At 60.6% G+C, this 56,747-nt stretch carries 54 protein-coding genes, 1 tRNA gene and 1 pseudogene (1 of these 56 running past the window's edge); 22 read left to right on the plus strand and 34 right to left on the minus strand.

Features of this window, described 5'->3' with window-relative positions:
* Window positions 1-1,305 (plus strand): DUF4185 domain-containing protein (locus tag HMPREF2993_RS00370; RefSeq protein WP_070700355.1); only part of this gene is annotated, 1,305 nt, incomplete at its 5' end.
* Window positions 1,306-1,319: 14 nt separating this feature from the next.
* Here the strand turns inward: HMPREF2993_RS00370 and coaE are convergent.
* Both coaE and rpsA read right to left on the minus strand, forming a co-directional pair.
* Window positions 1,320-1,934: a dephospho-CoA kinase gene (gene coaE, locus HMPREF2993_RS00375; RefSeq protein WP_070700357.1), complete on the minus strand. Its 615-nt coding sequence runs from the start codon at window positions 1,932-1,934 to the stop codon at window positions 1,320-1,322.
* A gap of 73 nt (window positions 1,935-2,007) precedes the next feature.
* Window positions 2,008-3,468 carry a 30S ribosomal protein S1 gene (rpsA, locus tag HMPREF2993_RS00380; RefSeq protein ID WP_010190105.1) on the minus strand — a complete coding sequence of 487 codons (1,461 nt, stop codon included), beginning with the start codon at window positions 3,466-3,468 and terminating at the stop codon, window positions 2,008-2,010.
* A gap of 241 nt (window positions 3,469-3,709) precedes the next feature.
* Here rpsA and HMPREF2993_RS00385 point away from each other — a divergent pair, with 241 nt between their 5' ends.
* On the plus strand, window positions 3,710-4,450 hold the full coding sequence (locus tag HMPREF2993_RS00385) for a class I SAM-dependent methyltransferase (protein WP_049154592.1): 741 nt from the start codon (window positions 3,710-3,712) through the stop codon (window positions 4,448-4,450).
* 60 nt (window positions 4,451-4,510) lie between these two features.
* Complete coding sequence (locus tag HMPREF2993_RS00390; protein ID WP_049154591.1) at window positions 4,511-4,981, plus strand: RDD family protein; 471 nt, start codon at window positions 4,511-4,513, stop codon at window positions 4,979-4,981.
* Window positions 4,982-4,997: 16 nt separating this feature from the next.
* On the opposite strand, the gene polA is transcribed toward HMPREF2993_RS00390, so the two are convergent.
* The gene (polA, locus tag HMPREF2993_RS00395) at window positions 4,998-7,649 is read right to left on the minus strand and encodes a DNA polymerase I (protein ID WP_070700360.1); all 2,652 of its coding nucleotides are present in this window, start codon (window positions 7,647-7,649) and stop codon (window positions 4,998-5,000) included.
* Between the two features lie 91 nt (window positions 7,650-7,740).
* On the opposite strand from polA, the gene HMPREF2993_RS00400 reads away from it, so the two are divergent.
* From HMPREF2993_RS00400 to HMPREF2993_RS00425, 6 genes are all read left to right on the plus strand, one after another.
* Window positions 7,741-7,814, plus strand: a tRNA-Leu gene (locus tag HMPREF2993_RS00400).
* Window positions 7,815-7,881: 67 nt separating this feature from the next.
* On the plus strand, window positions 7,882-8,157 hold the full coding sequence (locus tag HMPREF2993_RS00405; protein ID WP_070700363.1) for a hypothetical protein: 276 nt from the start codon (window positions 7,882-7,884) through the stop codon (window positions 8,155-8,157).
* Window positions 8,158-8,293: 136 nt separating this feature from the next.
* Window positions 8,294-9,109 (plus strand): DUF368 domain-containing protein, encoded by an 816-nt coding sequence (locus HMPREF2993_RS00410; RefSeq protein WP_070700366.1) that lies wholly within the window; start codon window positions 8,294-8,296, stop codon window positions 9,107-9,109.
* Between the two features lie 3 nt (window positions 9,110-9,112).
* Window positions 9,113-9,994: an ABC transporter substrate-binding protein gene (locus HMPREF2993_RS00415; protein WP_070700369.1), complete on the plus strand. Its 882-nt coding sequence runs from the start codon at window positions 9,113-9,115 to the stop codon at window positions 9,992-9,994.
* The gene (locus tag HMPREF2993_RS00420; RefSeq protein ID WP_070700372.1) at window positions 9,987-10,940 is read left to right on the plus strand and encodes an amino acid ABC transporter permease; all 954 of its coding nucleotides are present in this window, start codon (window positions 9,987-9,989) and stop codon (window positions 10,938-10,940) included. Before HMPREF2993_RS00415 ends, HMPREF2993_RS00420 begins: the two co-directional genes overlap by 8 nt.
* On the plus strand, window positions 10,940-11,704 hold the full coding sequence (locus HMPREF2993_RS00425) for an amino acid ABC transporter ATP-binding protein (protein WP_070700375.1): 765 nt from the start codon (window positions 10,940-10,942) through the stop codon (window positions 11,702-11,704). The genes HMPREF2993_RS00420 and HMPREF2993_RS00425 overlap by 1 nt, the downstream gene beginning before the upstream one ends.
* 230 nt (window positions 11,705-11,934) lie before the next feature.
* Here the strand turns inward: HMPREF2993_RS00425 and nusB are convergent, their stop codons facing one another.
* From nusB to aspS, 15 genes and pseudogenes are all read right to left on the minus strand, one after another.
* Window positions 11,935-12,465 carry a transcription antitermination factor NusB gene (gene nusB / locus HMPREF2993_RS00430; RefSeq protein WP_070700378.1) on the minus strand — a complete coding sequence of 177 codons (531 nt, stop codon included), beginning with the start codon at window positions 12,463-12,465 and terminating at the stop codon, window positions 11,935-11,937.
* A 1-nt stretch (window position 12,466) separates the two neighbouring features.
* Window positions 12,467-13,030, minus strand: a complete 564-nt coding sequence (efp, locus tag HMPREF2993_RS00435; protein WP_046648551.1) for an elongation factor P — start codon at window positions 13,028-13,030, stop codon at window positions 12,467-12,469.
* A 94-nt stretch (window positions 13,031-13,124) separates the two neighbouring features.
* Window positions 13,125-14,216: a M24 family metallopeptidase gene (locus HMPREF2993_RS00440; protein ID WP_070700381.1), complete on the minus strand. Its 1,092-nt coding sequence runs from the start codon at window positions 14,214-14,216 to the stop codon at window positions 13,125-13,127.
* Between the two features lie 43 nt (window positions 14,217-14,259).
* Window positions 14,260-14,685, minus strand: a complete 426-nt coding sequence (gene aroQ, locus HMPREF2993_RS00445; RefSeq protein WP_070516954.1) for a type II 3-dehydroquinate dehydratase — start codon at window positions 14,683-14,685, stop codon at window positions 14,260-14,262.
* Window positions 14,686-14,724: 39 nt separating this feature from the next.
* Entirely contained in the window at window positions 14,725-15,795 is a 1,071-nt protein-coding gene (gene aroB / locus HMPREF2993_RS00450; RefSeq protein WP_049154583.1) for a 3-dehydroquinate synthase, read from the minus strand.
* Window positions 15,796-15,872: 77 nt separating this feature from the next.
* A complete protein-coding gene (locus tag HMPREF2993_RS00455) occupies window positions 15,873-16,382 on the minus strand; it encodes a shikimate kinase (RefSeq protein WP_070516947.1) in 510 nt (169 codons plus the stop codon).
* Window positions 16,379-17,590 (minus strand): chorismate synthase, encoded by a 1,212-nt coding sequence (aroC, locus tag HMPREF2993_RS00460; RefSeq protein ID WP_070700383.1) that lies wholly within the window; start codon window positions 17,588-17,590, stop codon window positions 16,379-16,381. The genes HMPREF2993_RS00455 and aroC overlap by 4 nt, the downstream gene beginning before the upstream one ends.
* A 51-nt stretch (window positions 17,591-17,641) precedes the next feature.
* Entirely contained in the window at window positions 17,642-18,034 is a 393-nt protein-coding gene (locus HMPREF2993_RS00465; RefSeq protein ID WP_070700386.1) for a prepilin peptidase, read from the minus strand.
* 45 nt (window positions 18,035-18,079) lie between these two features.
* Entirely contained in the window at window positions 18,080-18,886 is an 807-nt protein-coding gene (locus HMPREF2993_RS00470; protein WP_070700389.1) for a shikimate dehydrogenase, read from the minus strand.
* A 4-nt stretch (window positions 18,887-18,890) separates the two neighbouring features.
* Window positions 18,891-20,066, minus strand: coding sequence for an endolytic transglycosylase MltG (mltG, locus tag HMPREF2993_RS00475; protein ID WP_070513327.1), 1,176 nt, complete (start codon window positions 20,064-20,066; stop codon window positions 18,891-18,893).
* Between the two features lie 22 nt (window positions 20,067-20,088).
* The gene (gene ruvX / locus HMPREF2993_RS00480; RefSeq protein WP_070700392.1) at window positions 20,089-20,637 is read right to left on the minus strand and encodes a Holliday junction resolvase RuvX; all 549 of its coding nucleotides are present in this window, start codon (window positions 20,635-20,637) and stop codon (window positions 20,089-20,091) included.
* 58 nt (window positions 20,638-20,695) lie between these two features.
* Entirely contained in the window at window positions 20,696-23,383 is a 2,688-nt protein-coding gene (alaS, locus tag HMPREF2993_RS00485; protein WP_070700395.1) for an alanine--tRNA ligase, read from the minus strand.
* A 67-nt stretch (window positions 23,384-23,450) separates the two neighbouring features.
* A pseudogene (locus tag HMPREF2993_RS00490) lies at window positions 23,451-24,805 on the minus strand (replication-associated recombination protein A).
* Window positions 24,805-26,022 (minus strand): phosphotransferase family protein, encoded by a 1,218-nt coding sequence (locus HMPREF2993_RS00495; RefSeq protein ID WP_070516934.1) that lies wholly within the window; start codon window positions 26,020-26,022, stop codon window positions 24,805-24,807. Before HMPREF2993_RS00495 ends, HMPREF2993_RS00490 begins: the two are co-directional and overlap by 1 nt.
* Window positions 26,023-26,086: 64 nt before the next feature.
* Complete coding sequence (gene aspS / locus HMPREF2993_RS00500) at window positions 26,087-27,907, minus strand: aspartate--tRNA ligase (RefSeq protein ID WP_049154574.1); 1,821 nt, start codon at window positions 27,905-27,907, stop codon at window positions 26,087-26,089.
* A 233-nt stretch (window positions 27,908-28,140) separates the two neighbouring features.
* Between aspS and HMPREF2993_RS00505 the strand changes: the two genes are divergently transcribed.
* From HMPREF2993_RS00505 to HMPREF2993_RS00530, 6 genes are all read left to right on the plus strand, one after another.
* Window positions 28,141-29,034, plus strand: a complete 894-nt coding sequence (locus HMPREF2993_RS00505) for a KPN_02809 family neutral zinc metallopeptidase (protein WP_070679762.1) — start codon at window positions 28,141-28,143, stop codon at window positions 29,032-29,034.
* A gap of 337 nt (window positions 29,035-29,371) precedes the next feature.
* Window positions 29,372-30,961 carry an inorganic phosphate transporter gene (locus tag HMPREF2993_RS00510; RefSeq protein ID WP_198525934.1) on the plus strand — a complete coding sequence of 530 codons (1,590 nt, stop codon included), beginning with the start codon at window positions 29,372-29,374 and terminating at the stop codon, window positions 30,959-30,961.
* 138 nt (window positions 30,962-31,099) lie between these two features.
* Window positions 31,100-31,822, plus strand: a complete 723-nt coding sequence (locus HMPREF2993_RS00515; protein WP_070700398.1) for a CBS domain-containing protein — start codon at window positions 31,100-31,102, stop codon at window positions 31,820-31,822.
* A 45-nt stretch (window positions 31,823-31,867) separates the two neighbouring features.
* Entirely contained in the window at window positions 31,868-32,974 is a 1,107-nt protein-coding gene (locus HMPREF2993_RS00520; protein ID WP_070700401.1) for an LLM class flavin-dependent oxidoreductase, read from the plus strand.
* Window positions 32,975-33,652 (plus strand): FMN reductase, encoded by a 678-nt coding sequence (locus HMPREF2993_RS00525; RefSeq protein WP_049154570.1) that lies wholly within the window; start codon window positions 32,975-32,977, stop codon window positions 33,650-33,652.
* Between the two features lie 73 nt (window positions 33,653-33,725).
* Window positions 33,726-35,135 carry an L-serine ammonia-lyase gene (locus tag HMPREF2993_RS00530; protein ID WP_070700405.1) on the plus strand — a complete coding sequence of 470 codons (1,410 nt, stop codon included), beginning with the start codon at window positions 33,726-33,728 and terminating at the stop codon, window positions 35,133-35,135.
* Here HMPREF2993_RS00530 and hisS read toward each other — a convergent pair.
* Genes hisS through tpx form a run of 3 tightly spaced genes read right to left on the minus strand, consistent with a single transcriptional unit; the run spans window position 35,132 to window position 37,556 of the window.
* Window positions 35,132-36,409, minus strand: a complete 1,278-nt coding sequence (hisS, locus tag HMPREF2993_RS00535) for a histidine--tRNA ligase (RefSeq protein ID WP_046648575.1) — start codon at window positions 36,407-36,409, stop codon at window positions 35,132-35,134. The genes HMPREF2993_RS00530 and hisS overlap by 4 nt on opposite strands.
* A 5-nt stretch (window positions 36,410-36,414) precedes the next feature.
* Complete coding sequence (locus HMPREF2993_RS00540) at window positions 36,415-37,059, minus strand: MBL fold metallo-hydrolase (protein WP_070513224.1); 645 nt, start codon at window positions 37,057-37,059, stop codon at window positions 36,415-36,417.
* The gene (tpx, locus tag HMPREF2993_RS00545) at window positions 37,059-37,556 is read right to left on the minus strand and encodes a thiol peroxidase (protein ID WP_070513221.1); all 498 of its coding nucleotides are present in this window, start codon (window positions 37,554-37,556) and stop codon (window positions 37,059-37,061) included. Before tpx ends, HMPREF2993_RS00540 begins: the two co-directional genes overlap by 1 nt.
* A gap of 106 nt (window positions 37,557-37,662) precedes the next feature.
* Here tpx and HMPREF2993_RS00550 point away from each other — a divergent pair, with 106 nt between their 5' ends.
* The 3 genes from HMPREF2993_RS00550 (at window position 37,663) to HMPREF2993_RS00560 (ending at window position 39,462) form a co-directional block, all read left to right on the plus strand.
* On the plus strand, window positions 37,663-38,523 hold the full coding sequence (locus tag HMPREF2993_RS00550; RefSeq protein WP_046648581.1) for a peptidylprolyl isomerase: 861 nt from the start codon (window positions 37,663-37,665) through the stop codon (window positions 38,521-38,523).
* A gap of 288 nt (window positions 38,524-38,811) precedes the next feature.
* Window positions 38,812-39,165 (plus strand): hypothetical protein, encoded by a 354-nt coding sequence (locus tag HMPREF2993_RS00555; protein ID WP_070516928.1) that lies wholly within the window; start codon window positions 38,812-38,814, stop codon window positions 39,163-39,165.
* 45 nt (window positions 39,166-39,210) lie between these two features.
* Window positions 39,211-39,462 carry a hypothetical protein gene (locus HMPREF2993_RS00560; protein ID WP_046648585.1) on the plus strand — a complete coding sequence of 84 codons (252 nt, stop codon included), beginning with the start codon at window positions 39,211-39,213 and terminating at the stop codon, window positions 39,460-39,462.
* 302 nt (window positions 39,463-39,764) lie between these two features.
* Here HMPREF2993_RS00560 and HMPREF2993_RS00565 read toward each other — a convergent pair whose 3' ends face one another.
* The 11 genes from HMPREF2993_RS00565 to ruvC form a co-directional block, all read right to left on the minus strand.
* Entirely contained in the window at window positions 39,765-40,322 is a 558-nt protein-coding gene (locus tag HMPREF2993_RS00565) for a DUF421 domain-containing protein (RefSeq protein WP_180963910.1), read from the minus strand.
* Window positions 40,323-40,423: 101 nt separating this feature from the next.
* Window positions 40,424-42,559 carry a bifunctional metallophosphatase/5'-nucleotidase gene (locus tag HMPREF2993_RS00570; RefSeq protein WP_049154883.1) on the minus strand — a complete coding sequence of 712 codons (2,136 nt, stop codon included), beginning with the start codon at window positions 42,557-42,559 and terminating at the stop codon, window positions 40,424-40,426.
* Between the two features lie 194 nt (window positions 42,560-42,753).
* The gene (locus HMPREF2993_RS00575; RefSeq protein ID WP_049154885.1) at window positions 42,754-45,051 is read right to left on the minus strand and encodes a RelA/SpoT family protein; all 2,298 of its coding nucleotides are present in this window, start codon (window positions 45,049-45,051) and stop codon (window positions 42,754-42,756) included.
* Between the two features lie 34 nt (window positions 45,052-45,085).
* A complete protein-coding gene (locus HMPREF2993_RS00580) occupies window positions 45,086-45,640 on the minus strand; it encodes an adenine phosphoribosyltransferase (RefSeq protein WP_046648146.1) in 555 nt (184 codons plus the stop codon).
* Window positions 45,637-47,247 carry an ABC transporter substrate-binding protein gene (locus HMPREF2993_RS00585; RefSeq protein WP_083318663.1) on the minus strand — a complete coding sequence of 537 codons (1,611 nt, stop codon included), beginning with the start codon at window positions 47,245-47,247 and terminating at the stop codon, window positions 45,637-45,639. Before HMPREF2993_RS00585 ends, HMPREF2993_RS00580 begins: the two co-directional genes overlap by 4 nt.
* Before the next feature lie 3 nt (window positions 47,248-47,250).
* Window positions 47,251-48,414, minus strand: a complete 1,164-nt coding sequence (gene secF, locus HMPREF2993_RS00590; RefSeq protein ID WP_070700407.1) for a protein translocase subunit SecF — start codon at window positions 48,412-48,414, stop codon at window positions 47,251-47,253.
* 2 nt (window positions 48,415-48,416) lie between these two features.
* Window positions 48,417-50,213, minus strand: coding sequence for a protein translocase subunit SecD (gene secD / locus HMPREF2993_RS00595; protein ID WP_210401532.1), 1,797 nt, complete (start codon window positions 50,211-50,213; stop codon window positions 48,417-48,419).
* Between the two features lie 245 nt (window positions 50,214-50,458).
* Window positions 50,459-50,791, minus strand: coding sequence for a preprotein translocase subunit YajC (gene yajC / locus HMPREF2993_RS00600; protein ID WP_046648149.1), 333 nt, complete (start codon window positions 50,789-50,791; stop codon window positions 50,459-50,461).
* A gap of 51 nt (window positions 50,792-50,842) precedes the next feature.
* A complete protein-coding gene (gene ruvB, locus HMPREF2993_RS00605) occupies window positions 50,843-51,928 on the minus strand; it encodes a Holliday junction branch migration DNA helicase RuvB (RefSeq protein WP_046648150.1) in 1,086 nt (361 codons plus the stop codon).
* Window positions 51,929-51,943: 15 nt separating this feature from the next.
* Window positions 51,944-52,552, minus strand: coding sequence for a Holliday junction branch migration protein RuvA (gene ruvA, locus HMPREF2993_RS00610; protein ID WP_046648151.1), 609 nt, complete (start codon window positions 52,550-52,552; stop codon window positions 51,944-51,946).
* A gap of 39 nt (window positions 52,553-52,591) precedes the next feature.
* Window positions 52,592-53,203 (minus strand): crossover junction endodeoxyribonuclease RuvC, encoded by a 612-nt coding sequence (gene ruvC, locus HMPREF2993_RS00615; protein WP_046648152.1) that lies wholly within the window; start codon window positions 53,201-53,203, stop codon window positions 52,592-52,594.
* A 140-nt stretch (window positions 53,204-53,343) separates the two neighbouring features.
* Here ruvC and HMPREF2993_RS13940 point away from each other — a divergent pair, with 140 nt between their 5' ends.
* Both HMPREF2993_RS13940 and HMPREF2993_RS13945 read left to right on the plus strand, forming a co-directional pair.
* Window positions 53,344-53,781, plus strand: a complete 438-nt coding sequence (locus tag HMPREF2993_RS13940; RefSeq protein ID WP_256380862.1) for a nitroreductase family protein — start codon at window positions 53,344-53,346, stop codon at window positions 53,779-53,781.
* On the plus strand, window positions 53,753-54,037 hold the full coding sequence (locus HMPREF2993_RS13945) for a nitroreductase family protein (protein ID WP_256380863.1): 285 nt from the start codon (window positions 53,753-53,755) through the stop codon (window positions 54,035-54,037). The genes HMPREF2993_RS13940 and HMPREF2993_RS13945 overlap by 29 nt, the downstream gene beginning before the upstream one ends.
* Window positions 54,038-54,042: 5 nt before the next feature.
* Here the strand turns inward: HMPREF2993_RS13945 and HMPREF2993_RS00625 are convergent, their stop codons facing one another.
* Both HMPREF2993_RS00625 and HMPREF2993_RS00630 read right to left on the minus strand, forming a co-directional pair.
* Window positions 54,043-54,798, minus strand: coding sequence for a YebC/PmpR family DNA-binding transcriptional regulator (locus HMPREF2993_RS00625; protein WP_046648155.1), 756 nt, complete (start codon window positions 54,796-54,798; stop codon window positions 54,043-54,045).
* Window positions 54,799-54,927: 129 nt separating this feature from the next.
* Entirely contained in the window at window positions 54,928-55,791 is an 864-nt protein-coding gene (locus HMPREF2993_RS00630; protein WP_070700413.1) for an acyl-CoA thioesterase, read from the minus strand.
* A 118-nt stretch (window positions 55,792-55,909) separates the two neighbouring features.
* Between HMPREF2993_RS00630 and HMPREF2993_RS00635 the strand changes: the two genes are divergently transcribed.
* Together HMPREF2993_RS00635 and HMPREF2993_RS00640 are read left to right on the plus strand one after the other, a co-directional pair.
* Window positions 55,910-56,392, plus strand: a complete 483-nt coding sequence (locus tag HMPREF2993_RS00635) for a DUF3817 domain-containing protein (protein WP_070679721.1) — start codon at window positions 55,910-55,912, stop codon at window positions 56,390-56,392.
* A gap of 130 nt (window positions 56,393-56,522) precedes the next feature.
* Window positions 56,523-56,747, plus strand: the 5' end (the start) of a protein-coding gene (locus HMPREF2993_RS00640; RefSeq protein WP_246822294.1) for a DUF2029 domain-containing protein. The gene runs 885 nt beyond the window's last position; the window shows 225 of its 1,110 coding nt (coding positions 1-225); the start codon lies at window positions 56,523-56,525; the stop codon falls past the right edge of the window.

Genomic DNA, 56,747 nt, shown 5'->3' on the forward strand with positions numbered 1-56,747 from the left:
CCCTCGGCCTTCGCCGCGCCGTGTACGCCCTACTCGAAGTCTGGTAGCTTTACCTCCACTCCGAAGGCTTCCGGTCCAGCCGGTGGATCCTCTCTCGGTGGGCTCGATGCGCTCTTCGGCAGCTCCTCCCGTTCGGGAAAGCCGGGAGAGTCTGCGAATGGGCAGCGCAGCAACTATAACCAGCGCCAAATCACTGGCGGGCCCACCCAGATCATGCAGCTGATCACCGGTTCCGGTTCGCCCAACCGCACGGATCAAAAGTTTGGCATCTCCGGGACCGATCTGGGCATCGCCTACTCTGATGACACAGGTCATTCCTACTACGTCTTCGGTGATTCCATGGACTGCGTCGGCGAGGGCGATGGTTGGCGTTCTAACCTCCTGTTGCGCACGACGGACCACGATTATGGCGATGGGCTGCGTCTCGAAGAGGCACTGACTACTGGCGGCTGGTCCGACAATGGCCGGGCAAAGGAGTTCATTCCTTCACAAAAGGTTGGGGATGCCGATACCAACGGTGAGCGCACCACGATCCCCACCGCGGGCATCGTTGTTGACGGCGTGCATTACGTTGACTACATGTCCGTGCGCTCGTGGCACGACCCGAACACAGGCTGGTCCACCAACTATGCCGCGACGGTGAAGTCCACCGATGGCGGAGTCACGTGGCGCGCGGTTCCGGAGGCCACACGCACCAACGCTAGCCACGGTGCGAACGCGCCCATCCCTGGCGGGGCCAACTATCGCGCCGGTTTTGAAAAACTGCAGCAATCGGCCTACATCGAGCACGGGGACTATGTCTACCGCTTTACTACGGGCAACGGCCGCCGCGGCCCCGCTTACCTGTCGCGCGCACCGAAGTCGGAATTCCCCAACGAACGTGCCTTCAGCTACTACTCTGATGGCTCCTGGGTAAAGGACCCCGCACAAGCTAGCGAAGTGCTTGACGGTAAGGTCTCAGAGCTCTCCGTCGCCTACAACCAGTACTTGGGCAAGTTCGTCACCATGTACGGGGTGGAAGGTGAAGGCATCGTCATGCGCACTGCGGATAGTCCGGAGGGACCGTGGTCGCCACGCCGCATGCTAGTCAGCGCCGAGACCACAAAGGTCGTCAGCGGCCAACCTCTCAACGACACCTACGCGCCCTTCGTGCTGCCAAACCAGGATGATCAGCACCTGTATTACACGCTAACGTCGTGGCGCGACTACAACACCATGCTTATGCGCACGGACCTCGATTTTGTGGGTGAAGACATGGAAAATAATGACCACATCGCCGTCTCAGACGTCGTAGCAACGCGATAGTTAGAAAGAGATTCTTAGCTATCGGGTGGGCCTAGGAGTGCATGCAGCTTCTCGACGACCCCCGCGACCTGCCCATCGAGCGCTTCGCGGGGGCCGTTATTATCAATGACGAAGTCGGCGGCGGCGCGGCGCACATCATCCGGGATCTGCGCGGCTATCCGGCGGCGTGCATCGTCCTCATCCAGCCCGCGGTACTCGACAAGTCGGCGCACCCGCTCCTCTGCGTCGACGTCGACGACGATGGTGGCATCCATGTCTCTGTGGAGCCCTTTATCGACGAGGAGCGGCATGTCATAAACCACGAACTCGGCACCACCTTGGCGAGCTGCCTCGAAGCGTTCCTGGGTTTCTTCCTGGATACGCGGGTGGGTAATGGAGTTGAGAACAGCGGTTTTCTCGGCGCTGGCAAAAGCGCGGGAGGCCAATCGACCGCGATCAAGGCTCCCATCGGGGAGCAGAACGTCCTGACCGAAGGCCTCCGCCAGCTCAGTGAGTGCCGGCTGGCCTGGCTCAACGATGTCACGGGCGATGCGGTCTGCATCGACCAGTACCCAGCCTTCCTGCACGAGGAGTTCCGCTACGGTGGATTTTCCGCTGCCGATTCCGCCGGTAAGTCCAATCAGTTTCATACCGGCTTAGGATACGCGAAAGGCCGTCTCTCCCCCAGCGGGGAAAGACGGCCTTTCCTAAGAAGCAATGTCCTTAGTTGCCAGCGAGCTTGTCGCGAAGAGCAGCGAGCTGCTCGTCGGATGCGAGGGAGCCGCCAACCTCTGCCTGAGAATCGGATGCCGGAGCTGCATCCTGGGACTCAGAAGAGTAGTTGGAGTTGGCAGCGGACTCGGCGGCCTCAGCAGCTGCAGCACGGTTGCGCTCGATCTGAGCGGTGTGCAGGTTGAAGCGACGCTCGGACTCGGCGTAGCGAGCCTCCCAAGCCTGACGCTGCTCGTCGTAGCCCTCGAGCCACTCGTTGGTCTCCGGGTCGAAGCCCTCCGGGAACACGTAGTTGCCCTGCTCGTCGTAGGAGTCAGCCATGCCGTACTTGGACGGATCGAACTCGTCGGTGTAGTCCTCATCTGCCTGCTTAACGGACAGGGAGATGCGGCGACGCTCGAGATCGATGTCGATGACCTTGACCATGACTTCCTGGCCAACGTTGACAACCTGGTCCGGAACCTCCACGTGGCGCTGAGCCAGCTCGGAGATGTGGACGAGGCCCTCGATGCCCTCCTCGACGCGAACGAAGGCGCCGAACGGAACGAGCTTGGTGACCTTGCCCGGGACGATCTGGCCCACAGCGTGGGTGCGGGCGAAGACGCGCCACGGATCCTCCTGGGTTGCCTTCAGGGACAGGGACACGCGCTCGCGGTCCAGGTCGACGTCGAGAACCTCGACGGTAACCTCGTCGCCCACGGTGACAACCTCGGACGGGTGGTCGATGTGCTTCCAGGACAGCTCGGAGACGTGTACCAGGCCGTCGACACCGCCGAGATCGACGAAGGCGCCGAAGTTGACGATGGAGGAGACAACGCCCTTGCGGACCTGACCCTTCTGCAGCTGGTGCAGGAACTCGGAGCGGACCTCGGACTGGGTCTGCTCGAGGTATGCGCGGCGGGACAGAACAACGTTGTTGCGCTGCTTGTCCAGCTCGATGATCTTGGCCTCGAGCTCCTGGCCGATGTACGGCTCCAGGTCGCGAACGCGGCGCATCTCAACGAGGGAAGCCGGGAGGAAGCCACGGAGGCCGATGTCCAGGATGAGACCACCCTTGACAACCTCGATGACGGTACCGGTAACCGGCTCCTCCTTGGCGTGCAGCTCTTCGACGGCGCCCCAAGCGCGCTCGTACTGTGCGCGCTTCTTGGACAGGATCAGACGGCCTTCCTTGTCCTCCTTGGTGAGAACAAGAGCGTCGATCTCGTCGCCGACCTCGACAACCTCATCCGGGTTGACGTCGTGCTTGATGGAGAGCTCGCGGGACGGGATGACGCCTTCGGTCTTGTAACCGATGTCGAGCAGGACCTCGTCATGGTCAACCTTGACCACGGTGCCCTCGACGATGTCACCATCGTTGAAGTACTTGATGGTGGCGTCGACAGCTGCGAGGAAGTCCTCTGCAGTTCCGATGTCGTTGATCGCAACCTGAGGGGTGTTAGAAGTTGGCATGTAGTTATGCTCCGAATAAACGTAGGAGATCGTAATTGGACAGTTACGCGTCTCTTGAAAAGCGTCATTAAGCAGCGTACATACGCAAGGCTTAAGATGGATTCCAATCCCGACTCGCAGCCGTGCCAAGCTCTCCTACAGTAGCCCAGCGCGTCCCGAGTCATAGACACGCCCGTACAACCCTACATCCTCGCAGCTAAAACGGCAAATACGACACGAAAAAGAAATTGGGAGAGGAACAATGTCTTCAGCATCTTTTTCTGCATCCGCAGCCAATCGTGAGTTTTGGGATGATGACGCCGACTCCTACCACGCGGAACACCCCGAGTATCTATCCTCTTTCTATTGGTGCCCGGAGATGCTGCATGAGGCTGATGCGCAGCTGCTTGGCGACGTCTCCTCCGCTACCGTCCTCGAGCTCGGCTGCGGCTCCGCGCCGTGCACGCGGTGGCTGCAAGGACGCACGCACTTTGCGACGGGCTTCGATCTCTCGTCTGGAATGCTCTCCCATGCTGAGACTGGCCTGCCACTCGTTCAAGCAGATGCCTTGGCGCTTCCCTATCGCGATGAAGCCTTCGACGTCGTCTTCTCCGCCTTCGGCGCCTTGCCCTTCGTGGCCGACCTAGACCTAGCTCTGCGCGAGGTCCACCGGGTCCTGCGCCCACGTGGCCGCTTCGTCTTTTCTGTGCCACACCCGATGCGCTGGGTCTTCCCCGACGATCCCCAGGTCCTCACCGCAGCGCTGTCCTATTTCGAGCGCGCCTACCTCGAGCAGGATGCCAACGACGAGCTCACCTATGCCGAGTTTCACCGCACGATGGGTGATTGGGTGCGAGCGCTCCAGGTGCGCGGTTCATTTGAAATTCACAACCTCATCGAGCCCGAGTGGCCAGAGGGCCTCGACATCACTTGGGGCCAGTGGTCTCCTGAAAGGGGAGCCATTTTCCCCGGTACCGCCATCTTCGTCTGCGACGCGCGCTAAGCCGGATACCGCCCACCCTGTTGCCGAGTCTGCCGGTCGCAGCGAACTAAGCTGGCAGTCATGCTTCAAGAACGCCTCGGGATCTTTCTGCGCCGCACGGTGGCGTGGTGGATCGACGCCTTCCTTGCCGCCGCCGTGATCGTGGTGCTCAAGTGGCTCATCAACCTCAGCACCGATGGCGCCCTCACAGGCAGGGCGGGCGCCATATATGACATCGTCGCCCTCGCCCTCGTCTTCTACGTCTACCGTGTGTGGGCGGAGGCGACAAAGCAGACCTCCCTGGGTAAGTGGTCGCTAAAGCTGGAGGTCATTGCTGAGCATCCCGGCATCGCCAGCGCTGCAATTCGCAACAGCTGGCTACTCCTCACCCTTGTTGCACTGACAGGACTCCCCTATGTTGAGGCAACCATTTTGGCCATCCTCGGATTGAGCGTCCTGCTGCTGGGACAAACTCCCTTCGATCTCCTCGCCGGGTGCTTGGTGGAGCGCCGCACGCCCACCGAGGACGAGCGTGCGGTGGGCTTGACTTAAATCCCTAAAGCGCTCTCTAGTGCGCTGCGGCATCCCAGTTCTCGCCCACGCCCACGGAGACTTCCAGGGGCACGGTCAACTCGATAGCCTTGTCCATCTCGTGTTCGAGGATGCGCTGAACTTCCTCCGCTTCCCCTGGCGCCACCTCCACGACGAGTTCATCGTGAACCTGGAGCAACACGCGCGAAGCCATGCTTTCCAAAGCCTTGTCCACGCGGATCATGGCGACCTTGATGATGTCTGCCGCCGTGCCCTGGATGGGCGCATTGAGGGCCGCGCGCTCGGCGTTTTCGCGCGCCACACGGTTATCGGAGTTGAGCTCCGGCAAGTAGCGCCGACGCCCAAAGACCGTGGAGGTGTAGCCATCCTTGCGGGCCTGCACGACAACCTCATCGAGATAGCGCTTCACGCCACCGAAGCGTTCGAAGTAGCTCTCCATGATCTCCTTGGCTTCACGTGCCGGGATACCTAGCTGCTGCGACAGACCATAAGCGGAGAGACCATACACAAGGCCATAGGACATGGCCTTGACGCGGCGGCGCAGCTCTGGCGTGACCTCATCGACAGGGACGTCGAAAACCTTGGAGCCAACATAGTTGTGCAGATCCTCGCCCTCACGGTAGGCCTCGATAAGGCCCGGATCAGCAGACAGGTGCGCCATAACGCGCATCTCGATCTGCGAGTAGTCCGCCGTAATCAGGGTTTCATAGCCTTCCCCCACCACAAAGGCCGAGCGGATCTGGCGCCCCGCCTCCGTGCGCACCGGAATGTTTTGCAGGTTCGGCTCCGTGGAGGACAACCGGCCCGTTGAGGTCACAGTCTGGTTGAACGTGGTGTGGATGCGGCCATCCGGCTGGATGGTCTTGAGGAGCCCCTCCAGCGTTGTTTTCATCTTCTGATACTCGCGGTGCGCCAGCAGGTGGTCCAAGAAGGGGTGCGGGTGGGTAGCAGCGAGCTGCTCGATTTCCTTGGCCGCGGTGGAATAGCCAGTCTTGGTCTTCTTCGTCTTTGGCATATCGAAGGTCTCAAAAAGCACTGCCTGCAGCTGCTTCGGGGAGTTCAGATTGAGGGAATCGTCACCAGCGAGCTCGCGGGCAGCGCGCTCTTGCTCGTTAACCTGCTCGATGAAGGCATCGCGCTGCGTCTCCAGGACGTCTCGGTCCACCGCGATGCCGGCGGCTTCCATGCGCGCCAGGATGCTCACCAGAGGCAGCTCGAGGTCGGTATACAGCTCGAAGGAATCAATCTCCTGGAGTTGACTCGTCAATTCTGCCGCCAGCTCCATGATGGCGCCGGCCTGTTCCACAAGCTGATTGCCATCCAAGAGGGAGAGCTGCTCCGTGGCAGCCCCGAGGGACTTCTGCAGATGGCGCTGGTACACATCCGTCAAGGCGTAGGTGCGCTGGCCCGGCCGCAAGATATAGGCGGCGAGAGCGGTGTCGTGGGCAATTCCTTGCAGCTCGATTCCCCGGCCGGACAACATATGCCATGCCGCCTTTGCCTCGTGGAGGTACTTCGGCGCATCCGATTCCAACCAGGCAGCCAGTGCGGCGTCATCGGCCACGTCCAGGTCCGCCAATTCAATCTGGAGTCCCTCGAAGGAGGAATCGACGAGTGCTAGTGCGGCGGCATCACCCGCGCCCGGTGTTCCGTCGCCTTGCACGAAGACCGCTACGTGTTCTTTGTCCTCGAGCCACTCAGCCAGCGGAGTGTCTACCACGGTCACCGATACGTCTGGTGCCTCCTCAGCCGCCGCGGCTTCAGCTGCTGCGTCATGCGGTACGGCGTTGAGGACCCGCTCGCGCAGATTCGTGCCGAATTCCAATTCATCAAAGCGAGCTGCCACCTCGCTAGCCACGGCACCCTTAAAGCCGAGGTCCGCCGGGCCGACCTCGAGGTCCATATCCGTCACCATTTGCGTGAGCTGTCGGTTGAGCTTGACCTGCTCGATGCGATCGCGGAAGTTTTGCCCCGCCACGCCCTTAATCTCCTCGGCGTGCTCGATGAGGCCATCCAAAGAGCCGTACTGCGTAATCCACTTCGTGGCGGTCTTCTCCCCTACCTTCGGGACAGACGGCAGGTTATCGGAGGGGTCCCCGCGCAGGGCTGCGAAATCTGGGTATTGCTCGGGGCTGAGGCCATACTTCTCTTCTACTGCCTCCGGGGTAAAGCGGTGCAGCTTGGAGACTCCGCGCATGGGATAGAGGACGGTCGTGGAGTCGTCGACAAGCTGCAAATAGTCGCGGTCACCAGTGACCAGGAAGGTCTCATAATCCGCGCCGGCCTGAGTGGACAACGTAGCCACGATGTCGTCAGCTTCGAAGTTATCGCGCGACAGCGTAGTGATTCCAAGCGTCTCCAAAACCTCACGGATGAGCTCGACCTGGCCGCGGAACTCTTCGGGGGCGGCTTCACGCTGCGCCTTATACTCCGGGAACATCTCCGTGCGGAAGGTCTTTCGCCCCACATCGAAGGCCACCGCGACAAAGTCCGGCTTTTCCTCAGTCAGAATGTTCGCCAACATGGAAAGAAAGCCATACACCGCATTAGTGTGCTGACCGCCCGAGGTGGAGAAGTTCTCTGCGGGCAGTGCATAAAATGCGCGAAAGGCCATGGAGTGGCCATCAATGAGCAGGAGTCGAGGCTGAGAAGTAGTCACCCGGCCCATCCTAACGTGTTGCGCTCAATGACACCGTCGAGGGCCACAGGCAGGCAATTAGGTTCGAATTGGTCCGCTGCGCTAGTATCGTTGCTTGTGCGCCCCTGTAGCCCAATTGGCAGAGGCAACGGATTCAAAACCCGTGTAGTGTGAGTTCGAGTCTCACCAGGGGCACAATTCCACCCCACAACAGAGCCTGTTGTGGGGTGTTAGCGTTTTCAACGGAAAGGAACCCGTCGCCATGCGTCGCACTATCATCGCTGTGAGCACCGCCATTGCCCTCACCGTAGGCGGCACCGCCGCTGCTACTGCTGCCGAATCTAGCGCGGACAGGCAGATATCCACCAAGGTTGAAGGATCTTCTTACTATCAAGAACTGCGCAAGTCCACGGCTTCCTCCAACGATCCTCAGCTGAATAATTTCTACGCAGTGCTTCTCGACGGCCTCGTCGGCCTCACTGTCTTCGCCATCCTGGGATCGCTCTACGGTGAAGTATCCAAGCGCCTGCCGATGTAAAAGGCGTATATCCTTCTACTGATTGAATAGTTTGCATAAGCCTGCGTTGAGGTGAGAGAATAAAAAGTCATCTGCTCACCCGCTCTTCCCGGCACGGCAATCCCACCGGGTAGACAGTCAAGGTTACTTTCGGTTTATGCATTATCTTTTCAACGCCATTCGCGGCGCCCTTATTGGCATGGCCGAGTTAGTCCCCGGAATCTCCGGCGGCACCGTTGCGCTCATCGTCGGCATCTATGAGCGCGCTTTGCATAACGCCAATGATCTCATCTCCGGCCGTTTCAAGAAGGTCGAATGGGGCTTCCTCGTCTCCGTGGCCGTCGGCATGCTCGTCGCCGTTTTCGGCTTCTCCACGATCCTCCATAACTTTGTGGAGGGCCAAGTTTCGCTATCCAGCGCGCTCTTCCTCGGCATGGTCGCCGTGTCTATCATCGTGCCGCTGAGCATGATGTCGCGCGTTTCACCCGCGTCCATCGCCGCGCTTGTTATCGCCGCCGTCGCAATCTTCTTCGTCACCGGCTTCACCTCCACCCCAGTGGAAGACCCCAACCTGCTCGTGGTTTTCCTAGCGGCCATGGTGGCTGTGTGCGCGCTCGTTCTTCCCGGTGTGTCAGGCTCCCTCATTTTGCTGACCATGGGCCTCTACGCGCCGATTATCGGTGCGGTCTCAGACCGCAACATGGTCGTCGTGGGTGTCTTCGCACTCGGCGCGGTGTGTGGCCTCGCAGCTTTCGTCAAGGTATTGAACTACCTGCTGGATAATCACCGCGATCCCACCCTTGCAGCCATGGCTGGTTTCATGCTCGGCTCCCTACGTACGTTGTGGCCATGGGGCGCTGACCAAGACGCCTCCACACCACTAATCCTGCTTATGTTTGCGATTGGCGGCATCATCGTGGCCATCTTCATCGTTGTGGACCGGCGCAAAGCCGCTAGCTACCAAGAGAGTTAAAGCATGAGAAAGAAAACGGCCATCGTGGGCGCTGCCGGGTTACTAGCATCCGCTACCCTCTCCGGTTGCGTCACGAACGAGGAGCCAGCACTGCCAGAAGGCTGGTCCGCACCCAACGTGGACGAAGTTCCCGAGATCGCCGCGATGTACGAGGACGCCGATGGCGTCCTCACCGTAGGCACGAACCCACCGTTCGCACCTTTCGAGTTCAAGGATTCCGATGGCTCGATCATCGGCCTAGAGATGGACTTGGCCAATGCCGTCGCCCAAGTGTTGGGGCTTGAATTTCAGCCGGTGGAGCAAGACTTCTCCATGATTCTGCCGGCGGTCCAAGCCGGACAAATCGATCTGGGCGGTTCCGGATTCACCGATACCGATGAGCGGCGCGAGAACTTCGATTTCGTCGATATTCTCTATGCCGGCATTCAGTGGGCGAAACTCACCGATGGCCCCAATGACGTGGACCCATCCAACCCCTGCGGCCTCACCGTCGCGGTGCAGCGCACCACGGTGTCGGAGACCGACGATCTGCGCCCCAAGCAGGAAGCCTGCGACGGCAACCTGACCATTCTTCCCTATGACACGAGCGACAATGCCGCCCTTGCCGTACTTATGGGTCGCGCTGATGCTCTCTCAGCGGATTCACCAGTCTCAGCATGGGCGGTCAACCGCTCGGATGGGCGTATGTCCATGGTCGGCGAAATGTTCGACGCAGCCCCTTACGGCTTCGCTGTACCAAAGGACTCCGACCTGGGCCCAGCCGTAGCAGCGGCGCTCCAACACCTCATCGACACCGGAGCTTACGCCGAGATTCTCGATAAATGGGGTGTAACCGAGGGACTCGTCGAACAAGCAATGATTAATGAAAGGCCGATCAATGACTAACTCCTCTCTCCCGGCTGCGCCGGATTCAGCGGCTTCGACTCCCCCGGAAAAGATCGAAGCTCGCCCACTGCGCCACCCCTGGCGCTGGGTCTTCGCTACCCTTCTCGCTCTGCTTGCAGTGTGGTTCATCATCTCCTCGGCGCGCAATGAGGCCTTCGGGTGGGGCACGTATTTCCAGTATCTTTTCGATACCCGGATCGCCACCGCTGCGCTGCATACCATTGCCATTACGATTCTGGCGATGATCATCGGCGTCGTGGGCGGCGCTGCCCTCGCGGTGATGCGCATGTCCCCCAACCCTGTGCTGGGAGGCGTGTCGTGGGTCTTCCTGTGGCTCTTCCGTGGCACGCCAATCTACGTACAGCTCGTCTTCTGGGGTCTGCTTTCGGCCCTCTACCAATCCATCAACCTAGGATTCGCGGAGATTTCCCTCACCGAGGTGCTCACTAACGCATTCCTTCTTTCCGTCTTGGGCTTGGGCCTAAACGAGGCCGCATACATGGCGGAGATTGTCCGCTCCGGTATCTCATCTGTTCCGGAGGGCCAGAAGGAAGCCAGCAAGGCCCTGGGAATGGGTTGGTGGATGACCATGCGCCGCACGGTGCTCCCGCAGGCTATGCGCATCATCATCCCGCCGACCGGCAATGAGTTCATTTCTCTGCTCAAGACTTCCTCCCTTGTGGTTGCTATTCCCTACACGGCCGAAATTTTTGGCCGCGCCACGGATATCTCGGCTGCGCTCTTCGAGCCCATTCCGCTTCTGATGGTGGCCGCGACGTGGTACCTGGCTATCACCTCTCTGCTCATGGTGGGCCAGTACTTCTTGGAGCGCCGCTTTGAGCGCGGCGCCACCCGCGAGCTCACCGGCCGCCAGCTGGCCGCACTAGCGGATGCCGAAGGAACTATCCCCCGCAACGTCTCTGTCATCCCGGAGGTAAAGAACTAATGACCACCCCCATGATCTCCGCGCAGAATGTGCACAAATCCTTCGGCCAGCTCGAGGTTCTTAAAGGAATCGACCTCACCGTCATGCCCGGTGAGGTCACCTGCCTCTTGGGTCCCTCCGGTTCCGGCAAGTCCACCTTCCTGCGCTGCTGTAATCACCTGGAGAAGGTCACGGCAGGCCGCCTCTACATCGACGGCGAGCTCATCGGTTTCCGCGAGCGCAACGGCGTGCTCTATGAAATCTCCGAGAAGGAAGCCGCAGCCCAGCGCCAGGATATCGGCATGGTCTTCCAACAGTTCAACCTGTTTAGCCACCGCACCGTGCTGGAAAACATCATCGAGGCACCGGTCCAGGTAAAGAAGCAGAGCCCAGAGCAAGCCAAAAAGAAGGCCATGGAGCTGCTGGACAAGGTCGGCCTCGCGCACAAGGCGGATGCCTATCCGGTGCAACTGTCAGGTGGTCAGCAGCAGCGTGTCGCCATTGCCCGCGCGGTTGCCATGGACCCGAAGCTGATGCTTTTCGACGAGCCCACCTCCGCCCTCGACCCCGAGCTCGTCGGTGAGGTGCTGCGCGTCATGAAGGAGCTTGCCGCCGACGGCATGACCATGCTTGTCGTGACCCATGAGATGGGCTTTGCCCGGGAGGTCGCCGACACCATTGTCTTCATGGATGGCGGCAGTGTCGTCGAAACCGGCACCCCGGAGCAGGTCTTGGACAACCCGCAGCACCAGCGCACGAAGGATTTCCTCTCTTCGCTGCTCTAGCGCGCTGCACTGCAACCACCGACGCACGCGCGGCACCACCGCCGCAACTGCCCTAGTTGCCAAAGTTATGCGCCGCCATCGCGGCGGGAGCAATGGTTTTGGCAACTAGGGCAGTTTATTTTGCTCAAGAACCGTTCCAACGTGGCGAAAGCCAGATAAAAAGCGAAACCCCGACCAGTCCGAAAAGGATAGCTGGCCGGAGTTTAGGGCTTTAGGGAAAAACGTAGGCTCTACTCGGAGACGCCTTCGTCTTCCACAGTCTCAGCGGGCTCCTCAGAGTCCTCGGCGGAGGCCGAGGCCATCGGGCTATCCGCGGACTGGGCTTGGATGACGTCATCCAGCACCGCGTGGATGTAGGGCGCGGCCTTGTCATTGGAGTACTCCGAGGCAAGCTCTACGCCTTCGACGAGCGCAGTCGCGTTGGGAACATCCGCGTTGAAGAGGATTTCCCATACCGCTACGCGCATGATCGCGCGGTCAACAGCAGGGATGCGCTCGAGGGACCATTCGCTGGAAAGGTACCGGGCGATGGCGTCATCGATAGCGTCCAACTCTTCAGCTGCGCCGCTGACGATGTCGCGGGTGTACTCAGCGATCGGCGCCACACCATTTTCCGGATCGCGGGCAAGCTCGACGCGGTCCTCCACGATTGCTACCGGATCAACATCGCGAGACTCTGCCTCGAAGAGGATATCTGCGGCTCGGCGGCGCGCACGGTAGCGCGCCGTGTGACGCTTATAGTTAGGCTCTGGCTGGGTCATCTTAGTTGTTAACGCGAGACAGGTACTCGCCAGTACGGGTATCGATCTTGAGGGTGTTACCGGTCTCAATGAACAACGGAACCTGGATCTCAGCACCGGTCTCGAGCGTCGCCGGCTTAGTGCCGCCGCTGGAGCGGTCACCCTGCAGGCCCGGCTCAGTGTGCTCCACCTTCAGGTCAACGGAGATCGGCAGCTCACCGAACAGAGCCTCACCGTCGTGGAAGGAGACCTGGACGCGCATGTTTTCCAAAAGGAACTTGCCGGCGTCGCCGAACTTGTCAAATGGCAGCTCGTACTGCTCGTAGGTCTTATCATCCATGACCACGTAGTTCTGGCCATCGTTGTACAGGTAGGTCATGTCGCGGCGGTCGACGTTAGCGGTCTCCACCTTCACGCCAGCGTTGAAAGTCTTGTCCGTTACCTTGCCAGAGACCACGTCCTTGAGCTTGGTACGCACGAAAGCTGGGCCCTTGCCCGGCTTCACATGCTGAAACTCGACAATCTGCTGCAGCTTGTTGTCGATCTTCAGAACGAGACCGTTCTTGAAATCAGTGGTATCTGCCATGAAATGACTCTCCCAAATTACTTGTAGTCGAAACTATGAAAACAGTGTCTAAGCATACCGTACGCACGGTACCAGCGGAGCGAAGGGGTGCTGGCTACAGCACCTGAAGTTCCTTCGGGTAGGGCGTAATGATCTTCGGCGCACCGGAGGTAATGAAGAGGCTGTCCTCGATACGAACACCGCCCTTGCCCGGAACGTAAATGCCTGGCTCGATGGTCAGCGTCATACCTTCAGCCAACTCGCCCTTCCCGGTCTTTGCTGCGGAGGGGCCTTCGTGCACGTCAAGCCCGATGCCGTGGCCGGTGGAGTGGACGAAGTACTCGCCATAGCCGGCCTCGGTAATGATATCGCGGCAGGCCGCGTCGACGTCGACAAGCTTCGCGCCCGGCACCGCAGCCTCGACGCCTGCTTCCTGGGCTCGCAGGACGATGTCGTAGATTTCACGGGCAAAGTCAGTGACCTCACCGATGACAAAGGTGCGTGTGCAGTCGGAGTTAAAACCGCGCAGGTGAGCGCCGAAATCAATCGTGACCAAGTCACCCTTGCGCAGCTCACGGTCATCTGCACCATGGTGCGGCTTAGCGGAGTTTTCGCCGGAGGCCACGATGGTGTCAAAGCTCACGCGCTCCGAACCGAGCATGCGCATGCGGTATTCCAGGTCAGCAGCGACCTGTCGCTCCGTGCGGCCAGCAGCTACCTCACCAGCCTCGATGAGCTCGGTGAGCGCCTGGTTTGCCAAAGCGGCAATTTCTTCCAGTTTCTGGAGTTCAATGTTGTCCTTGACCAGGCGAATCTTCTCAATCACCCCGGTGACGGGTACCAGCGTTACGCCTTCGGGCTTTGCCTTCTCCAGACGCTCGAGTTGTGCGACAGTGACATAGTCCGCCTCGTAGCCAACCCGCAGATCATCGGATACCTTCTCCAAGAGGTGCGGGCCCACATCGCGGCCAAGGCTGGCTTCGATATCCGGGACTTCCTGGGCAATCTGGGTGGTGTAGCGGCCATCAGTTGCCATGAGCGCGGAGAGATCCTTGCGGAGCAACAAACCGCCATTCGAGCCGGAAAAACCTGTCAGGTAGCGCACGTGCGTCAAGTGGGTAACAATAATGGCGTCAATACGCTGGCCGGACAGCTCGGTCATAAGCTTGCGGCGACGGTTGCTATAACGAGTATCGGCTAATGCCATGAGAGAACCACTCCATTCATTTTCAAGCGATACTCCATGATAGCTAATTTGCCAGTAGGTACCCCAGTGCCGCGACGTAGCCATACGAGCCCAGCCCTGCGATAACACCGCGCGCGAGTGGACTGAGGTAAGAGTGTTGGCGGAAAGCCTCGCGTGCATGCACGTTGGAGAGGTGAACCTCGACGAAACCGGCGCCATCGGCTACCTCCGCCAAGGCATCTCGTAGCGCCACCGACGTGTGGGTAAAGCCGCCTGGGTTGATGATCACGGGCCAGCCTTCGTCGGCGGCTCGATGCACTTGCTCGATGAGTTCACCCTCATGGTTGGACTGGAAGAAGACGATCTCTTCCTCCCCCGCCGCGGCGCGCACTTGGCTTTCGATATCCGCTAGGCTTTCGCTGCCGTAAATCTCCGGCTGGCGCTTCCCCAAACGGTTCAGGTTGGGACCGTTGAGAACGAGGATGGTCATGGTGTGCGCTCCTTAAGCTTTAGGGGGTCAGCTGAAACTCTACGAGGCCAGTTGCGTGTAAGCTGCGCGCAACTCCTCTTCTGTTGCGTCTTCTAGGCGGGTTGTTTGCCCAATACCAGTGAGCGCGACGAAGCGGATGCGACCCTCGCGGTTCTTCTTGTCGTGCCGCATGCCGTCGAGCAACTCCTCGAAGTGGCCCTGCTCATAGGTGGTGGGCAGCCCGATCCGGGTGAGGATGTCTCGGTGGGTGGCGACGAGGCTGGCGTCGATAAGCCCCCGAGCGTGGGACAGGTGCGCAATAAACATCATGCCCACCGCCACAGCACGGCCGTGGCGCCACGAGTAATTTTCGCGGCGTTCCACAGCGTGGCCGAAGGTATGGCCGTAATTGAGGGTTTCGCGCAGACCGGACTCCTTCAAGTCCTGGCCCACCACGTGCGCCTTGACGGCAATGGACCGCTCGATGAGTTCAGGAAGCAGGCCTTCCGGTTTGAGGCAAGCGGCGGGGTCCGCTAGATAGTGCTCGATGATGCGTGGATCGTGGATGAAACCAGTCTTGATGATTTCTGCGGAGCCAGCGATGATCTCGTCTTCGGGCAGCGTGCGCAGGTGATCCAGGTCTACGAAGACTGAATCCGGCTCGTGGAACGCCCCAACGAGGTTCTTTCCTGCGGCTGTGTTGATACCTGTCTTCCCGCCCACGGCAGCATCAACCATCGCCAGCAGCGTCGTCGGAGCCTGAATAACCGGGATGCCGCGCATCCACGTTGCCGCAGCAAAACCCGCCAAATCTGTGACGGCACCGCCGCCGAGGCCGATGACTGCATCGCGGCGGCTAAACTCAGCGTCACCGAACACATCCCACAGACGTGCCAATACATCAAGCTGCTTGGCAGCCTCGGCATCGGGAACCTCGACCGGGGTGGCCTCGAGGCCCTGTGCGCTGGCTTGCTCAGCGAGTTTGCGGGCAGCTTGGGACAGCGGCGGCTGGTGGATAATCGCCACCTTCGCCGCACCAATACTGGCGGCGCGCTCAATCATCGCAGCACTGAGCCCACTGCCGATCGTGACCTCGTAGGGGGATGGTCCGTTAACCGGAATGGTGTGCATGGGAGCGGCTCCTTCAGCAGCGCTAGTAGTCGTCTTCATTAGTCGTCGCGGGGGTGGAGTGACAATAAGCCGGTGTCTTAGAGAGTCTCGAGGAAGCTCAAAATATCGCCCACCACCTGCTGCGGGGAGCGCACGCCTGTGCGTACCTTTAAATCCGCAACCTTGGTGTAGAGCGGCCGTCGCTCCTCCAAGAGTTGGGAATAACGCGCGAGGGGATCCGCCGACTCGAGAATCGGGCGGCTGGTACCCCCCATCGTGCGGGTGACGCCTTCTTCGGGTGTGATGTCGAGGTAGACGACGGTCAGGCTATCGAGCAAGTCCCGCGTCGATTCTGTCAGCACGGCACCGCCACCTAGGCTCACCACCCCGGTGGTAGCCAGCGCCTCGCGCACGACCTCGGCTTCCACTTCGCGGAATTCCGGCTCACCCAGCTCGGAGAAAATCTCGCCGCACTTCTTTCCATAGCGCGCCTCAATGAGGCTATCGGTATCAACAACGTCGCAGTTCAGTGCCCGCGACAGGCGGCGACCAATCGTGGTTTTGCCGGCACCGGGAGGTCCTACAAGGACGACGTGTGGGGAGTTCATGCGTCACCCCACTCCAGTCGGCCTGCCACGTAGTCCTGGTAGGCAGCGATGTTGCGCTTGGTTTCGGCGAGGCTATCGCCGCCGAATTTCTCCAGCACCGCACGCGCGAGAACGAGCGCCACCATCGCCTCTGCCACGACGCCGGCAGCCGGTACCGCGCAGACGTCGGAACGTTGGTGAATAGCGGTAGCCGCCCCGCCTGTGGCCATGTCAACCGTCTTGAGCGCACGCGGGACCGTGGAAATCGGCTTCATCGCCGCGCGGATGCGCAGCGTCTGGCCGTTGGTCATGCCGCCTTCCAGACCACCAGCGCGGTTAGTCTCACGATCCACGCCATTGTCGGTGCGGACCATTTCATCGTGCGCTTCGCTCCCGCGGCGGCGGGCCTCAGCGAAGCCATCGCCGACCTCGACGCCCTTGATCGCCTGAATACCCATCAAGGCGGCGGCGAGCTGTGCGTCGAGGCGGTCTTCACCCGAGGTGTGCGAGCCCAAGCCAATCGGCAGGCCTTCCACGATCACCTCGACAATGCCGCCCAGAGTGTCTCCCTGCTTTTTCGCGGTTTCGATTTCTGCGATCATGGACTCTTCCGCCGCCTTATCGCAGGCGCGTACCGGTGAAGCGTCGATAGCCTCAAGGTCCGCGAAGCTAGGATGCGGGCCCTCATAAGGTTCTGAGGCGCCGATGGAAATGACGTGAGACAGCACCTCGACTCCCAAGGATTCGCGGAGGAAGTTGCGCGCGACCGTGGCCGCGGCCACGCGAGCAGCGGTCTCGCGTGCGGAGGAACGCTCCAGAATCGGACGAGCCTCCGCGTGATCAAACTTCACCATGCCGGCGAAATCGGCATGCCCCGGGCGGGGACGAGTGAGCGGGGCGCCGCGGCCAGATGCCATCGCCTTAGCGGTCTCCGTGTCATCGAGATCGAGCGCGTCCGGGGACATGATGGTGGTCCACTTCGGCCACTCCGTGTTGCCGATCATGATGGCAATTGGGCTGCCCAGAGTCAGTCCGTGGCGAATGCCACTGAGCAAGGTGAGCTCATCGGCCTCGAACTTCATGCGGGCACCGCGGCCATAGCCGAGGCGGCGGCGAGAGAGCTGGAGAGCGATGTCGTCTTGGGAAACGGGAACCCCGGCGGGCATGTGCTCGATGAGTGCAACGAGTGCCTGGCCGTGAGATTCACCTGCGGTAGTCCAACGAAGCATGCGGACTATTATCACACGCTAGGGGATCTTTCGGGGGCACTGGGCCGTCTATCACACCGTGTCGGGGCTAAAGAACACGACAAGGGCTGCAGCAATGAGCATGCCGGGCCCGTGCGCGGGTTTCCGATCCTGCGTTATGAACCCCCAGAGCAGCGTGCTCAGCGACGCCCCTACCATCGCTAACGCTACCCCTGGTACTCCCGCCGCGTGGGCGGTCACCATGCCCAGTGGCAACGCCAGCTTGAGATCACCCCCGCCCACGCTTCCGGCACGGCTCAGCAAGGCAACCAGAATACAAAGCCCCGGCCATAGCAGCCCGGCTGGGTCGAACCACCACAGCGACAGCACGGCGGCCGGCAGTGTCAGATAGTTGGGCAGGCGTTTGAAACGCAGGTCATAAACGATTAAGGCGCACCCCCACGCCAGAAAAAGCACATCCCCCATGACTGCGCAGCCTACCGTGCGGGGTGCTGCCGCGCATGCTGTTGATTAAGGCAGCTTGAGCGCAGCGTTGAGAGCAGCCAGCATCTCTGCCCGCGGGGCGGTGTGCCCGGTAAATTGTTCAAACTGCGAATAAGCCTGGTTGGCCAGCATGATGTGCCCGCCGACGGTCGGATAGCCATCAGCAGCCGCATACACAGTTAAAGGCGTAGGCCATGGATCGTAGATAACGTCGAACACCGGAGCCTTGGCCAACTGGGTCAGATGCTCTTCCACTGCGGCGGAGGGAACAGTGGAGACGATGAGGTCCACCGAACGCGCTAACCCCGCGAGATCATCACCAAAGGATGCTGGGTGGAGGGAGAGGCCAAGGGCGTCGCCCAGCGGGCGTAGCTCGTCGAGGCGGTCGGAGCGATTGAGCACGGTGACATCGGTGACACCACGCTGGGCTAGTCCCCACAGGACCGGCCGTGCAGTACCGCCTGCACCGATGAGCAAAGCCGTCGCGGGCTGAGAGGACCCCAGCAGCTCGTCGAGCGCGCCCAGCACGCCTTCCGTATCCGTGTTGTCCGCGCGCCACCCTTGCGGGGTGCGCACCAAGGTATTCGCGGAGCCGATGAGCTCGACGCGCTCGCTCACGATGTCTGCGCAAGCCAAGGCGTCGAACTTCAATGGCATGGTCACCGAGAAACCTCGGTACTCTTCCCCTACCTCGGCGAGGAAGGCAGCCAAGTCGGTCACTTCGAACCTGGTGTAATCCCAGTCCTTCAGGTTCAGCGCATCATAGCCGGCCTTATGGAGGACCGGGGATAACGAATGCTCGATGGGGCTGCCTAAAACTGCGGCGCGCGGCATCCTATTACTGCTCCTCTGCTGGTGGCTCGCCGGCGCCTTCGCGCTGGCTGTCCAGGATGCCAGAGCGCACCGCATCATCGACGTTGGCGAGGTGCTCATCATAGTTGTCGGTAAAGACCGTCGTGCCCTTGTCATCAACCGTGACGAAGAAGAGCCAATTGCCCTCTGCCGGGTTCTCCATAGCCTGGATGGCCTCCTCCGACGGCGAGGCGATCGGGGAATCCGGAAGACCATCCTTCGCATAGGTATTCCACGGGGTTTCGCGGTTACGGTCCTCATCGGTGGTGGCCAGCTCGACGTCCTCGAGACCGTAGTTCACAGTGGAGTCCAATTCCAAGCGCATCGGCTCGTCGAGGCGGTTGAGGATGACACGGGCAACCTTGTCGAACTCACCGGCCGGCGACTCACGCTCCACCAGGGATGCTGCGGTCAGAAGCTCATAGGGCTTCAGGCCGATGGCCTGGGCGCGGTCGACAATGTTGGTGTCGTTGTACTTCTTCGTCGAACGAGTGATGAGATCGGTCAGGATCTCCTGGGCATCCATGTTCGGGTCAAGCACGTACTGACCCGGGGCGATAAGCCCCTCGATACGCTTGGGATCCTCGCCGCGGGCACGGACCTCCTCCACAGCCCAGTCCGGAGCACCCAGTTCGGCTGGGTCTACCGTGGCCGCGATCTTCTCCAGTTCCTCGGCGGATACGCAACCGCCCTCCTTACAGGAGACCTGTGAGATCAGAGAGTAAATACCAAACCGGACATCGCCCCCCAGTACGTTGACGTCCAGCAACGTCGCTCCGCCGTGCACGTCGAGCAGGTCCACCATGTTGGCGTCATCAAGCAGTGCCTCCACGGCGGATTTGGCGCTCATCTCCTCTTGGAGACGGTAAAACCCGGGCTTGATTTGGCTCGCGCGCGGATTGGAATTGGCCGCCGAAGAGAAAGCCTCAGGCGTCTTCACCACATTCTTTTCTGCTAACTCGGGTGCCAGTTCTCCCATGGATGAGCCTTCCGGGACCTGAACGAGCTGTGTTACACCATTGCCTTGTCCCTCATAGTCCAAGGTATTGCCCCCTCCCAACAGGCGGAAACCGATGTAGCCGAGGCCGCCGATGATGAGGACAAGGCTGGCAATAAGCACGGCCATGCCGCGCTGGCGGCGCTTGACGTACTGGGGTTCCATCGAGCGTCCGATGCGTGAAGGTTTACGGCTCACGTACTTCGTCTCCTAGGTTTGAAGGGCTGTGGCCGTTCAACGCGAAATGGCGCGCATCCAGCCAGGATTGCAAAATTTCCACCGCGGCAGCTTGGTCGATAACCGAACGGCCGCGTTTCTCTGACACGCCAGAGGCTCGCAGTGCAGATGATGCCACCACTGTGGTGAGGCGCTCATCCACCATGCGCACAGGCGGAGGTGTGTTTATCGTGTCATCTTTTGCCAAGCGGCGGCGGATACGAAACGCGATTTCTTTGGCATGTTTAACACTTGATGAGCCGTTGCCCTTGAGATCACGCGGCAAACCGACTGCCACCTCGACGACGTCATACTCGTGAATAAGCTCAAGCAGTCGGTCGATGTCACCCTTGTCGCGGTCCTTAAACCCGGTTTCGCGGCGGACGGTCTCGACCGGCATAGCCAGGCGGGCATCCCGATCGGACACCGCCACGCCGATTCGGACGGTTCCGACGTCAAGACCCAACCGGCGCCCAGGTCCGGGATCGTCTGCTCCTGGCTTATCGGGCTCTACGGCCATGGTGTTCCTCCTGGTCCTGAGAGTCAGCTACTGCTGCACACCTACTCGTGCGCATCCATTAGTGGGTTTCGAGCTCATCACGGACTGCGTCGAAGGCAGCCTGCAGACCTTCGGCGTTTGCGCCGGAGCCTTGAGCCATATCGGGCTTACCGCCGCCCTTGCCGTCAACGTAGCCGGAAACCAGCTTAACCAAGTCACCAGCCTTGACACCGCGCTCAATGGCGGGCTTCGTAGCACCCACGATGAATGGCAGCTTGCCGCCCTCGTTCTCCGATGCCAAGACAACCACACCGGCGACATCACCGAGGCGGTTCTTGATATCAGAGGCCAGCGTGCGCAGGTCACCACCGTTCACACCCTTAGGGAGCTTGACGGCCACGATGGTGAAATCGTTGACGGTCTTCGCCGTAGAGATCATGTCCGCAGTCTGGGACATGAGCTGGGCCTTGTGCAGCTCTGCAATCTGCTTCTCTGCGGCCTTGAGCTTCTCCGTCAGCTGCGCGATGCGCTCCGGCAGGTCCTCGGTCTGGACCTTCAGCTCGCGAGACACACCTTCCACCAGGGCTGCTTCCTTGGAGTAGTAACGGAAGGCATCCAAGCCCGAATAGGCCTCGATGCGGCGCGCACCGGAACCCACGGAGGATTCACCAAGGACAGACACTGGACCGATCTCTGCGGTGTTCTTCACGTGCGTACCGCCGCACAGCTCGATGGAGAAGGGCCCTCCCATCTCCACGACGCGGACCTCGGAACCATAGTTCTCACCGAACAGGGCCATCGCGCCCATCTCCTTGGCCTTGTCCAAGGAAGTCTCGATGGTATTGACCGGGAAGTGCTGGTCTACCGCCTGGTTAGTCACCAAAGCGATCTCATCGAGCTGCTCCTGGGTGAGCTGGTCGGTGTAGTTAAAGTCAAAGCGCAAGTAACCCGGTCGGTTCAAGGAGCCAGCCTGGACAGCGGTCGGCCCCAGCACCTGGCGCAGCGCGGCGTGGATGAGGTGCGTGGCGGAGTGCGCCTGCACGGCACCGTGGCGCCACTGCTGGTCTACCTCGGCTGTTACGCCAGTGCCCAGTTCAAGGCCACCAGCGGTCACCGTAGCTTTGTGGACCCACAGCCTCTTGCCGATCTTCTGCACGTCATTGACCTCAAGGAGGGTTTCACCGGCAATGATCCGGCCTCGGTCGGCGGTCTGGCCACCGGCTTCGGCGTAGAGCGGCGACTGGTCCAGAATTACCTCGACGGTGTCGCCTGCTTGGACTTCAGAGACCTTCTCGCCATCGCGGACGAGGCCGAGTACCTTGGCTTCGGACTCCAAGGTCTCGTAGCCCGTGAACAGAGTCGGATGGTTATCCACCCACTCGCGGTAGAGCGACAAGTCGGCGTGACCATGCTTCTTAGCCTGGTTATCAGCTTTGGCACGGCGGCGCTGCTCGCCCATGGCGGCATCAAAGCCCTCCATGTCCACGCTAAGGCCAGCTTCTTGGGCCATCTCCAATGTCAAGTCGATGGGGAATCCATAGGTATCGTGCAGTTCAAACGCCTTCTCACCGGACAGCACCTTCGGGGTGGCCGCGCGGGAGGTGCTCTTTAGCTCGTCGACAGCTTCGTCGAAAAGCTTGGTGCCCGACTCCAGGGTCTTGAGGAAGGCCTTCTCCTCCGCCACGGCGACGCGCAGGATGCGCTCACGGTTCTCCGCAATCTCCGGGTAGGACGGAGTCATGGTGTCCATGATGGTGTTCATGAAGCGTTCCATGGTCTCACCCTTCGCACCCAGCAGCTTGGCGGAGCGGATGATACGGCGCAGCAGTCGGCGCAGGATATAGCCACGGCCCTCGTTACCGGGGGTAACGCCATCCAGGATGAGCATCATGCCGGTGCGCGAGTGGTCCGCCACCACGCGGAAGCGGATCAAGTCTTCCTTCGGCGCATCGGGCGTGTATTTCGCCCCGGTGAGTTCCTCGGCAACGTCAATGACCGGGCGCAGCAGATCCGTCTCGTAGACGTTGTCCACGCCCTGCAGGATGCAGGCAACGCGCTCGATGCCCATGCCGGTATCGATGTTCTTCTTAGGCAACGGGCCGAGAATCTCAAAGTTGCCCTTGCCGATGCCTTCGCCGCGCTCGTTCTGCATGAAGACCAGGTTCCAGATCTCCATGTAGCGGTTATCGTCCGCGACGGGCCCACCGTCCTGACCATATTCCGGACCACGGTCATAGTAAATCTCAGAGCACGGACCGCACGGGCCAGGAATACCCATGGACCAGTAATTATCCTCCATGCCGAGGCGCTGAATGCGCTCGCGGGGAACACCGATCTTGTTGTGCCAGATATCGGCTGCCTCATCATCATCGAGGTAGACCGTGACCCACAAACGCTCGGGATCTAGCCCCAAGCCGCCATCCTCTACCGAGTTCGTCAACAGGTTCCAGGCGTGGGTGATAGCACCCTCCTTGAAGTACTGGCCAAAGGAGAAGTTGCCTGCCATCTGGAAGAAGGTGTTGTGGCGGGGGGTGATGCCTACTTCCTCGATATCCAAGGTGCGCACGCACTTCTGGATGGAGGTCGCCGTACCGTTAGCAAAAGGCGGGTTCTGCTGGCCCAAGAAGTAGGGCTTGAAGGGAACCATGCCGGCGTTGACGAAGAGCAGGTTCGGGTCATCCAGGATCAGCGACGCGCTGGGGACGGCTTCGTGGCCGGCCTTGACGAAGTGCTGGGTAAAGCGTTCCCGGATCTCATGAGTCTTCACGAGCAAAAGTCCTTCACTGTTGAGAGGTTTCTAGTCAGCGCTCAACTTTACCCGTCCGGTGCTGTGCTTAGCGACGCCGCCCCCGGATGATGTCCCGCAACCTTCCCAGGTACTCGCGCACGCGCTTTTCCGCTCCGTGGTCGGTGGGCTGATAATACTCGGCATCGGCCAGCGTCTCCGGCAGATACTGCTGGGCTAGAACACCGCGTGGATCATCATGCGGGTACTGATAGCCGACGGCGTTACCTAGGCGCTTAGCACCCTCGTAGTGCCCGTCGCGCAAGTGCGGCGGGACGTAACCGCTCTTACCGGCCCGGACATCGGCCTGAGCAGAATTGATGGCATTAATAACGGAATTCGACTTCGGCGCAGTAGCCAGGTGGATCGTGGCCTGAGCCAGCGGGATGCGCGCCTCGGGCAGGCCGATCAGCGCAGCGGCCTCCGCGGCGGCCACGGCGGTGGGTAGCGCGGTGGGGTCGGCCATCCCAATGTCCTCTGAGGCGTGCACGATGAGCCGGCGCGCAATGAAGCGCGGGTCTTCGCCGGCCTCAATCATGCGGGCAAGGTAGTGCAATGCGGCGTCCACGTCGGAGCCGCGGATGGACTTGATGAACGCGGAAACGACGTCATAGTGCTGATCGCCGTCACGGTCATAGCGCACCACGGCGCGGTTGACGTTGTCTTTAAGGATGTCAACGGTCAGCTCGCCGCCATCCGGTACCGCCTCGGCCGCAGCCTCGAGGTAGGTCAGCGTTCGCCGCGCATCTCCCCCGGCGAGCAGCACCAGTTGGTCCAGAGCGTCTTCCGTTGCGGTGATCCGCCCGGCTAAGCCGCGCTCGCTCGTCAGCGCTCGCTCGGCGAGAGTGCGCAGGGAGGCGTCGTCAAGCGGCTCCAAGTGCAGCAGCAGCGAACGCGAGAGCAGAGGCGCCACCACGGAGAAGGAGGGGTTCTCGGTGGTAGCTGCCACGAGTAGCACCGTCCGGTTTTCCACCGCAGCCAGCAATGCGTCCTGCTGGGTTTTGGAAAAGCGGTGCACCTCATCGATAAAGAGCACTGTGCGGCGGCCCTCAATCAGCTCGCGGCGAGCATGCGTGATGACTTCCCGTACCTGCTTGACGCCGGAGTCGAGGGCGGACAGGCCGATGAAGTTATCCCCCAGAGAGGACGCGATCAGCGAAGCCAGGGTCGTCTTTCCGGTGCCTGGCGGGCCGTACAGGATGACGGAGGCCTCGCCGGAGCCCTCGACGAGGCGCCGCAGCGGAGTCCCGGGTTCCAGAAGGTGCTTTGGCCCACTACTTCGTCGAGGCTTTGCGGCCGCATGCGCGCGGCCAGCGGTGACCCCGAATGAGTCGCAAAAATATCGGGGCCACCCGGCAGGCTTGGCGCTGATTGGTCGTCGCCGAAGAGTGACTCCTGCCCCATCAGGACTCCCGGAGACGGGAGGCCACAGCGCGACCGAAAGCGGCAACAGTCGAGCACCCATCGTGCTTACACTGCGCGGCAAAACGTGAGAGCGCTTCGAAAGTTTCATAAAGGTCGCGCCGAATCAAGAGCTCATCCTCGCTGAACGGGCCGTGATCGGAGCGGCGCAGCAGCGAGCGACGCGGGTCACGATAAATCTCGGCGTTACCCTCCGCCAGTGCTACTACCCCTTCAATCCCACCGGCATACATGGTGGTCACGCTCGACAAAGCCCAACCAATGAGACAAGCGACTATCAGCTCATGCAGTGTTTTCTCATCCGCCAGCTGCGGCCACACGTCGACGACCCGGCGCTGCCAGGCTTGGATGAAGACGTCCGCCTCAGAATCCGTAATCGGGCGGCTGAAGAGGAACTGTGGGAAGCCGGCGACAACGCAGGCTACATCAAAGCCCACGTTGCGAAAACCGGCCCACTCATAATCCAGGAAGGTCAGTGTTGTCCCCACGATGATGTTGTCTGGGGACAGATCGAAGGGCGTAAAAGCGCGGTTGCGGCCAGAACTAAAGCTCTGCATGGCGGTGCGGGCTAGTTCGCGGACGTGCTCTGGTGGCTCCAGTCCTGCTTCGCTGAGGATGTCCGCACCGATCAGGATGGAGCTTTTCAGAGACTCATCCCGCAGGGCTTGGTGCTCGGCGTATTCGGGATGCCGGCGCAACTGCCGGTTCAGCAGAGCCTCGTAATCCTCTTCGCGCCCAGCCGTGCCCGCGTGCATTTTGCCCAGCGCGCCGCCCAGGGACCTGAGCAGCTCTCCGCGTTCTTCGTCATTGCTGCGGGCAAGAGTGTCCGCCAGGGTGTCGCCATCGCCGGCGTCAGACAGCACCAAGATGCGCTTCTCGACGTCGTGTGCGAGCAGTACTGGGCCTGGGCGAACCTCTTCGGACAACGCTGTGGTGAACTGATAGGCCACCACCTCACGCAGAAGGGCGGCGTCATCAATGGTGTGCCCGGTGACTGGGTTGTACTTGATGACCACCGAACGATGCGGGAAAAAGGCACTCGGTGACGTGCGGGCACGAAGCACCACGGCGTTGCCCGAACCAGTGAGTTGCTCGACGTCACTAAGCTCAGGCTCCCCGCCAAAGCGGCGCGAGAGCATCTGTGAGGCTTCCGCCACCACGGCATCCGCCACAGATTTTTTCTTGGACTCGTGTCCCATCGGATTCACTTGCTTGCCTGCTTCCACATATCGAAGGCCCAACTACATCACCGAGTTGAGCGACCTAGGACTCCTTCCCTGCCTTGTCGCCCTGAGCGGCCTTGGCTGCCTTCTCCGGCTTGAAATCCACGCCGGTCTCCTTGCGCTGCTCGGCAGGAATGGTGCCCGGAGCATCGGTCAATGGATCCACGCCGCCACCGGACTTCGGGAAGGCGATGACGTCACGAATGGAGTCGAAACCGCCCAGCAGGGAGACAATGCGGTCCCAACCGAACGCGATACCACCGTGCGGCGGGGCACCAAACTGGAAAGCGTCGAGCAGGAAGCCGAACTTTTCCTGTGCTTCTTCCTCACCGATGCCCATAACGTCGAAGACACGCTTCTGCACGTCCTGGTCGTGGATACGGATAGATCCGCCGCCGATCTCGTTGCCGTTGCAGACGATGTCGTAGGCGTAGGCCAGCGCCTCACCCGGGTTCTCGTCGAAGTTGTCCAGATACTCCGGCTTCGGCGAAGTGAAGGCGTGGTGTACCGCAGTCCACTTGGAGTGGCCCAGAGCCACGTCGCCGGAGGCGGTGGCATCAGCGGCAGGCTCGAACAGTGGTGCGTCCACAACCCAGGTGAAGGCCCAGTCGCCGTCCTTGATGAGATCCAGCTTCTTTGCAATCTCGCCGCGTGCTGCACCCAGAAGAGCGCGAGAAGACTTGGTGTCACCAGCCGCGAAGAAGATGGCGTCACCCGGCTTGGCGCCGACGTGCTCAGCAATGCCCTCGCGCTCGGCATCAGTAATGTTCTTGGCCACTGGGCCGCCCAAGGTGCCGTCCTCAGCGATGGTGATGTAAGCCAGGCCCTTCGCACCGCGCTGCTTTGCCCATTCCTGCCACGCATCGAACTGACGGCGCGGCTGGGAAGCTCCGCCTTCCATGACGACGGCGCCAACGTACTCGTTCTGGAACACGCGGAAAGTGGTGTCCTTGAAGAACTCGGTGCATTCCACGATCTTGATGTCGAAGCGCAGGTCCGGCTTATCGGAACCGTAGTACTTCATAGCGTCTGCGTAGGTCATGCGCGGAATCGGTGTCTTGATCTCGTAGCCGATGAGCTTCCACAGGGCGGAGATGATTTCTTCCGCGAGAGCGATCACATCGTCCTGATCAACGAAGGACATCTCGACGTCGAGCTGTGTAAACTCCGGCTGACGGTCCGCGCGGAAGTCCTCATCGCGGTAGCAGCGAGCGATTTGGTAGTAACGCTCCATGCCGGCCACCATGAGCAGCTGCTTAAACAGCTGCGGCGACTGCGGGAGTGCGTACCAGCTGCCCGGCTTGAGGCGGGCGGGCACGAGGAAGTCACGAGCGCCCTCCGGGGTGGAACGGGTCAGGGTCGGGGTTTCGATTTCAGTGAAATCATGGCTATCCAGGACCTGGCGAGCGGCGCGGTTAGCTGCCGAGCGCAGGCGCAGAGCCTCGTGCTGGCGCTCCCGACGCAGATCGAGGTAGCGGTACTTCAGACGGGTCTCCTCGCCGACCTCACCGGAGGAAGAAGGATCATCGATCTGGAATGGCAGCGCTGCAGACTTGTTGAGCACTTCCAGATCCGTAACGTTGACCTCAATCTCACCGGAGGCCAGGTTCGCGTTAGCGGAACCCTCTGGACGGGGCTCCACCACGCCGGTGACCTTAACGCAGTATTCGGAGCGCAGATCGTGGGCGCGCTCAGCCACCTCGGATTCACGGAAAACCACCTGGGCAACGCCGGAGCGATCACGCAGGTCAATGAAGATAACACCGCCGTGGTCGCGACGGCGCGCCACCCAACCCGTCAGGGTGACGGTCTCCCCCGCCATCTCTTTGCGCAGTTCGCCTGCCAAATGTGTACGCAGCACTCTCGTTCAATCCCTTCTCATCGTTGACGCTCGCACCCACACACGCCACGCGTAGACAGCACGCGCCGAGGGATGCAAGAACTTGAACGGCCCAAGTCTACCGCTCGCGCCAGACTTGCTCAGCGCTGGGGTAAACACCGAGCGCCGCCGAACGTCGAGCACTGGTACCCCCGCTTGACGCAGCTCCCCTCATCACACGCACATCACCGCCCGCATATGGCAAAATCTGGACCATGACTTTCAAATCTGGCGCCAACTTTGATGGCAAGCGAGCAAGCTCCGGCGGCGGGGGCCGCGGCGGCATGATCGCTACCGGCGGCGGCATTGGTTCCCTCCTCCTCATTGGCCTCTATCTCTTGCTTGGCGGCGATCTTGGTGACATCACCGAAAGCAGCCCTCAGCCCGACCAAACCCAGGTCGGCCCAGAGGAAAGCGGAGAGGATGCCTTCGCACACTGCCAAACTGCCGAGGACGGCAATAAGTACGACGACTGCCGCGTCATGTTCGCCGCCCAGTCCGTCGACAAGGTCTGGACCCAGCAGCTGCCGGATCAGGCAGGCATCGAGTACGTCGAACCCGGCCGCGTCATCTTTAACAACACCACTATGTCCGGCTGTGGCCAAGCCTCCGGCGCCACCGGGCCGTTCTACTGCCCGGCCGATGAGTCCGCCTATTTCGACACCGCGTTCTTCGATCAGCTCCGCAACTTCGGTGGGGATAATGCACCTCTGGCACAGATGTATATCGTCGCCCACGAATTTGGCCACCACATTCAGAAGCTAGAGGGCACACTCAGCTTGTCCAATTACAACGAACCCGGCGAGGACTCCAACGCAGTGAAGATTGAGCTGCAAGCGGATTGCTATGCCGGACTGTGGGCACACTACGCCGACAAGGGTGAGGATGCTTTGCTCGAAACGATCACCGAACAGCAGGTCACCGACGCCGTCAACACTGCCCGCGCCGTGGGCGACGACAACATCCAGCGCCGCTCTGGCGGCGAGGTACGCCCCGATACCTGGACACACGGCTCCTCTGAGGACCGAGCACAATCCTTCCTCGCCGGATATAACAGCGGAAAGATGGAGCAGTGCGACACTTTGGGTCGAGGCGTATATAAGTCTTAATACCGAGCGTCAAAAATGTTGGTGTGTCCACCGAAAGGCCACACCACCCCCAAATGTGCCACAAAATGTGCAGATTAAATTCAAATACATGAGGTGTTTACCTGCCGGCAATCTTGATGCTTTACCCTGATCAAGTTCCCGCCGGTTCGTGGTGGGATCCGCTCTGTCTTTAAAAACATAAAAGAACTGTGCGTGATGTCATCACCTGCACCGCAGCAGGTACGTTAATCCCCATCATTATTGACGCTTTTACCTTGCCCGCGGCAGCCCGCGCTTCCTCATCACGCAGCGTTCTCTTCATGAAAGGAACGACGTTTTGAGCACCGCCACGCCGACGATGCCTGATCTCGAAACGATGAATGGTAAGAACAAGGACTGGATTTGGCACTTGTTCTTCGGCGCCATCACCGCTGTTACTCTTGTCCTCTTCATCATTTGGGGCAACGGAGAGGTTGCTGAGGGCGCTAACAAGATCGTCCTTGTTACCGCGATCATCTTCGCCGTATTCATGGCCTTCAACATTGGTGGCAATGACGTCGCCAACTCTTTCGGTACCTCCGTGGGTGCGGGAACCCTCTCTATGAAGCAGGCCCTCGCTGTTGCGGCGGTTTTTGAGGTATCCGGCGCGATCCTCGCCGGCGGCGAGGTTACCGACACCGTCCGCTCCGGCATTGTGGACCTCGACGCCATTGACGGGCTCGACCCCATGGAGTTCGTCTACATCATGATGGCGTCGCTGCTCGGCGCGGCCATCTGGCTGCTCGTCGCTACCCGCATGGGCTGGCCGGTTTCTACGACCCACTCCATCGTCGGCGGTATCGTCGGCGCCGCGCTGACCGTCGGCTTCGTCACCGGCAAGGGCGGAATGGACATGGTGCAGTGGGGCGGCATTGGCACCATTGCTTTCTCCTGGGTACTTTCACCAGTTCTTGGCGGTGTTGCCGCTTACCTGCTGTTTAGGTGGATTAAGGCTTCCATCCTCGTCTACAACGACGCCGCAGACGAGCGTCTGCGCGACATCAAGGTTCGCCGCGCTGAGCTGCGCAAGGAGCACAAGACCCGCTTCGAGCGCATGAACGAGCTGCAGCAGATTTCCTACACCAACGCCATGGCCCGTGATGCCGCCCTCACCGCGGAAGATGATTACGATCCAGAGGCGCTCGAGTCCGACTACTACCGAGATTTGCACAACCTCAACAAGGATCTCGAGGACGTCAACGCGCACCGCGCACTAGAGAACTGGGTCCCGCTGCTGGCAGCATTGGGCGCTGTTATCATCTCCGCGATGATGCTCTTCAAGGGCCTCAAGAACACCGGCGTTGACTTCTCCACACTTGAGAACCTCCTTGTCATGGGCATGGTAGGTGCCGTGGTCTGGATGGCCGTCTTCATCTTCGCCCGCTCTCTGAAGAAGAAGTCCCTGTCCCGCTCCACCTTCCTCCTCTTCTCTTGGATGCAGGTCTTCACCGCCTCCGCCTTCGCGTTCTCGCACGGCTCGAACGACATCGCCAACGCCATCGGCCCCTTCGCCGCCGTCTTCGATGTCCTGCAGACCAACCGGATTTCTGACGAAGTCACCGTCCCGCTGCCGGTCATGGTGGCTATGGGCATTGCCCTCGTTTCTGGCCTGTGGTTCATCGGCCGCTTCGTTATCCAGACCGTCGGTTCCGGCCTGACCCAGATGCACCCCTCCTCCGGTTTCGCCGCTGAGCTGGCTGCCGCTGCCGTTGTCATGGCAGCCTCCCTCCTAGGCCTCCCGGTTTCCTCGACGCACATCCTCATCGGTGCTGTCCTTGGCGTCGGCATCGTCAACCGCGCTGCTAACTGGAACCTGATGAAGCCCATCGCCCTCGCATGGGTCATCACTCTCCCAGCCGCCGCTGCCATCGCAGCTGTGACGGTCTCCATCCTGCGCGTCGTGTTCTAGTCTCAACACAACACGCGCACAGGGCATCGTACCCAGTCGCCGCGAGTCTCCTGCCGCCTCGGGATACTCGCGGCTTCTTTGTTTTCTCTGTCCACCAGCGACCACTGGGGTTTGAGAGCACCCGTACACTGGGACGGCATGAGCGATAACTCCCTGGCCAGATTCTTTTCCGCATTCAACGACATTGAGCAGTTTCTCCGCCAGGCCGTCGGGGCCAAGAACTCCGACTCCTTCTGGTGGATTGTCGACCGCGCACACGACAAACACCTGCTCAGCAAGCGCCAGGCAGAGCAGCTCAAGGACTTAGGTAATCTGCGCAACGCCATCGCCCACGGCCGCTATTTCGACGGCGAGCCCATCGCTACCCCGCACCCACAGGTGCTGGCGCAGCTAGAGAACCTCCAGCGGCTTCTTACAGATCCGCCCACGGCACAGTCCTTACTCGCCAACCGTGAGGTCACCACACTTGGCCCCGATACCCCGATCATAGAGGCTCTCCGGCTCATTAATAGGACCGGCTATTCGCAGATCCCGATTTATGATTCCGGCGCTTACCAAGCCCTCCTCACGACCAATGTCATCGCCCGCTGGGTCGCAGCAGATTTGGGAGACGATGGTGTGGTCAACGCGGCGTCGATTAGCGCCGTTCTAGAGTTTGCAGAGAAGAAGGACAGGGCCGAGTTCCTTCCCCGCACCGCCAGTGCGCAAGAGGTCATCGATGCCCTCACCGAACCCGCGGCGGACGGCACGCATCCTAGTGCGGTTCTCCTTACCGAGCAGGGCAAGCCTTCGCAGCGCCCGCTCGCCATCGCAACGCCAGCGGATCTTGCAGTCTTGGTCGACGCCCTTGAGTGGGAATAATTACCCGGCTAAACTTTGTTGACATGTCACAGAGAGGAGTATGGCATGCAATTTGGAGTCTTTAGCATCGGTGATGTCACGCAAGATCCCACCACCGGTCGCACCCCCACCGAGGCCGAGCGCATCCGCGCTATGACAGAAATCGCCCTCAAGGCAGAGGAGGTGGGCCTCGACGTCTTCGCCACCGGCGAGCACCACAACCCACCCTTCGTCCCGTCCGCACCCACCACCCATCTGGCCTACATCGCGGCGCAGACGAAGAACCTGCACCTCTCCACTGCCACCACGCTGATCACCACCAACGACCCCGTCCGGCTTGCAGAGGACTACGCTTTTCTCCAGCACCTGGCTGACGGGCGCATCGATCTCATGTTGGGCCGCGGTAACACCGGTCCGGTTTACCCGTGGTTTGGCAAAGATATCCGCGAAGGCATCCCTCTGGCGGTGGAGAACTATCACCTGTTGCGCCGCCTCTGGCGCGAACCTGTCGTGTCCTGGCAAGGAAAGTTCCGCACCCCACTGCAGGGATTCACCTCCACGCCAGCCCCGCTTGACGGTATCCCGCCCTTTGTGTGGCACGGATCCATCCGCTCCCCGCAGATCGCTGAGCAGGCGGCCTATTACGGTGATGGTTTCTTCCACAACAACATCTTCTGGAACAAGGAACACACCGCGAAAATGGTGAACCTCTACCGCACCCGCTACGAATCCTACGGTCATGGTCGCGCGGATCAGGCCATCGTGGGCCTCGGCGGGCACGTCTTCATCGGGTCTACCGAGCAGGAGGCGAAGGATTTCTTCCGCCCCTACTTCGACAACGCTCCGGTCTACGGCCACGGCCCTTCCTTGGAAGAATTCACCGCACAAACCCCGCTGACGGTAGGCACGGTGGAGCAGGTGGTAGAACGAACCCTGCAGTTCGCCGACTGGGTGGGCGACTATCAGCGCCAGCTCTTCCTTATCGATCATGCCGGCCTCCCGCAAGAGGTGGTGCTGGAGCAGATTGAGATTCTAGGGACGCAGGTCGTCCCTGAGCTGCGCCGCCGCTTTGAGGAACGCCGCCCGGATCATGTACCTTCTGACCCACCAACGCACGCCACGCTCGGTAGTTATGAGCCACACGCGTTGGTCAATCCTGGAGAGGAGAAGTAGATGCGGTCACTCGTTGTCGTTACGGCCGGGTTGTCATCGCCGTCCTCGACGCGCGCGCTTGCCGACGCCCTCTCGGCCGCCACCTCCGCCCACGTCACCGCGCGGGGCGAAGGCACCGACATCACCGTCGTGGAGCTCCGGGACCTCGCGAGCGAGCTAGCTGAAGCAATGACGAACTGGGTTTCGCCCACGCCCCGCCTTAACGCGGCTCAGTCCGCGGTGCTGGATGCCGACGGCCTCATCGCGGTCAGTCCCGTGTTCCAGGGCAGTTACTCGGGACTGTTCAAGATGTTCTTCGACACCTTGGAGCCACATTCCCTGGAGGGGCTTCCAACCCTCATCGCGGCCACGGGCGGCTCCAGCCGTCACGCCTTGGTGTTGGATTATGCCCTGCGCCCACTACTCAATTACTTGCATGCCACGGTGGTCCCCACCGGGATCTTCCAGGCCACGGAAGACTTTGGCACTGCTGAGGGCGCGCGCAATGAAAAGCGCATCGAGCGCGCCACGGGCGAGCTCGCAGACCTCATGGTGCGCCCGCTCGACCGCGTAGCTGGCCTTGCCGGCTCTCTCGGCGAACCGCGCAACACGCACCAGGGTTCTACCGGGAAGGCACCTGATTCGGGCTCAGGGGGATTCCGCGAACTCCTGTCCCGCCACGACGGCCAACCGGGCTAAGCAACTACTGGGGGCGCTCGGTACTATCGTAAGGCGTAACTTATCTAACGCTTCTAAGGAGGTTTAACCCCCCATGACAATTAGCGTGACCGACATCTTCTCGATCGGTATCGGTCCCTCCTCCTCCCACACCGTGGGCCCGATGCGTGCTGCTAAGGCCTTCCTCGAGACCCTTGAGCAACACCCGGCAAAGGTCCACATCGAACTGCGTGGCTCTTTGTCCGCTACCGGCCGTGGACACGCTACGGACCGGGCCGTCATTCTAGGCCTCGCCGGTTGGGATCCGCTCTCCGTTCCGCTCGATGCTGAGCCACGCGCCGATGCCTTCATCCCTACCGAGGGCAGCATCAGCGGCCCGGCAGGCGAGGTGGACTACAGCATCGAATTCAACAACGAGCCGGTGCCCGAGCACCCGAACTGCCTCATTTTCACTGCTTGGGACAAAGACGGCTCCATCCTCGCCGAGAACGCGGAGTATTTCTCCGTCGGTGGCGGGTTCATCCTGTCCCGCGAGGAGTTTGATGCCCAGCTTCAAACCGACTCCGGCGTTCCAGCAGGTGTCGCCGCGGCGACTGCTGAGGACACCGTTCCTTATGAGTTCCAATCGGGTGAGCACCTGCTTCACCTGTGCGCTGCCAATGACATGGCCATTTGGGAGATCGTTGCGGCAAACGAGGCTGTGCTTCACCGCGACGAGGGCGGTCTCGACTACGTCTACCAACACCTCGACCTTGTGTGGGACATTATGCGCGAATGCGTGACCGAGGGAATCTCCACCAAGGGAATCTTGCCTGGTGGCCTGCGCGTCAACCGCCGCGCGCCGCAGATGTACCAACAGTTGTTGGCCAAGCAGGACGACGAATCCTGTGGCTTCTCTGCGATGGAGTGGGTAAACCTCTACGCGCTCGCCGTCAACGAGCAGAATGCCGCCGGCGGCCGCGTCATCACGGCGCCGACGAATGGTGCTTGTGGCATCATCCCGGCAGTGCTCCATTATGCCCGCGACTTCATGGCGGACTTCACGCGCGCCGATGCCCGCCGCTACCTGCTGACCGCGGGTGCCGTTGGCATCATCATCAAGTCCAATGCCTCCATTTCAGGCGCCGAGGTGGGCTGCCAGGGTGAGGTAGGCTCCGCCTCCTCCATGGCGGCGGCCGGCATGGCCGAACTGCTTGGGGGAACTCCGGAGCAGGTAGAGAATGCTGCCGAGATCGCGCTTGAGCACAACCTCGGCTTGACCTGCGACCCGGTCGGCGGCCTCGTGCAGATTCCCTGCATCGAGCGCAACGCCATCGGTGCCGTCAAGTCCATCAACGCCGCACGCCTAGCCCGCATGGGCGAGGGAACGCACCACGTTACCCTCGATAACGCGGTACGCACGATGGCCGAAACGGGGCGCGACATGCTCTCCAAGTACAAGGAGACCTCGCTCGGTGGCCTAGCGAAGACGATGGGCTTCACCGTCTCCCAGGTGGAGTGCTAAACCAGCTGACGAAGCTGCTTGACGACGTCCCCCACGGGGACGTCGTGCTGCTCGTGCGCGCGAAGATCCTTGAGCGCCACGGTGCCGGCCTCTAGCTCTTGGTCACCGAGGACGAGGGCGAAACGCGCGTTAGCGCGGTCAGCGCCCTTCATTGCGCCCTTGAGGCCGCGGTCACCGAAGGACATGTCCGCGGAAATACCGGCCTTGCGGAGGTCATCAATGATGCTGACCATCTTCTTCTTTGCCGCAGCGCCCAAAGCAACGCCATAAACGGCCACGCGCTCTTCGACGCCGTCGAGCTCCACGCCCTCGGCTTCCAGGGCCAAAACCGTGCGGTCCACTCCGAGGCCGTAGCCGATACCGGACAACTCCTGTCCGCCGAGCTGAGCCATGAGCCCGTCGTAGCGGCCGCCGCCGCCAATGCCGGACTGCGCGCCGAGGCCATCGTGGACGAATTCGAAACAGGTCTTCGTGTAGTAATCGAGACCGCGGACCATGCGCGGGTTGATGGTGTAGGGCACGCCCATGTCATCGAGCAGGCCAGTGACCGTCTCAAAGTGCTCGCGGCACTCGGCATTGAGGTGGTCGAGCATCAGGGGGGCGTCGACAAGCTGCTCCTGGACTTCCGGGCGCTTGTCATCGAGCACGCGCAGCGGGTTCAGCTCCGCGCGGGCCCTGGTTTCTTCGTCTAGATCCAGCTTGAACAGGAACTCCTGCAGCTTCTCGCGGTAGGCCGGGCGGCAGTCGTGGTCACCCAAGCTGGTCAGCTCAAGGCGGAATTGGCTCAGGCCTAGGCTGCGGTAGGAGCGATCCGCCAAGGCAATGATCTCTGCGTCCAGCGCCGGATCATCCACGCCGATGGCCTCCACTCCGACCTGCTGCAGCTGGCGGTAACGGCCCGCCTGCGGGCGCTCGTAACGGAAGAAAGGACCATAGTAGTTCAGCTTGACCGGCAGTTGGCCGCGGTCGAGGTTGTGTTCAATGACCGCACGCATGACACCAGCGGTGCCTTCTGGGCGCAGTGTCACGGAACGATCGCCACGATCGGCGAAGGTGTACATTTCCTTGGACACAACATCCGTGGACTCCCCCACACCGCGGGCGAACAACGAGGTGTCCTCGAAGATAGGGAGCTCGATGTGTTGGAAGCCGGACAGGTGTGCCTGGTGCACGAAGGTGTCGCGCACCTTGGCAAAGATGGCCGATTGCGGCGGGACGTAGTCCGGCACACCTTTGGGCGCGGACAGGGCTTTGAACTGCTTCTTATCACTCACGCCCTTTAGAGTACATCCCCCGCTGCGCGTAGAAACGGATTAGTCGCGCGTTCACGACGCATAGTCGTGGTCGGGCCATGGCCCGGCAAGATAGCAAGGGAGTCATCGAGGCCCCACACCGGGCCGCGCAAGGAACGCTGCATCGCGGCGTGGTCGGAGTGCGGCAAGTCGGTGCGCCCGATGGAACCCTTAAACAGCACGTCGCCCGTCAGGGCAACCTCCTCAGCCACGAGAATGACGCATCCGGGCGAGTGACCTGGTGCATGGAGCAGCTTGAACTCAAGGCCAACCAGATTCAACGTTTCTCCGCCGATCAAGTCGCGACGGTCCGCCACCTGCTTCATGGAGGCGGCAGCAAAGAGCATCTGCGATTCGGGGGACACACCGGAGCCATCCACAAGCATAAACGCGTCATCTGGGTGGATGTAGACCGGTAGGTCGAACTCGGCGGCATCGCGCGTGTGGTCAATGTGGCCGTGGGTGAGCACGACGGCCTCAAACTCCAAGGACTTCTCACGCGCGAGCTGCTCAAGCTTCTCGCGCGTGTGCATCCCTGGGTCCACGATGAACGCCCGGGATCCGTTAGCCACCACATAAGTGTTGGTTTTATAAGGCCCGGCGGCGAAACCGTAGATTTCGGGAGCGGGCATTACTTGAGCGATGCCAAAGCTGCGTCGTAGTCCGGCTCAGTCGTGACCTCCGGAACCAGCTCGGTGTAGGTCACCTTGTGGTCCTCGTCGGTGACGATGACCGCGCGGGCGAACAGGCCCTTGAGTGGGGACCCCTCTAGCACGAGGCCCAGCTTATCCGCGAAGTCAGAGCGGAAGTCAGAGGCGCTGACGACATTCTCAATGCCCTCAGCTGCGCAGAAACGCTCCTGTGCGAACGGCAGGTCACGAGAGACAGACAGAACAACAGTGTTCTCCAGTCCAGCCGCCTCCTCGTTGAACTTGCGCAGCTGCGCCGCGCACACACCAGTGTCGACGGATGGGAAGCATGAAACGACGAGGCGCTTGCCGGCGAAGTCTGCCTTGGTCAGCTCTGCCAGATCGGTACCGACAAGGGTGAAGTCCGGCAGGACCTCACCAACCTTGGGCAGCTCGGCGTTGGTTTCGACGGGTTCATTCTGAAAATTCGTTGTAGCCATGGCACCCAAGCGTACTGACGCGCGGGGCGTCGCGCCATGATGTAGGACGGTGCGGTTAGGATAGGTGAGTCGAAAGTTGTGAACCACCACTGTGGAGGAAACATAGGTGTCTACTAACAGCCAGCGCTTGGATGATGCGCTCAACCAGCTCGATCGCGAGCTGAAGTCCCGCGACCGTAAACAGAAGAGCCGCCCACTTGGCGTTGTTGTGATGGCAGCCGTCGTCATTATTGCCCTCGTCGGCGGAATCTGGTTCTTGGCTACCCGCTCGTCGGAGGAAGAGGAGATTCAGGCCGAGGAGAGCTCGGCCGCGGAGACCACAACCGAAGCCCCCACCGCCGAGCCTTTGATCGGCAAGCGTGCCACACCGCTGGGTGACACCGTAACGTGTGAATACCCAGAAGCAGGTGACGCCTCCCGTGAGGTGCCTACGCCTAACGGCAAGGACATTCCAGCCAAGGGTGAGGTGACCGTCAACTTCGCCACCAAGCAGGGCGACATCGAGATGACCCTCGACCGCTCCCTAGCTCCGTGTACCGTCAACGCAATCACGGACATGATTTCGGCCAAGTACTATGACGACACCGTGTGCCACCGCATGACCGATGGCGGCATCTTCGTTCTGCAGTGTGGCGACCCGACCGGCCAGGGCGCCGGTGGACCAGGCTTCCAGTTTGCCAACGAGTACCCCACCGATGAGTCTGACGATGCCGCCAAGGCACAGCCTGCCCTGTACCCGAAGGGCTCCATCGCGATGGCCAACGCCGGCGAAGATACCAACGGTTCGCAGTTCTTCATTAACTACAAGGACTCGACGCTTCCTCCCTCCTACACCTACTTTGGTGATTTGACGGAGAAGGGTCAGAAGACCATCGACGCTATCGCTGCTAAGGGCGTCAAGGATGGACAGTCTGACGGAGAGCCCGCCGAAGAGGTGCGCATCACCAAGGCAACCATCGAGGGATAAGTTTTACCCCCTTTACGGTGACTAGCCCCACTCGCGTTCAGCGAGCGGGGCTATTTCTTTACCACTCCGCCCCACCCCGCCCGGTACTAAGAATTTCTTAGCCTTGAGCAGTTCATTTGGCAAACCACTCACCCACCACAGGCACCTCTGTTTAATATCCGCAGCTCACATACGGCGGCCAGCAGATACACAGACTCACCAACTAATTGCCAAATCTCTTGCAAATCGCACAATGTCTCAGTAGCATCTGTGAGGTCTTTGAAATTCCCGAGATCTTAAGGAACGAGAATGAAGTTCTTCTCCCGTAAGGCCCTTGTTGCTGCCGCTACCGCTGCAACCGTTTCCCTGTCCGGCGTGTCCGTTGCTTCCGCTGAGGACACCGCAGTCGTAACCAACGAGTCCGCAGACTCCGAGTCCACCACGGACAACAACAAGGAGACCGACAACTCCGAGTCCGAGAACGACAAGGAGAAGGAAGAGGAGTCCTCTTCTTCCTCCTCCAACGACTCTGAGGGTTCCTCCATCACCGACATGAAGCCGTCTGAGATCCGCGACTGGATCGCAGTCTTCACCGCCATCATCGGCGCTCTGGGCACCGTCTTCGCCTTCTACCAGAAGAACTTCGCTCCTAACGCGAAGTAATTCGGTTTCTCTTTCCACCCTCTCCAAAGATTAGGACACTCCACCATGAAGTTCTTCTCCCGTAAGTCCCTCGTTGCCGTTGCTACCGCTGCGACCATCACCTTCTCCGGCACCGCTGTTGCTTCCGCTGCTCCGGTCGAGAACGATAGCTCCTCCGCTGCTTTCTTCGCTCTCTCCTCCGACGATGAGGGCAACGTCAGCCCGAAGGAGATCCGCGAGTGGATCAAGGTTATCACCTCCATCATCGGCGCCATGGATGACGCATTGCGTCTCGGCGACAAGCTCGCTGGCAACTAAGCCGCAAGCACGTAAGTCTCCTCCCGCGTTCAACGCGCCGGAGGAGATTTTTCGTTTTGCGGGCTGGCCATCCCCCGTTTGACCGTTACTGCCCTAGACACTGCTGCCCTGGACGTGCTGCCTTAGTTGCCAAAGTTTTCCCTCCCGCCCCGGGGATCGGGCTATGTTTTCGTCACGTAGGGCAGTCTGGTCCCCACCCCATGAGGCTCGCGCTCTCGTGTGGAATGGAGAAAGGTATCTCGGCACGTCCTTCAGGACTCCAACCCTCACAGTGGTTAGCAGGTCTAACAGCTGGCGAGAATCTATTCGCTATCCTTTTGCGAGTCTTCTTCGACTTCTTCGATGCGCTCGGCGCCGAGGATATCCTTAAACACTGAAGCGTCGACAAGCTGGCCACGGCGGATGACCGAAATCTGACCAGTCGGTTCCAGAATCATAAGCTGGACGTCGCTACGCCGTCCGAGCCCCGCCTTGCGCACAGCGGAATTGATATCCCTCTCGGTGATGTGCGCAAAATGCATGTTGTCCTCTTGCAGTTCCCCCTTGTACACCAAAAGGACCGGTTTTCGGTCAATGAACCTCGACCACCTCACCAGCTGTCTGAAGGTGCCGAAAGCGGCCTCCAACAACATGAGCGTAAACAGTCCGATGATGCCGGCGGCAAGCGTGGGCGGGTTGCCTACGATGACGCGTCCCGAAACCGCACCAAACATAATGATGATGACAGCATCTGAGGCCGTGATAGACGTCAGCACCCGACTACCGAAAAGCTTGACCAAGAGCATGAAAGCCAAGTAGATGCCCAGCGTTGCGAACATCACCACCGGGATGCGGTGAGGCTCGATGCCGAGCTGATACATTGCCTCGCGTCCAAATAGCCTCAGTGTATCCACAGCTTCCCACCATACCTTCCGCATGCGAAAAGCCCGCACCTCAGTGCGGGCTTTAGGAACGAGACTGACTAGATGTTGAACTGCTTGCGCAACTGCTCAATCATCTGCTGTACCGGAGCCGGTAGCGCGCCTGCCGGCAGGTTAATAGCGCCAATCACAGCGGCAATGGCAGCGGCAATCGCTACGGTGATCCCCACGCCCAGGCCAACGGAGGACGCTACATCCTTGTTGGAGCCGTTATCCTTCGGATCCTTCGGGTTCTCTGGGTCCTTCGGGTCCTCGTCGTTACCCGCGCCCTCAAGGGTGATAGGCAGGACAGCCTTAGTACCAGCATCCGTGGTGATGGACAGCTTCTGCTCGCCCTCTAGGCCCTCCGGGATGGTGAGCTTGACGGTTGCGCGGCCACGCTCGCCAAACTGCTCATCACCCGGCTGTGCTGCGTTATCAATGCCTGCCTCAGCCTTAGCGTCACCCAGTGCAACGGTGACCTTCTTAGCCTGCGGCTCCTCAGCGTTGGAGTAGTTCAGGGAAGACAGGTCAATGGTAATCTCGCTGCCCGGCTTCAGGTCCCCCTCAATGTGAGCACCGATCTGACCCTGGCCGGTGCGGACCTTGGACTCTCCGGACGCAATGTAGTCAATCATCGCCTGGGTGTCCATGTGGCCAACGTCATTGCGGTTCTTGATGGAACCGGGCTCGAAGAAGCCATCGCCGCCTGCTTCCGTATCGCTGGATGCGAGGAAGGAGGACAGAGCAATGCTGTAATTCTTGTTCGGGTCAATCGGTTCACCGTTAATGGTGACGGACTTAACACGCTTGCCTTGCTCAGCCTTCTGGTCGTAGACAACGGTGACATTGTTGGACAGGCCTAGAGCCAGACGTGGGCGGGACTGGCCAGGCTTCCACTGGTTTTCCAGTGCGGTGATGAAGTCAGCTCCGCTGACCTCAGCGGTAATCACGGAGTTTCCGAAAGGCTGAACAGCAAAGATGTCCTGGTATGTAACGTCACCTTCCTTGAGGTCGGCGCGCACACCGCCCGCGTTCATGACGCCAATTTCGATGTCCTTGCCCGCCGGCTTGGCTAGAGCGTAGCGCTGACCTTCCGCAATGAAGTTGTTAAGGGTGGACTCCACACCGCGGTTGGAACCGGTGTCCTTGCCCTCATCGGAGCCGCGGTACATGGCCTTCTCGGTGGTACCAGCAGTCTTGGCACCCTCAATCTCCGCTACTTTCTTTGCTTCCTCGACGACCTTAGCTACCTCGGGGTCGTCTTCGAGGCCCTGCAGCTGGGCGAAGACCTCTGCGTCGGCCACGTCGTACTGCTTGAGATCAATCTTGGTGATCTTCTTCTCGGCCTTGTCGAAGGTGATGTCGGCGTCGTTAAGCACCTTGCCGTACTCGTAGCCCTGTGCCCAGTACAGCGGCAATGCGCCCTCACGGGCAACCTCGCCCTGGGTCTTGACGTGAGTATCACCGCCAAAGAGGATGTCCACATCCTTGTTGAAGCCCTCAGCGAACTGCTGAGCATCCTCGTGCATGAGCGCCACAACAACCTCGGCCTCGCCGGATTCCTTCAGTCGGCTGGCTTCCTTATTGGTGGCCTCGACCGGGTCGGAGAACTCGACGCCCGGGATGGACGCAGCAGACACCTTGTACTTGGTGTTCTCAGTGACGGTACCAACGAAGCCCACCTTCACGCCGTCTACCTCCTTGACGAAGGAAGCATCGAGCAAGGGCTTGCCATCCTTGGTGACGTTGGCGCCCAGGATCGGGAAGTTGGACTGGTCCTTGATACGGCCCATAAGATCCTTATCGCCCTTGTCGAACTCGTGGTTGCCCACGGCCGTGACATCGAGATTCATAGCATTGAGGGCCTCGTTGGTGTACTTGTCCTCAGAAATCGCAGACACGAAAGCGGAACCGCCAACGTTATCACCGGAGGAGGTCAAGGCGTACTCCTGGTCCTTGTTGACGGCCTTGATGAGCGCAGCCATGCGAGCAGCACCCATCTCGGAGTAACCAACCAGTTCCTCGGTTTCCTTATCAAAGTTTTCGGCCAGCTCAAGGTGGCCGTGGAAGTCGGTGAAGTTGGTGACGGAGATGGTCACCTGGTCGGCCTCAGCGGCGAAGGCAGGTGCGCCGGAGACGGCAACGGCGGTAACGGTGGTGGCGGCCAACAGCTGGCCAAAGCGGCGGAAATTCACGTGGTACTCCTGAAGATGAGAGGAATCTTGTCCACGTGTTTATAACGCATCCATCACGGTGGCGCAGGGCTCGCTAACGCTGCCACCTGCAGGTTCACCTAGTGTCTTCCCCGTTTTCATCCCTGCGCTACCCAGCGTTCAACCACACACCCCCGGTTGAGGGGGTGGTGGTTTAGCCGTGGGCTTCAGTTCGCCTAGGCGGTGACGCGATAGACGTCGAAGACTCCCTCGGTGTTGCGCAGCGTCGTCATGAGCTGCCCCAGCTGCTTGGTATCGGACACCGAGAAGGTAAAGCGAACGGTCGCAATGTGGTCATCGCCGCGGTTGGACGTCATCGACAGCACGTTGAGGCTCTGCTCGCTGAAGATACGAGTCAGCTCAAAGAGCAGGCCCTGGCGGTCGATAGCCTCAAGTTGCAGTGTCGCGGAGAAAGCGCCGGAAGACTTCGGCCCACCGGCCCACTCCACCTGCATCATGCGCTCCGGCTCGGACTTCAGCTTTTCTGCGTTGGTGCAGTCCGCTCGATGGACCGACACGCCACCGCCGCGAGTGACGAAGCCAAAGATGGCGTCTCCTGGCACGGGCTGGCAGCACTTCGCCAACTTGGCCATGACGTCTGGGCTTCCCTCCACCAGAATGCCGGTGCCGGATGCGGAATCCTTCGTATGCTGCGCGCGGGAGTTCTCCAGCTCGCTCAGCGGGGTGCGCGAAGCCAAGGCATCGACTGCATCGTCTTGGTCCCCAAAGAGAGCCATGAGCTGGTTTGCTACGTGCTGCGCCGAGACGTGTCCTGCACCAATAGCGGTGTAGAGCGCGTCCACGTCGGGATAGTGCAGCTGCTCAGCCACCTGCTTCATGGAGCTGGCGGTGAACAGACGGTGCATGGGCAGGCCGCCGCGCTGCACCTCAGCGGCCAGGGCATCGCGCCCGGCTTCCAGATGCTCTTCACGGCGTTCTTTGGCAAACCACTGCCGTACCTTCGTCTTCGCCCGGGGCGACACCAGGAACTCCTGCCAATCCCGCGACGGTCCTGCGTTCGGGTCTTTAGAGGTGAAAATTTCCACCTTGTCGCCGGACTTGAGTTCAGACTCCAAAGCCACGAGTTTGCCGTTAACCTTGGCGCCGATACACCTGTGCCCCACCTCGGTGTGCACAGCGTAGGCAAAGTCAACGGGGGTGGAACCGGCAGGCAGGTTAACCACGTCGCCCTTCGGGGTAAACGCAAAGATCTGCTTGGCGGTCAGGTCATAGCGCAAGGAGTCGAGGAACTCGTTGGGATCTGCTGCTTCCTTTTGCCAATCCAGCAGCTGGCGCATCCACGCCATCTGGTCGACTTCTTCCTGGTGGCCGGAATTCTTGCCCTTAGTTTCCTTGTAGCGCCAATGCGCCGCCACGCCGAACTCAGCGTTGTAGTGCATCTCGTGCGTGCGCACCTGCACTTCAAGAGTGGAGCCACCGGCCGCAATCACGGTGGTATGCAGCGATTGGTACACGCCGAAGCGCGGCGAAGAAATGTAGTCCTTGAAGCGCCCCGGAAGAGCCTGGTACAGCGAGTGCACCACGCCGATCGCCGCGTAGCAAGAATTAATGTCATCGACAAGGATGCGAATACCGACGAGATCAAAAATCTCAGCGAAGTCACGTCCGCGCACAATCATCTTCTGGTAAATCGACCAGTAGTGCTTCGGGCGGCCCATCACCTCGGCCTCGATGCCGTTGGCCTTCAGCGCCTGGCTAACCTGAGCCTTGATTTCTTTGAGCGCTCGATCGCGCGAGGGTGCACGGTCGGCCACCATGCGTACGATTTCGTCGTACTTCTTCGGGTACAGGATGGCAAAGGCCAAATCCTCAAGTTCCCATTTGACGCTGGCCATTCCGAGGCGGTGAGCCAGCGGCGCGATGACGTCGAGAGTCTGGCGTGCCTTCTTCGCCTGCTTCTCCGGTGGGAGGAAGCGCATCGTGCGCATGTTGTGGAGACGGTCGCACACCTTGATAACCAACACGCGCGGATCGGTAGCCATTGCCACAATCATCTTGCGGATCGTTTCCGCTTCCGCAGCGGCGCCGAGTGCAACCTTGTCGAGCTTCGTAACACCATCGACAAGGCGAGCCACCTCAGGACCAAAATCACGAGTCAGATCCTCGAGCGAGTAGTCGGTATCCTCCACCGTGTCATGCAGCAACGCTGCTGCGACGGTCGTGGTATCCATACCTATCTCCGCGGCGATGGTGGCTACCGCCAGCGGGTGCGTGATGTATGGCTCACCGGACTTGCGGAAAACGCCTTCGTGCAGACGCTGTGCCGTGGTGTAGGCGTTGTTGAGTAGTTCCGCGTCGGCCTTCGGGTGAAACTCCCGGTGAATGGACATCAGCGGGTCGAGCGCCGGATTGATCTTTACTCTGCCGCCCGTCAGCGAACGAGCCAGGCGGGCGGACATGCCGCGGACGCCGCCTGGCCGCCATGCAGTCTTGTCCTGCTTTTCAGTCGTCATGTCTGCCTCCGCGAAGTAGCTTAGGCATACAACCTTAGTCCTTTGTCCCCATCTGGTTGAGCACAATCAGCGGAGAACCTTCCAGGCGCTCGCGGCCCTCCAGTCCCTGAACCTCCAGAACCACGACATTGCCCACGACCTCTGCTCCTGCGGACTCCAGGAGCAAGGTAGCGCCGTGGAGAGTGCCGCCGGTGGCGAGGACGTCGTCGACAAGCACAATGCGCTTGCCCTTGATGTCTATGCCGCTGTTAGGGATCTCCAGCGCGGCGGTACCGTACTCCAGCTCGTACTCCTGGGTCAGCACCGGTGGCGGCAGCTTGCCTTTCTTGCGAATGGCCAAAATACCTACCCCCAACTTGTACGCGACGGCTGAACCCAACAGGAATCCGCGCGCATCGAGGCCGCCGATCATGTCAGCACCGAGCTCCTTGCAGGCCTCAGCCAAGCCATCGACAACGGCGGCGAAGGATTCAGCATCGGCCAACACCGGAGTCAGGTCCTCGAAAAGGATTCCTTCCTCCGGGAAATCCGGGACAAGGCGAACCTTGTCTTTCAGGGCTTGTGCTGCTGCGACGTAAATCTCGCTCACGACTCTTCCTTTGTTTCGGTTGCTTCATTTCGGGTATAGCCCCAGCGGTCGAGATTCCACCCGATACCCGCAGGGCCAGTGTAGGGCACCACGCCAGTCACAGCGCGATCAACGATGAAGGTTCGGGGCTGCGCGGCGATGGGAATAGACGGCAGCTCCTCCCAAAGCTCTTGTTCCAGTGTGCGTAAAGCCGCAGCGTTCTTCACACTGGCAGTGGGCGCGGAATACTCCCGCATCGGGTCGACGGCTCCAAGGTAGACGTCGATCTCCGGCAACCCCGTCGAGGGGTCGGCGTCCAGTTGGGCACGGGATACACGATCCCCCGAACGATCCTCCACCGTAATCCCGGCTGGTTCGCAGGCTGCGCGTAGCTCCTCCACCATCGCTTTATAGCGCGGGTTAGGTGCCAGGTATCCGACGCCGACCGTATAGCCAGCGAGGCCGGAAGCAGTGGCGGTGTCTACAGGGACTGTGGTGAGCGACGCCATTTGTGATGCCACCGAATCACTGGTGCTCACTGTCCGCACGGAGACGGCGGGTACCTCCACGCCGGATTCCTTTGCGGAAACTTCTGCCATGCGTTGTGCATCGACGCAGGCAGCGAAAGCGGCGCGTGCCCACGGCTGCGCGAAGGTGCCGGCTTCGGAGAAAACCAAAGTATCGGTCATGCCTCCCGCAACGGAGTTAACGTCGACCGGTTTTCCTTCTGCGTCCCGATTCAGCCACGACGGTGCCGCGGTAGGTGACTCGGCCACGCGCAACTCGTCCGAGGCCACAAATGCAGCCGCATCCGCCGTGTTCGGCAGCATGACGATCTCCTTCAGCGACGGCTTGTCGCCGTAGTAGTTGTCGTTGGCGGTGAGTACGATGGCGCCGTCGTCCTCGACGCGATCAATGCTGTAAGGACCAAAGGAAATCTGTAGCTCGGGATCGAAACGGCCTGGTTCGGTAGAAAACCCCTCGCGCCACGCCTCCGCCACAGGCTGCAAGGTCGTCACGTCGTAGGCGTGAAGCGCCGCGTTGAGCTCCTCCATGCTAAGCCCTGCTCGCTTAGCTAACGCGTGGGCGGGCACCACCGTGCCCGTCCCAAACAGGTAGCGCCAGCGCGAACCAGCATCTGGGTTAAACCAGACGGTGAACTTCTTGCTATGCGGTGCACACTCCATCTCGGCTATGTCTTCCGCCAGCGGGAGGTGAGAGCCAAAGGTTTCGCTCAACTGCCCGGCGGTATATGCCAAAAGGTAGTCATCGCACGTCACCGGTTCGCCGTCGGCAAAGCGTGCCTGTTCCGTGAGCGTGAAGTCCACACGAGCGCCAACGCCCTCGCTCTCGGCCGGAACGTACTCAGCATCTGCCAGATCCGAGTTCGGAACCATTTGCCCAGCTGGGCCTGGCACGTACAACGCAGGGAACACGCGGCTGGCAAGCTGTGCGGCGCCCGCAGCTTCGCCCCAGGCAGAAGCCGCATTGCTGGTAGCGATTCGGGCGTCGCTCAGCACTGCGAAGCGCGGCGGCGGGACATCCTTGCCTGCCTTGTCCTCCTTCGCTCCGCACGCGGAAACGGTAAGAGCAACAGCGAGCAGTGCCGCGACTAATGAGGCGCGCACGATTTAGCGCCCAGGGCGCCAGGACGCGCCACCGGACTCCTCGCCGCGCGGCTTCGTTGCTGGCTCGGAGGCCGTGGATGGGGAAACTGCTGCCGGGGATACCACAGTGCGCGCGGGCTTCGGAGAATCATCGTCGGCGTCGTCTGCGTCCCCGCCTTCCGCCCGATAAGCGGCGACCTCAGCGTTATGCTTCTTGACGCTCTTGCGCTGGTTCGACAATGTCACCAGCAGCGTCGTTGCGAGGAAGATGGAAGAAAAGACGCCCTCGATAACGCCGATGAACTGGACTAAGGCCAGATCGCGCAGGGTACCGATACCCATCAGCCACACAGCGACGATGAACAAGGCGATAATCGGCAGCGCGGAAATGACCGAGGTAGAGATAGAACGCATCACGGTCTGGTTGATGGCTAGGTTGGTGAGATCGGCATAGGTCTTCTTACGCTGGCCCTCCAGCCCAGTCGTGTTTTCGTCGACCTTGTCAAAGACAATGACGGAGTCGTAGAGGGAGAAAGTAAGCACGGTCAGCAGGCCGATAATGACCGCCGGTGAAACCTCAATTCCGAAGAGGGCGTAGATACCCGAGATGAAAACACCGTCAAAGATAAGGGCGAGGATGGCGGCAAAAGCCATATCACGCTGCAGGCGAACCGCCACGTAGATAGTGGCGAGCACCAGGAAGACCGCCATGGCGATGACCATTCGCTTGGTAATCGACGCACCCCACGATTCCGAGACCGTCGAAGAACCGATCGCGTCCGGGCTGGGCTTGCCGTTTTCATCCTTGACTTGGAACTCTTCAAAGATGGCCTGGCGTGCCTGATTCACCTGATCCTGGGACAGGCGCTCGGAGGTGATTTCCAATGTCTCCGAGGAACCGGCGCCCACAATCTGCACCAGCTCCGGTGTGACACCGGTGGCATCCGTAAAGGTTTCCTCCACCTGCTCGGTGGTGAGGTCCCCTGCCGGCATGTTGAGCTTGGTACCGCCCTCAAAGTCGAGGGACAAGTTAAAGCCGCGAAGCGCAATGGCCAAAATGGACGCGATGAGCAGCACGCCGGCGATGGTGTACCAGGTTTTAGCCCTGCCCACGAAGTCGAATCCGCTTCCGTCCACGTAGAGACGGTCGAAGCGGGAAATCTTGCGGTTAGTGGTTTCGACAGCCATGTTTACTTCTCCTCATCCGCAGCAGTGGCAACGGGTTTCTTGGCCGGTTTGGCATAAAAGCCGCGTTCGCGACGCTCCTCCACAAGGTTGTAGATGCCACCAAGGCCATTCATCGACGGTTTAGCGAAGGCCGGGCGGCTGCCGAGGAGCTGCATGAGCGGCGCCATGATCAGGAAGGATACGACGAGGTCGAAGATCGTGGTTAGTCCCATGGTGAAGGCAAATCCCTTGACTGCACCGATGGACAGGAAGTAGACCACGACGGAACCGATCAGGGTGACGGCCTTACCCGTGACGATCGTTGCACGGGAGCGTTCCCAACCCGTGCGGGTAGCGGAGCGGAATGTGCGGCCGCCCAAGAGCTCATCCTTCATGCGCTCGTAGTAGACCACGAATGAGTCAGCCGTGGCGCCGATACCGATGACCAAGCCCGCCATGCCAGACAGGTCCAGCGAGTAGCCAATCCACCGGCCCAACAGAACCAGAGCGCCATAGAGCAGGACACAGGTGGCGATGAGCACCAGCAAGGCCACGGCGGACAGTGCGCGGAAGTAGTAGATGGAATACAGGGAGACCAAAATCAGGCCGACAATACCCGCAATAAGCGCTGCCTCAAGAGCTGCCTTACCCAGTGACGGAGGCACGGTTTCCACCGTTCCGCCCGGCTCGCCGTTAGCGCCCGTAAAGGACAACGGGAGCGCACCGTAGCGGAGGTTGTTGGCCAAGTTCTGGGCTTCTTCCTGCGTGAAATCACCCGTGATGGACGTGGCAGAACCCACCGGAGTCGCACCCTGGATAACCGGTGCGGAAATAACGGCGGAGTCAAGAGTGATGGCCACCTGCTTCTGCAGGTACTCCTGCGTCAGGGTGGACCACGTCTGAGAGCCGTTGGGGCCGTCGCCAGTCTTGAATGCGAAGCTGATCTCCATCTGGCCGGTTTGGCCGTTGAGACCGCCCTGAATTGGGGATTGGGTATCGATTTCGTTACCGGTCAGGCGGGTACCGTGTGGATCCTCAATGCCATCCAGCAGCGGAGCCGGCATCAGGATATAGGGCTGCTGGTTCGAGTAGTCACACGCCACGAGCGGCTTTGCCGGATCGTCCGTGCCGGCCAGCGGATCGGAATCGGCATCGCACCGCATCAGGCCCAGGGCCGCGGTTTGAACGGTGGGATCCTCGGACTGACGGTCCTTGAGAAGAACCTCGTTAACCTGGTCGCGACGTTCGGTTTCTTCCAGAGAGTTTGCTGGGTCCGGAAGCGGCTTTTCGCTCACGGTCGGGGCCGGAGACTTCTTCGCGTCCTTGTTTTCTTCCTTCTTATCCTCACCCTGGGCAGCATCGGCGCTCTGGTTAAGCGCGTCGTGGATAGAGGCCAGTGCGTCATTCGCCTGCTCCGGTGCCACGACGCCGAACTTGACCCAGCGGTTCGCCATATCCGTCATGGTCTTTTCAAGCTTGTCCAAGTCCGGCATCGGCTGCTCCCCCACTGGGCGGAACAGCAGCTGCGAGGTTTGACCCACAGCCTGTGCCTGGGAAGCGTCTTCGCCCGGCACCGTAATGACCAAGCTAGAGCCGCTGATAACGACCTCAGAGCCGGAGACGCCCATACCGTTGACACGCTGCTCCAGGATGTTGCGTGCCTGCTGCAGCTGGTCCTGGGTGGGGTCTTCGCCCTGCGGAACGAGGGTTACACGCGTACCGCCCTGCAAATCAATGCCGAGCTTGGGAGTCGGCGATTTATCGCCGGTGAAGAAGATAAGGGCGTAAACCACAATGACAATGAGCGCAAAGAGCGCCATTGCTCGCCTGGGCCATTGCCGTTGACGGCTGCTAACGCCACCACGTTTCGAAGCGGACACAAAGATCTCCTGTGTTGTGAGGAACAGGGCTAAAAATCATGGGTCACGGCAGCCACTGCGACGCACGTGCTGAGTGTCGCGGCGCCACCATGACTAAAGCACAGTCCATCATCGTACGTCATGGACCGGCATAATCCTTAACAGGTTTAAGGTGAGGCACCCGCAGTGTGACGAGTGCAACTTGTTTAGAGCTTCGGAAAGCGTTCGTCCTCGCCCTCCTCTGGCTCAGCCGCCGCTTCGTTCTGGGAAGCAATCGGCTCAGCGGAGCGCACGATGGCCATGGTGTCGAAGGTCATCACCGTGCCGTCCTTGACTCGCAAATCAACCTGTTCACCGCGGGCCTCCACCACGGTGCCGTGCAGGCCACCGGCCGTAATCACGTCTAAGCCTGGGCGCAACGAGGACTGGAGCTCCTTCATCTGCGCTTGGCGCTTGCGCTGCGCGCGCATGGACATGAAGCTCGGCAAAATGACGAGGACGGCGAGAACAAGGAGAAGAATAAGTTGGGTTCCGTTCATAAAAGGCCAGTGTGCCAGACCTGCCCGCCTCCCGGCCAATTGCCGGGACGATTAGAAGAGTGTCCCGCCGACAGTTCCTTCGGGCGCCTCAAGGCCCAGGTGCTGCCAGGCCGCTGCCGTGGCAACACGGCCACGCCCGGTGCGGGAGATCATTCCGGCGCGCACGAGGTAGGGTTCGCAGACCTCCTCGACGGTTGACGGTTCCTCGCCCACCGCAATAGCCAACGTATTAACCCCCACGGGTCCACCGCCGTGTCCCTTAATGAGGGCCTCGAGCACCGCGCGGTCAAGACGGTCCAGCCCACGTTCATCAACGTCGAAGACCCGAAGCGCTGCCTGGGCAGCTGCCACATTAATGTGCCCATCTCCGTTGACCTCGGCATAGTCGCGCACACGACGCAACAGCCGGTTAGCAATACGCGGCGTCCCGCGCGATCGGGAGCCGATCTCCACCGCGGCATCCTGGTCGATATCAACCTCCAAGATTCGCGCTGCTCGGGTAATCACTCGGGTGAGGTCCTCGGTATCGTAATACTCCATCTGCGCGGTGAAACCGAAGCGGTCACGCAACGGACCAGTCAGCATGCCCGCGCGCGTCGTCGCTCCCACCAGAGTAAAAGGTGGGATTTCCAGCGGGATGGAGGTCGCCCCAGGGCCTTTGCCCACGATGACATCGATGCGGAAATCCTCCATTGCCATGTAGAGCATTTCTTCCGCGGGACGGGCGATGCGGTGGATTTCGTCGATGAAGAGCACGTCACCTTCCATGAGATTCGACAGCATCGCGGCCAAGTCTCCGGCCCGCTCCAGTGCGGGGCCGGACGTCATGCGCAGGGAACTTCCCAGTTCTTGAGCGATAATCATCGCCATCGTGGTCTTGCCCAGCCCAGGCGGGCCGGAGAGCAACACGTGATCCGGGGTGACACCACGGTTTTTCGCGCCATTGAGCACGAGCGATAGCTGTTCGCGCACCTTGGGCTGGCCGATGAATTCATCGAGGGATTTCGGGCGCAGTGAGCGCTCAATATCGTGCTCGCCTTGTTGCTCTGTGGCGTCCACATCCTGGTTACGCTGCGGAGGCGAGGTTAAATCCATCCCCTCCGGCAGCTTAAACTCAGTGCGTTCTACATCTGACATGTCGTCCACTCTCCCCTATTTTTTGGCCCCGAGTTGGTTGAGGGCTGCTCGCAGCACCACCGGCGTCGCCGCATCGGGCTGCTCAGCCACTACCGATTCCACCACCGGTCGAGCCATCTTGTCTGTAAAGCCCAACCCAATAAGCGCCTCAACGACATCCTCCACCACGGGGCCGGCAGCCGCAGGGGCGGAGGCCGCAGGATCAGCACCGTCCGTGGGTGCAAACGCCTGCACCTTCTCCTTGAGTTCTAGGATCAAGCGTTGCGCCACGCGCTTTCCTACCCCCGGGATTTTCTGCAGCCGTGCAGCCTCCTCCCCCGCAATTGCTTGGGCCAAATCACCTGCGCTCATCACGGACAACGCGGCTAGAGCCAGTTTGGGCCCCAGCCCAGAGACCGTCTGGAGGACGTGAAACATGTCGCGGTCATCCTGGCTGGTGAACCCGTACAGCGTCATCGAATCTTCTTTCACCACGAGCGTGGTCATGACTCGGGCTTCCTCACCACGCTGGAGCGTGCCCAGTGTGGCTGGGGTGGCCAGCACCTTGTATCCCACGCCGGCGCATTCGAGCACGGCATGATCAAGCTGGATGTCGAGGACAGTTCCGCGCAAAGATGCAATCATTAATCAGGTTCCTTGGTTCGAGTGGATGTACCACATAGCTTAAGAGGTCGTCTTCGCTGCCCGAGAAACGGACGCGGTGCGTGGTGAGGTGCCGCGCACACCGCTCGTTCGTGCCCCAGCCCCCACGCCAGCACTCGGATCACCCCCGCTCATCCATGCCAGGGCCGGCGCACGCCAGCAGTGGCAGACAGCAAGGGCCAAGGCATCCGCAGCGTCCGCTGGCTTAGGCGACTCGCTGAGCCCCAGAATTCGGGTGATCATGGCGGTCATCTGCTTCTTATCAGCGCGCCCGTTGCCCGACACCGCCTTCTTCACCTCCGAAGGGGTGTACATGTGTACTGGGATGTCGCGCTCTGCGGCTGCAAGCACCAAGACCCCGACTGCGTGCGCGGTCTGCATCACGGTTGACACCTGACCGCGTTCGAATACGCGCTCGAGCGCCACGACATCCGGCTTATAGTCATCCATCCATTCCCGGACCGCGACTGACAGCCGCTTAAGGCGCTCTCCCAGATCCTTGTCACTGGGCGTACGGACGACGCCCACGGCGATGGGAATGACCGCGCGCCCACGTCCGGCTTGGACAACAGACAGGCCACAACGCGTCAGACCGGGATCAATACCCATGACACGCAACCCCTCCAAGTTCACGGCTGCCTCCTCGCCCTTTTTATTCTCACCCTATACAACCACTCGTTTATCTAGAAACAGTGTACACACATGTGTTCTAGTGCAGGCAGTCCCCCGAGCCGAATACATTCCCTCAGATTGTGGGGCGTAGAGTGGCGCGCATGTCTCAACATCCTAATAGCTTTTCTGAGTTCATTCGTTCCCGCCATTCCGCGCGCGCGTTCCTTCCGGACCCCATCCCCGCAGCGGTTATAGAACAGGTGCTGATCGACGCCCAATCCGCCCCCTCCAACTCCAATACCCAACCCTGGAATGTGCACCTGGTTGGCGGTACGGCATTGCAGGACTTGAGCGCGGCTCTCATTGCTGAGTTCGATAAGAATGGAATCAACCCGGACTTCACGATTGACTACGGTCAGGGCGTCCACCCGCAGCGCTCGCAGGCGTTAGCAGCCAAGATGTACGGTCTCCTCGGTATTGCGCGCGAGGATAAGGAAGCGCGCACGGAATTTGTCCGTGAGAACCTTCGCTTCTTCGGCGCCCCACACGGCTTTGCTCTTCATTCCCCCAATGGGCGACCGTATCCGCGCTGCCTTTGATCAAGGTACCTATGCGGAGAATTTCTTGCTCTCGCTTCAAGCGCACGGCTACCGCGGTGTCCCGCAAGGCATGATTTCACTCCTCGCCCCGACCGTCCGTGAATTCCTCGGAGTGGACGAGGAGCACAAGCTTGTCACCGCCCTGACCTTCGGCATTGCAGACGAGTCCAGTCCTGTGTTCAACACAGCCCCGGGCCGTGCCCCGCTGTCAGAGACGGTAACTGCTCATGGCATAGAAGACCTCAAGCTCGACTAGCCGCGTTAGTCCTCGTCCAGCTGGGCGAGGACCTCTTCGCTCAGGTCCATGTTGGTGTAGACGTTCTGGACATCGTCCGAGTCCTCAAGAGCGTCGATGAGGCGGAAGATCTTACGGGCATCATCTGCCTGCAGCGGTACCTCGACTGAGGCGCGGAAGTCGGTATCGGTGTCATCGACCTCGATATCGGCGGCAACGAGAGCCTCGCGCACGGCGGGGATATCACCCGGCGCACAGGTAATCTCAAACTTCTCGCCATTGTCGTTGACCTCTTCGGCGCCGGCTTCCAACACAGCGAGCAGGACATCGTCCTCATTAAGCTCGCCCTTTTCCACCAACACCAAGCCGGTGCGGGCGAACATGTATGCCACGGAGCCGGACTCGCCGAGGTTGCCGCCGTTCTTGGTCATGGCGGTGCGCACGTCCGTCGCCGCGCGGTTGCGGTTATCCGTCAAGCACTCGATGAGCATGGCGACACCGTTCGGGCCATACCCCTCGTACATCACGGTTTCCCAATCGGCACCGCCTGCTTCTTCGCCGGATCCGCGCTTGCGGGCGCGCTCAATGTTGTCGTTAGGAACAGAGGCCTTCTTGGCCTTCCTAATCATGTCATCAAGGGTTGGGTTTGCGGCGGGATCACCGCCACCGGTGCGGGCGGCCACCTCGATATTCTTAATCAGCTTGGCAAATTCCTTGCCACGCTTGGCATCGTTCGCCGCCTTCTTGTGCTTCGTTGTTGCCCATTTAGAGTGGCCTGCCATGTCATCCCTTTCGATGTGGCTATATAAAAAGCTTGTAGAAACTGCTGCAATTATACGGCCTTGTCCTGGATCCACCGGAACAGGGGTCCGCGCGTGCGTCTCGCACGCCGTGGTGCTGACCCCCGGTGGCTAAACGTTTTGCCAATTCCCGTTGGCGCTTGAGCCTTCGGCGTCCGGATGCAGGATGCGCGTCAGGCCCTCCTGCATCGCCACGGCCAGTAGCTCGCCGCGCTGATTGAAGATCTTGCCCTCTGCTAGCCCCGTCCCGGTTTGTGCTGAGGGGCTGGACTGCGAATACATCATCCACTCATCCACTCGAACTGGCCGCAAGAACCACAGAGAATGGTCCAGGCTGGCTAGCTGAATCCTCTCGCCCTGGTGCGGAAGCAATGCTGTACGAATCAGCGTCATGTCCGACATATACAGCAGCGCCGCCTGGTGGAGGGACTGGTCGGCAGTGCTAAGAAAGTCACCAGTGTTACGGAACCAAATATTCCTAAACCCGGCACCGGTGGTTTCCGCGGCAATCGCGTCGCGGTCCGCATCCGGGACAAGCCGCACATCCCAGTCTTCCCACTCTTTCAAGATGATTCGGGTGGAATAGGGCGAGTCCTTAATACTCTCCGGTGGCGGCACCTGCGGCATGTCCGCTTGGTGCTCAGGGCCACTGTCCCCTGGCGCTTGGAAACCGGCGCTGAGCATAAAGATCAAGCGATCGTCCTGAAAGACCCGTACGTGTCGGTGCGCAAAAGAGCGGCCATCCCTAATCCGCTCGACCCGAATGGTGGTGGGAGCGCCAGAATCGCCCGGCCCCACGAAGTAGCAATGCATGGAGTGGGCAAACTTGTCGTCAACGGTGAGCTGCGCCGCGCGGAGCGCCTGCGCCATGGTTTGCCCGCCAAAGGTGCGCGTAATGAGCGATGGAACCACAGGGCCGCGGAACTCGTCGTCGCCGATTCGCTCGAGGTCGACCGCCTGGGCCACCGTTGCCATGTCTTGCTCCCTTCCTTGTGCGTTGTAGCGTGCGCCGCGATATGGCGCCCGCCACACTAACCCCGACTATCCTACTCACGTGCTGATCCACCCCCGGAGGTTGCGTACTATATTCCGCATGACTTCAACCACGCCGCACAGCGTGCACCGCGTAGCCGCTTACCTGGAAATGGTCACGTGGGGACTGCTGATTCTCTCGATGATCCTCAAGTACTCGGGCACCACCGCAGCACTCACCCCACTTGCGGGAGGTATCCACGGCTTTGGCTTCCTGTGCTTTTTGCTCATGACGGCCCTGGTGTGGATTAACAACCGATGGCCAATGGGCATCGGGATCCTGGGCCTGGTTGTCACCGTGATTCCCTTCGCAGCATTGCCTTTTGCGCTGTGGGTTTCGCGGCGCGGGCTCGTTGCTGGTCCGTGGCGATTTAGCGATGACGCGGAGCCGCAGAGTTTCTTCGACAAGCTCTTAGCCCAGGCCGTGCGCCACCCCGTCCGCACCGCGCTTATCGCGCTGCTCGTCGTTGCCGTAGTGTTTAGCATCCTTCTCATGTTGGGCCCACCCGTCGACGTCGAATCCGCCATTGAAGATAATCGCTAAAGTCCCGACTATCTGGGCTGGATGGGTGCTGGCGCGCCTTTTCCTTATCTACCTACTCGTCAACGAAACGGGTCCGCTCGGGGATGTCCGGTACTACCTCGCGGGCGTATACGGGGATAACCCCCGTGACATGACGGAATATCCCCAGGTGGGTACCTGGCCCAGCATCCTCCTTGCGTGGATTACCGGCGACGACTACGAGGCCTATGCCATCGGCTTTACGGCAATGGTGCTGCTTGCCGACGGCGCCTTCCTCGCCCTTCTCCTACGCCATCACCGTTCCAACCCCGGGGCATATAGCGCCGGATGGTTTTGGGTGTTCTTTGGCACCGCGGCGGGCCACGTTTTCGCGTGG

Origin of the sequence: Corynebacterium sp. HMSC068G04, assembly GCF_001814885.1 — a bacterium.
Taxonomy (GTDB): domain Bacteria; phylum Actinomycetota; class Actinomycetes; order Mycobacteriales; family Mycobacteriaceae; genus Corynebacterium; species Corynebacterium hiratae.

Coding starts and splice junctions, on each gene's coding strand:
- coaE (WP_070700357.1), bottom strand. CDS start 1,934: ATGAAACTGATTGGACTTACCGGCGGAATCGGCAGCGGAAAATCCACC.
- rpsA (WP_010190105.1), bottom strand. CDS start 3,468: ATGCCAACTTCTAACACCCCTCAGGTTGCGATCAACGACATCGGAACT.
- HMPREF2993_RS00385 (WP_049154592.1), top strand. CDS start 3,710: ATGTCTTCAGCATCTTTTTCTGCATCCGCAGCCAATCGTGAGTTTTGG.
- HMPREF2993_RS00390 (WP_049154591.1), top strand. CDS start 4,511: ATGCTTCAAGAACGCCTCGGGATCTTTCTGCGCCGCACGGTGGCGTGG.
- polA (WP_070700360.1), bottom strand. CDS start 7,649: ATGGGCCGGGTGACTACTTCTCAGCCTCGACTCCTGCTCATTGATGGC.
- HMPREF2993_RS00405 (WP_070700363.1), top strand. CDS start 7,882: ATGCGTCGCACTATCATCGCTGTGAGCACCGCCATTGCCCTCACCGTA.
- HMPREF2993_RS00410 (WP_070700366.1), top strand. CDS start 8,294: ATGCATTATCTTTTCAACGCCATTCGCGGCGCCCTTATTGGCATGGCC.
- HMPREF2993_RS00415 (WP_070700369.1), top strand. CDS start 9,113: ATGAGAAAGAAAACGGCCATCGTGGGCGCTGCCGGGTTACTAGCATCC.
- HMPREF2993_RS00420 (WP_070700372.1), top strand. CDS start 9,987: ATGACTAACTCCTCTCTCCCGGCTGCGCCGGATTCAGCGGCTTCGACT.
- HMPREF2993_RS00425 (WP_070700375.1), top strand. CDS start 10,940: ATGACCACCCCCATGATCTCCGCGCAGAATGTGCACAAATCCTTCGGC.
- nusB (WP_070700378.1), bottom strand. CDS start 12,465: ATGACCCAGCCAGAGCCTAACTATAAGCGTCACACGGCGCGCTACCGT.
- efp (WP_046648551.1), bottom strand. CDS start 13,030: ATGGCAGATACCACTGATTTCAAGAACGGTCTCGTTCTGAAGATCGAC.
- HMPREF2993_RS00440 (WP_070700381.1), bottom strand. CDS start 14,216: ATGGCATTAGCCGATACTCGTTATAGCAACCGTCGCCGCAAGCTTATG.
- aroQ (WP_070516954.1), bottom strand. CDS start 14,685: ATGACCATCCTCGTTCTCAACGGTCCCAACCTGAACCGTTTGGGGAAG.
- aroB (WP_049154583.1), bottom strand. CDS start 15,795: ATGCACACCATTCCGGTTAACGGACCATCCCCCTACGAGGTCACGATC.
- HMPREF2993_RS00455 (WP_070516947.1), bottom strand. CDS start 16,382: ATGAACTCCCCACACGTCGTCCTTGTAGGACCTCCCGGTGCCGGCAAA.
- aroC (WP_070700383.1), bottom strand. CDS start 17,590: ATGCTTCGTTGGACTACCGCAGGTGAATCTCACGGCCAGGCACTCGTT.
- HMPREF2993_RS00465 (WP_070700386.1), bottom strand. CDS start 18,034: ATGGGGGATGTGCTTTTTCTGGCGTGGGGGTGCGCCTTAATCGTTTAT.
- HMPREF2993_RS00470 (WP_070700389.1), bottom strand. CDS start 18,886: ATGCCGCGCGCCGCAGTTTTAGGCAGCCCCATCGAGCATTCGTTATCC.
- mltG (WP_070513327.1), bottom strand. CDS start 20,066: ATGGAACCCCAGTACGTCAAGCGCCGCCAGCGCGGCATGGCCGTGCTT.
- ruvX (WP_070700392.1), bottom strand. CDS start 20,637: ATGGCCGTAGAGCCCGATAAGCCAGGAGCAGACGATCCCGGACCTGGG.
- HMPREF2993_RS00495 (WP_070516934.1), bottom strand. CDS start 26,022: ATGGGACACGAGTCCAAGAAAAAATCTGTGGCGGATGCCGTGGTGGCG.
- HMPREF2993_RS00505 (WP_070679762.1), top strand. CDS start 28,141: ATGACTTTCAAATCTGGCGCCAACTTTGATGGCAAGCGAGCAAGCTCC.
- HMPREF2993_RS00510 (WP_198525934.1), top strand. CDS start 29,372: ATGCCTGATCTCGAAACGATGAATGGTAAGAACAAGGACTGGATTTGG.
- HMPREF2993_RS00515 (WP_070700398.1), top strand. CDS start 31,100: ATGAGCGATAACTCCCTGGCCAGATTCTTTTCCGCATTCAACGACATT.
- HMPREF2993_RS00520 (WP_070700401.1), top strand. CDS start 31,868: ATGCAATTTGGAGTCTTTAGCATCGGTGATGTCACGCAAGATCCCACC.
- HMPREF2993_RS00525 (WP_049154570.1), top strand. CDS start 32,975: ATGCGGTCACTCGTTGTCGTTACGGCCGGGTTGTCATCGCCGTCCTCG.
- HMPREF2993_RS00530 (WP_070700405.1), top strand. CDS start 33,726: ATGACAATTAGCGTGACCGACATCTTCTCGATCGGTATCGGTCCCTCC.
- HMPREF2993_RS00540 (WP_070513224.1), bottom strand. CDS start 37,059: ATGCCCGCTCCCGAAATCTACGGTTTCGCCGCCGGGCCTTATAAAACC.
- tpx (WP_070513221.1), bottom strand. CDS start 37,556: ATGGCTACAACGAATTTTCAGAATGAACCCGTCGAAACCAACGCCGAG.
- HMPREF2993_RS00555 (WP_070516928.1), top strand. CDS start 38,812: ATGAAGTTCTTCTCCCGTAAGGCCCTTGTTGCTGCCGCTACCGCTGCA.
- HMPREF2993_RS00560 (WP_046648585.1), top strand. CDS start 39,211: ATGAAGTTCTTCTCCCGTAAGTCCCTCGTTGCCGTTGCTACCGCTGCG.
- HMPREF2993_RS00565 (WP_180963910.1), bottom strand. CDS start 40,322: ATGTATCAGCTCGGCATCGAGCCTCACCGCATCCCGGTGGTGATGTTC.
- HMPREF2993_RS00575 (WP_049154885.1), bottom strand. CDS start 45,051: ATGACGACTGAAAAGCAGGACAAGACTGCATGGCGGCCAGGCGGCGTC.
- secF (WP_070700407.1), bottom strand. CDS start 48,414: ATGGCTGTCGAAACCACTAACCGCAAGATTTCCCGCTTCGACCGTCTC.
- secD (WP_210401532.1), bottom strand. CDS start 50,213: ATGGCGCTCTTTGCGCTCATTGTCATTGTGGTTTACGCCCTTATCTTC.
- yajC (WP_046648149.1), bottom strand. CDS start 50,791: ATGAACGGAACCCAACTTATTCTTCTCCTTGTTCTCGCCGTCCTCGTC.
- ruvB (WP_046648150.1), bottom strand. CDS start 51,928: ATGTCAGATGTAGAACGCACTGAGTTTAAGCTGCCGGAGGGGATGGAT.
- ruvA (WP_046648151.1), bottom strand. CDS start 52,552: ATGATTGCATCTTTGCGCGGAACTGTCCTCGACATCCAGCTTGATCAT.
- HMPREF2993_RS13940 (WP_256380862.1), top strand. CDS start 53,344: ATGTCTCAACATCCTAATAGCTTTTCTGAGTTCATTCGTTCCCGCCAT.
- HMPREF2993_RS13945 (WP_256380863.1), top strand. CDS start 53,753: ATGGGCGACCGTATCCGCGCTGCCTTTGATCAAGGTACCTATGCGGAG.
- HMPREF2993_RS00625 (WP_046648155.1), bottom strand. CDS start 54,798: ATGGCAGGCCACTCTAAATGGGCAACAACGAAGCACAAGAAGGCGGCG.
- HMPREF2993_RS00630 (WP_070700413.1), bottom strand. CDS start 55,791: ATGGCAACGGTGGCCCAGGCGGTCGACCTCGAGCGAATCGGCGACGAC.
- HMPREF2993_RS00635 (WP_070679721.1), top strand. CDS start 55,910: ATGACTTCAACCACGCCGCACAGCGTGCACCGCGTAGCCGCTTACCTG.